Source organism: Flavihumibacter sp. UBA7668 (assembly GCF_002483205.1).
GTDB lineage: Bacteria > Bacteroidota > Bacteroidia > Chitinophagales > Chitinophagaceae > Flavihumibacter.
In genome coordinates, this window is sequence record NZ_DLHM01000007.1 from 1 (window position 1) to 57671 (window position 57671).

The window sequence follows — 57671 nt, forward strand, 5'->3', positions numbered from 1 at the left end:
CATGCCGATGACAAAAACAAGTGAGTTGAGAAGTCTGTTACCTGATCAATGGAAACCACGTTTAGTGAGTAATTAAAAAGCTACTGCATATACGTGGTTGGATGAATGTTTACGCATTAGCGGCGTAATAAAACTGCTTATAGTCTTTAGAAGATAAATACGTGTGCTTCTTTACTTGCAATGGTTCTGAAATATTAGCCCATGTGCGTACATGCCGAATCCTATTTTTACCAATTTTTTCACCATTTGCATCCAGCATATAAAAACCCAATTCAAACGCCTCCTTCAATCCACCTGCCTTATCTATTTGTTGTTTTATTTGTTTTTTAAGTCCTTCATCGACAACAAGTTTTTCAATTTCTTCCCATGTTTTAAAACCGGAACCCTCTGGTTTCGACTTATACAGAAATGGCACTCTTAAAGTAAATTTCAATTTATCCTCCTGCACAATATTACCCTCTGAGTCTCTTACCATTTTTCCTTCACCATCAATTTTAGCCGGTTTTATTGCACCGTAGAAAGTTTCCTGATGCAATTGGCCCCTAATACAATCGCCTGTTGCAATCATTACTGAATCAGATCCTGGTAAATATTGAACTTTTCCACGTTTTCTGACAACCCGTTTTGCATTAGAAAGAAACTGGATATTATTAAGGCTATTGACAAGAAGTGTCTTATCGATATCTCGTATTGCCTGAGGATTGAATGAAGGATATGGCTTAATAGGTTCAAATTTTAATCTATTTTCAAGACTCTCATAATAGCCTTTAAGAATTTCATCCCGCTTTCCCGCTTGAGGAATTAGCGTAAGAACAGTAGCATCCTCTGCATGATGCGAATGTTTGCTCCTATCCTTTAATTCATCTTTCGGTTGTATTTGAAATATTTTTCTAAATTTTGAAGTAGTCTCACCTTTCTGTACATCCACTTTTTCAAAATATGTTTTTAAATAGTGAAAAGCATATTTTGAAATTAATTGAGTATCTACCAATTGACTATTTTTAAACCCTGAAGGAACCATTTCCATTCTAAAGCGAGCGATTTTATTATTCCAATAATCAAATTCCATTTGCCACAGATGCTTTTGTTTTATTGCATCATCTTTCCACTCCTTGTCTGCCGCTTTTTTTGCCTTCATTTTCCAGAAGTCAATCTGCTGAACAATTCGTTCAACCTTCTCCTCCCATGGCTTAATATTATTTAACACCATTTGATAAATATCTGGATGAAGTTTCGACGGGATCAAATTCTTCTTTTCCGTCCTATTAAAATCCATGTAAGCAACAGTTTTATTTGCCAACGAATCATCAAACGATAGGCTTCTTGGAATTGTATGCTCTACATCTACTACGTTGGAATTGAATAAATCCGAAATTCCAATGGCTCGACTTGTATAGATACAGATACATTTCTGTTCTTTCCATAATCTATATTTTTCAATCATTAATTTTTTCCCAATAATTTCTTTATAAGACTTTCTTCGATTTTCTGACCACCTAATTCCTTTAACTTCTTTTTTGGATTCTGACATTTCCGGAACCGATTCCTCTTTGTTTTGTTCATACCATAATCTCATCTTATCGATATCCGTATCGCTTCTATTATCTGCAGATACATTTTCTTGCTTTATTAATTCCTCAATTGCTCCTGCAAATTCAGCATTCTCTGCTTCCCTGTGACGCTGCCAGGTTTCAATAGCCCATCTTTTATTGGAATCGTTCAATTGTCTCGCAACTTCAACAACTACTCTTGTTTCCGAATCAATCTGCCCGGTTTTGATCAAAAAATTAAGTAGTTTCCTCAATTCATGTAGTGTACGCATAGCCATTGGATTCTTAAATGACCCAGTTTTGGGGCTGCCCATTTTAATGACTCCATTCTCATCTGGCATCGCCGGTGGATATACACTTATATCAGACGGATGATAAATTTTTCTTAATTTATCAGCTGGTACATTAAGTTGCTTACTTGCAAAATTAGCAAGCTCATCCTTCAATTTTGGTTGTCGATAATACCCCGCATCAGACTTATAGAATTTTCTCCCATTTGTTTCAACTACAAGATATCTTTCACCGTTGATATCCTGGCGATTCAAACCCTTTGATCTAAAAAAGTATTGATAACAGTCTTTTACCGAATTTAAAGTAATATCTTGTTCTGGCCTTGACAATACATTCCAATTTTTAGATCCGATGCTTTCTAACACTGCTTCGGAAACCTCTTGTAAATCCCTTTCGTCAAGCTGATAGTCTTCATTTTTATAACCAAATTTTTGATCTAAGTTTTTGTACTTTGAAATAAGGTTATTAACAATCATCACAATGTTTTTCTGGAACCGGTTTTCCGATACCAAATCGTCAATATGCTCTAAGATGTATTCCTCATTTTTTTCCCACTTGTCGACCCCAACTATAGACGGAATATTCGCCAACAATACAGCTTCCGAATAGATTAGACCCTTAAAAAGGAATTTATTTATTTTATTAACGGCATTAAGACTTAACATGCCATATCCTACAGGCATGGCATTCCAGGCGTATACAAATTGTTTAGCCTGCTCCTTATTCAACTTCAGTTTATTTAATGCAAAATCAAAAACAAACTCCTGGTCGTCAAATGAAAATAAAACATGCCAAATGTCATAAATATCATAATAGTCCTTCTTCTTATTAGGAGATGCAACTTTTGGTATTCGTGTTTCCAAAAAGTTCTGCCCAAAAATATCTTTCAATCTAGCTGAAACAGGGCACGCGGTTACCGTGTGTTTTGATTTATAATTTAACTTCCATTGATATCCTTTTTTTTGAATAAATTCTTCTATTTCAAAAAAAGAAAAATATGCCTTGGATTTTCTGAAAAATTTCTCAGAAATAATTTCTTTTTTCAGTTCTAAATCCAATGGCCTTTTGATGCCGGATGTTTCATCAAAATACTTAATACTATTCATAAACTGCCAGGCTCGGAATAACTCGAAACTTGGATGACTTATTGGAACTCTGAATTTACCTACCTGTATGGGTTTCTGAGATTTTGGATCGATGCGTGTTTCTTGCTCTAGTGTACAAAAACCAACTAGGCCTTTTTGGGAACGTAAAGGTCGTTTATAAAATATTTTTCCGTCATTTCTATTGGGTGCTGATTCAACCAAAGATTTGAATAGATTGGAATCCTCTGAAATTCCCTGAAACTGGAAGATTTTATAAATTTCCTCTTTGTAATTTTCCCTAATTACAAATTGCATCATATCCTCTCGAATCCGAACTCCGTCATCTTCTAAATATGCAAATAGAGCCCCTATAGTAGTTGCTGAAGGGTACCTTTCCTGCAGCTCCAGTATCGTTTTATTTTTTTTCTTTTCGGAGTACTGAAGATCAACATCAGCACTTTCATTGTTTTCCTTCACGTCGTCGCTGCCCTTTCTGCTGCTTTTAAATCCCCTACGTTGAGCAATATGGTACAGGGCTCGGCCCAACTTGTATCGATTGACAGCCTGGCCGAAATCATGTATATCTGTTACAAGTTCCCTTCGCAGCTGGTACGGGCTTTTATAATCATTTACACCATCACCATCAAAATCAAGCTTTACCCATTGTTCGAAGGCAATATCATTTACCGGGTAAATGCGCCCACTATTACTGTTTCTGGAAGCTTCATTTTTATCATAATGCCGCCATTTATTCAAACTTTCAATAGAGAGCGGGCAAAACCCCTCATTGATTAGAACTTCGAGTGTTGCCCATATTCGATATTTGCGTGCCTGATACAACCGCCTGGCTGATTTTTTTTTAGTTCGCTCTGCTGCATAGGAGTATTCACCGGTTTTACTATTGCCCACACCTTTATTGAATGTTATCACACCCACTTTTTCTATTTGATTACCAGAAAGTTGTGTATTTCTAATTGACCAACCGATGCTGTTCGTACCCAGATCAAGTCCCAAAATTTTACTCATATGGCTTTTTTTACGATTTTATTCTTAGCTTTATTTCGAAAGACAATTCACAATAAGGCTATAAGCCGAAGAATTTTCTCAGCTCCGCCTCGGTGGAGTTTTTTTTACGATTCAAAATATATAAGCTGCAGATTCCAGAATGGTAGGTCCAAACAGGATCTATTACATCTTCCTACGATGATTTACCGAAACCTTTAGTTCTACACTTTACAATATAATAAAATGCACTGAGATTTGCTTTCAATTGAAATGTAGCACCTTAAAGCCATGTTTCTGTATATAGTCAAAAATGGCCAAGGAGTAATTGATTTCAACCAGTACTTTAGTCTCTTGAAAGCTAACAAATTTTATCTTATCTGCATTACGGGAAACCGTAAGCTGGCTAACTTAAAGTATTTGGGTGGCATTCCAAATTTGTAGAGATTCCGGATGAAAAGTTTACCAATTTTACCTTTCTCATTCATGCTTATGCGAAGATCCGAACTGACCTACAATCAGACAATTAAGGAGTGAAGAAATGAATTATTTGCTTCAAATTTATCAGGTTTATCAATAGTTACGAATAATCGACAGATCTAAAATCATTGCGCTTACCTGTAGTGGTGGAAATACTAATTATCTGAAGTTTAGGCCAACAAAAGAGAATGGTGTTAAGAATTCTCTAGTGAGATCCTCATTTAAGTTGATTAGCTGGTTTCACATCGTAAATCCAAACCTTCTTAATAATGCAAAAGTATCATTATGGGTAACATTAAAATTACTACATACATCCGGTAGTTTAATTGCTTTTTGCGAGGTAGGCGCTGATATTTCCTGACTGATTACAATAGCAGATTTTTGTATTGCAGTGGCAACAATGAAGGGGTCCGCATTCTCAAAATCAGAAAATGTTCGTTTTGCCAAGGGTGCATATTGCGGATGATTATTTCCCCACACCATAATATTACCATAATGAGCCATTATATTGGTATCAGCATGGCAATCAACTGCTATTGAGGCAGGCAGTTGAGCGTGGATCCAATTTGCCAGTTCATCTTTTCCTTTTCCAATTTCATCCTCCACCTTATTTGTTAGAATAAATGTACCTCTGGAAAAATGAAGCTTCATAAAGTCCCAAAAACTTGGTGCAATATCAAAGGGATAATAAATCCTATGGGCTTGTATCAAACAACTGGTATCAATTATGAACAACTGGCCAGCCATTAATTTTCCAAATGGCTTTTGAAATTACTAAAGGTAGTGCCATACAAATTGGTAAGCTTGTAGGCATCCGTATATAATAGTTTTCCAGAAGCAGCGGCGGCATTAACTGTTTCAAAAAATTTAATCCCTACCCTATATGGTTGATTAGCATAAAAACTACCTCCTTTGGTATCCCCATTCTCATTTTTATTATCCCAGAAAGCTTTGTAGTCGTTGTAAAAACTAAAAAAACGTGCTTTGGTATAAAAACCCAAATCATTAAGTCTGCGCGCAATTACAACTTTGCTTACTTTAAAAAAACGTTCCAGATAGTCGAGGTGATTTGATTGCTTTTCAACCTTGCGCCATTCTGCAACAAGTATGTCTTTTGGAACCAATAGTTCTGCTGCAGCTGCATCGCACAAGCGTTCTATTTCAGTGTTAGCCGGCTGAAATTTTTCTATATCCAGAGCGGCAGATTTGTCCAACCAAATATGCACCAACTCATGCATGAACGTAAAAATTTTAGCTGCCGGATAATCTTTACCATTAATAAAAATATAGGGTGCCCATTTATTACTTAATACAAATCCCTTGAACTCTTCCGGATTCAGATTCTTACTGGAATTACCTAATACACCATTTATTGCCACATAAATACCGGCATCTTCAGCCTGCTTTATAAGATGTTTTAATGCAGCGTCTTTGTCCGGAAGAAATTGAGACCAATTATTTGGCAACTTCAGCTCCTTCCTAATATCGCCAGCAATTTCTACATAATGATGTTTTTCATTAAACCTTCCTACAAATGCCAGCTCATCCTGTTGTTCACTTCGTAAATAATCTACCAGCCAGTCCTGCCTTTTTTGTATAGTATTGATAGTTTCACTTAACTCATAGCTATAATCGAAATGAGCTGTTTTACTATTTGTTCTGAACAGCGGAATTGTATTTTTAGTTGGAGGAAGGCTTTCCAAAAAGAAAAAGCCAAATGGAATATGCACAGCCTTTGCAAAATCTGCTAATTGGTTGACGGTCGGCTTTTTTGCACCCTCAATCCAATCCTGCAATTGAGGAAATTTAATCCACAAGTCTGCCCCGGCAGAAGCGGCTGCATCTCCCAACAGGCTGTTATTTATTTGCGGATATACTCTCATAAAGCAAATTTATCTGTTTTTTAGATAGCTGATGTTGTTTAATCCTTGCTTTATCTATGTCTAATCCATGTACCGTTACCGCGTAAATCATGTGCCATCCATGTACCAAACAGGTGCTGTGAAACTACTATTCAATTGAAGCTCAGCTGAATAATGCATGGATTAAGCTGTTTTGGTACATGGATGGTACATGGATCCCGGTAGTAAGCGCAGGAGAATGTCATTTCATTCCCAAAAACGTCGATTCGTTCCTAAAAGCGTCCGTTCGTTCCTTTTTTTTGGAAATGCCCTGTCTCAGGTTGTATTGTTGTGTTGTAAAAAATTGCGCAAGATTTTACAAACTCATCTGAAGAAGCGGTGCATAAGTGGAGCGGGAGATGCACCCCCAATCCACTTCCTTCCAAAGATGAATCAAACAATTTTTTTACATTTTTAAAACCGAATATTTTATGTCCAATATTTCAAAAAACCTGCTCGTAAAAGGAGCAAAAGGAAAAGTAGGTGATCAGTTTGTTTACAAAACCAGAGGTAAAAAAACCTTTATAACATCTCTGCCCACCATTAATCCAAACACAGTAGCTACCGAAGAACAAGTACGTGTGCGCGAACTGTTTGGTGAAGCCTCCCTCTTCGCAAAGGGCGCTATTACCAACCCCGAACTTAAAGCGGCCTACCAACAAAAAAAAGCTGCCGGACAAACCGCCTACAATATCGCCTTCCGCGATTTTATTAAGGCGCCCGAAGTTAAACTGATAGACGTATCAGCTTATACCGGACTCACCGGCTCACCCATTGTTGTTACGGCCAAAGATGATTTCAGAGTTGCTTCTGTACGTGTCAGCATTCTTTCTGCTGCAGGTGAATTGTTGGAAGAAGGCCTCGCGATCCTGAACCCCATCAACCGCAACAAGTGGATTTACAGCACAGTTCGTGAGAATGCCAGCCTTAGCGGCTCCATCATCCGAGCTATCGCCAAAGACATTCCTGAAAATACAGGAACCCAGGAATTTGTTATGCCATAAATTAGGAAAACCACCCGCATTGGCGGGTGGTTTTTACCATTACCTGTAAATAAATTTGTAAATTAGTTCTACCACATTAAACCTATCAGTATGAAAGCAGTTTCTATTACACAATTGAAATCCAATATGAAAAAGTTTCTGGACGAAGTATCAAACTCTTCAGATACTTTACTAGTTACACGAAATGCAAACGAAGAAGCAGTGGTTATCATTTCAATGAAAGAGTATAACGCTCTTGTTGAAACCGATTACCTGTTATCCACTTCCGCCAACAGAAAACGTTTGCGGGAATCGATTAAACAATCACAGGGTTCCGGCACCAATTAATTTCCTGCTATTTCTTCAATTCCCCGCAGCCAGTGCTTCCGTTCTTTCTGAGAGTGTCAGCGTTATCAGCACCCTGCTCTCAGTATGAACCAGTCTTCCCCCATCAAAACCCAGACTATGGTTGCCAGGTTTCAAAACAGGCAACGGCTTACTCAGTTCAATTTTTTTCAGCTGCTGCCCTTTTCGATTGTATAACGTAGCGATGCCATCTTTCCCTATAACCAAACTTTCACCCGCATTGATGGTAACTGGCAGCTCTAACCGAAATAACTGATCCAGTTCGATTACCGGTTTCTCCAGCTTTCCCTCTTCTCCTTTTACCAGCAATTGGATCTGGGGTGCCTGTTCCTGCGAAGGATTCTCAAAATCCCAACTGATACGCGATGGCTCACCCGGCTGCAATTGTCTTACCTGATGCTCAAATATGTTTTGCCGGAATTTTTCCAGGTAATAGGTATTGTTCCGGAAGGAAATCCTGGCTTCATTGGCAGGATTCTTCAGCCATTCCTTTTGCGCACTGCTGAACAAGCCACTGCGTTGTGCCTTGGTCCACTGATTCATTTTTTCAATAATGGCATTCATAGCCGGATTACCCAGTGCATTTTCCCTGATCACCAGCGCATATCCGGCAGAATAACCTGCGGCCCGCGCCAGCATCCAGTCAATATCATCCGGCCCCGTTGTAGCCGTAATCAGAAACCAGCCCAGCATATTGGGCATATAGTTGGAGGAATGAAATTTCTGGTAATTGATGCGCACATCCGATTGGCTTTCTCTAAATCCACCATACCAGGGTTCGCCCCAATTAAGGTAATTGTTCATATGCCAGAAATAATGATTGGCCCGGCTGGAACCCATCACCACCGGATGCTTTGACTGACGAAATACGTCTTCCGCAAACTGATTGAACGACAAATCGCCCATGCCAGTTGAATAAGTACCTTCGTGCCCGTCGAAATCCATTTGATCGGCTCCTGTTTCATTTATAAATGCTGCAATATTGGAAGCAATTTCTTTTTGTAAATCCCAGTCGGGGAACAATACCTGATAAGGATGATCAATTAATCGATTGGCAATGGCACCTGCTGCATGGCTGGCTTTTTTGGTTCCGAAAGCACCCCGCAAACAACCGCTTAGTACATAAGGTGCCGTTTCTGATACAGCAGTGAACCGAATCAGCTCATCACCAATCTGCACACAATTCAAATCACTCTTCATCGTAAAACTGCCCTTGTCGGTTACCGTTAGTTCGGTATCATCGGCACCAATAGCCGCCGCCAGACTGGCACCACCGGCTTTAGCCAGCCGTTTATCCGGCACCGGTGTTATGTAGGCATCATTTGTGGTAAGAAAAGTAGTAAGGGTGTGGAAACCCAGTCGCAAACCTGCAGCATGCGCTTTATCCACACAGGCTTTAAAACCTTTACGGCCATTGGGGAATAACTCTTTTTTCAATTGGAAATGACCCCAGGTTTCAAAGGGATCTTCGTGGTACACACCAGCCAGTCCCATGCGTACGGCATACTGAATAAAGGTATCTATGTTTTTCTCGTTGAAGGTGGTAATCATATAGGGTCGGCCGGTTTCTGCAGCCGTTTTGATCCACTCATTCTGCCAGAGGGTGTACGGCATTTTATTGTCTTTCGCAATCTGCTGAATCACCGGCAACACCTCAGCATTGGCGCATCCGAACAGGGCAATGGCCGAACCGGTAAGACTGCCTTCCTTAATGCCTTTCACCGGCACATTAGGCCAGCGATCCCAGACTTTTATGGTACGGTCTTTTAATCGGTTGATGGTAAATGCCTGCAAGGAAGATCCGAAGGGTTTGGCAACGGCTGTTGTACCCAAATCAAACACGGCCCCTTCTTCATTAATTAATTCACCGCCCGTAGTTTTTGGATTGAGGCATTGAATGCCAATGGCAAAATTCTTATTGCGTACAACCCCTACTGCATTGCCAATGGTATCTGCTATACTGTTGTTAATAGGTCCCCATACCACGGCATCCACCCCTTCACTGATAGCGGTGAGCTCAAGCCGCAGATAATTGGGTTTAGGGGTTAACTGCAGGGTTGCCTGCTTTTTCTGCGCATAGCTGAGCTGGATCTGGTTGCGGCTTACCCGTATTTTTTCGGGCCGCAGCCGCACACCGCCCACCACCAGTTGCAGTAATAAACCGGGTTCAGCAACACTGTAATCCTGACCGGCCGAATTAGTTTTTAGGGCAGTAACAGCTCCGGAATCATTGAGGCTGATCTTCAATTGGCCTGCCGTAAATGTTTGGGCTGGCAGGGTCCCGGAAAAGCAGGTTAAGGCAGTAAGAAGGGCAATTAATCTAAACATATCGTCGGTTTTAAATACAGGCAGTTCAAAACACTAAAGATGAACATAATCAGGCACTGCAACTAGCTGAAAACGAATATATAGTTCAACCATTTTAACGCATTACCGTATATTTATATAGCATTTATTTAAACTATATGATGGAATACAATAAAAAGTTATTCCTTAAATCACTGTTCTTTACCTGCTTCGTGTTGACATCTGCATTTTCTGCAACTGCTCAACTTACCGAAGAAACAGTCAGCAAAGAAAAATGGACCCTATACGGACAGGTAAAAACCATTGGGGTACCCAAAGCCAGCCTCGAATACAAAGCCAATAGTTCAGATACTTCCTTTATCCTTGTTTTGGAAGATTACAGGAAAGAACTCAAAAGTTTTTTCAGTATTCGCTTTAGCAGCCGCGGCAATACACTGGAAAACCTGTACTCCCTGCTTATGTCTTTTTTCGAAAAAGAAAACTGGAACAACAAAGACTATATAAAAATATTCACCCTGGGTGATACAAAGGTTACCGTTTACAAAGCTGCCGGACTGGTTCAATTAAAAACCATTCAACTCTCCTGCGATAAAGGCCGGATCCGCCTCACCAAAAACGAAATCAACAACCTCTTCAATAAATGATACTTCTGTATATCCTACTTATTCTTATTGGCAGTATTCCACTCTGGAAAACGATCAGTTTCATCTTACTTGAAGAGAAAATAAGAAAAGACGGTATTTCAACAACCGGAATAGTAACTGATATCAGGACAAAAAAATTCCATAAGGGTCCTACTACCTGCCGTATCCATATCAGGTACAACAGCAATATTCCCGGTCATTACCATGAAGCCAGTTTTGTAACTAGTCCGCATAAGTACAAAAGAGAACAATCCATCTCCCTAAAATACCTGCCGGAAAAACCGGATAAAATTATTGTAGCTGCAAAGAGGGGGTACTGGTCAATGCTGGTTTTTTCGATACTGATAGTACTATTTGTAGTTTTTGCTGCATACAAAATAGATGGTATGATAAAATAGCTTAGGCTTTATTGCAACAGGCCAATCCGTCCTCCGGTTGCTCACAACATGCCCCCTGATTTTCCTTCGGATTGTTAAGCGGAGTGCAACATGCAGTTGCAGCCGGTACAGCTGGTATCGCACAACAGGAAGAAATGACAACTTCTGTTTGATCCTGGTTAACCCTGCTTTTTAAAAGCAACGGGATGTCTGAAATTTTGATTTCCATCTTTATTCGTTTTAATTCACTTATATAGACGGAAAAACTAAAAACTGATGCACTAGTTCTTACAACTACCTGCTTCATCTTTGGCGCATGCTGATCTCGATTGTACTTCCAGAATATTTCCCCGGTTATCCCACTGAATATGACAACAGTCCAGCAGAATTTGTTTTAGCTTTTCTCTTCCTCTCTGTACGCGTGATCGTACGGAGGGATAGGCCAGCTTATATTTTTCAGCAAGGTCTTTCTGCTTTATCCCATTCAACTCCACATCAATAATGATATCCCGGTATTCTTCCGGCAGCTGTTTCACAAAATTCAGGAGGCAGTAATCCAGCCCTTTGGTAGTATCAATGTATTCTTCATCAGTAAAATGTTCAGCAATAGCTTCCTCAGAGGAAATGCTTTTTTTACCTGAAATAACCCGGTAATAATCGATGATGGAATTGCGTGAGATGGTATAGATCCAGCTCTGCAACTTTTCTTTCCGATTCAGTTCACCCACACCTCCAGCTACTTTTATAAAAACATTTTGCAGGATATCTTCTGCATCCTGATGGTTATTGACTTTTGATTTAATAAAACCCAATAAAACCTGATAGAACCGGGTATAAATTGCAGCGAGTTCCATTTAGTCCTTTTATTTTTCTGAATTGAATAAACAACAACTGCGCTGGCACAAAGATAGTAATTGTGCGGCAATCACTGTTTTTACCCTATAGACGATGGAGTTGAAAAATGATGCAGAAAACTTATGCTGCAGGTATTGCCATTCGCACTTCTACAATGGCGCCGTACTTAATGATGGGACAGGCTTTTGCTATTTCAACTGCTTCTTCATAGTCGTTTGCTTTTATCAGGAATAAACCACCGATGGAGACCATGCCTTCTGCATAGGGACCTTCATGTATTTTTTTCGCAGTACTGATTACTCTGCCATCGAGATCCCAGCGTTTTGGAGGGGCTACCAGCTTGTTAGCAGCTGCTATTCCGGCAATCCATTCCTGGTAAGGTTTTAAGGCTTCTTTCATTTGATCTGGTGAAGGCAGTTGATGCTTGCTTGTGATGTCTCTGTGAATCACGATTAAAAACTCATTCATTTTGTTGATTTTTAGATTGATTAAATTATAGTTTGGTAGCAGAATCAATTATAAAGGCAGCAACCTTTGCGGGCTGAGAAACCATTGGTACATGGCTGCTGGACAATTCCAAAACGGTTGCATTGATCATCTTCGCTTCTGCTCTTGCGAGTTCCGGTGTTACCATTTCATCCTTTGTGCCGATAATACACCAGGAGGGTTTGGTTTTCCAGGCAGGTGAAGCAATTTTGGTAGTTGTTGCCCTTGTTGCCCAGGGAGTTTGCGTGGCATAAATTACATCCCGTTCTGATTTTGGCAGATCCTGTGCAAAATGCGAATGAATGCCTTCAGCACTTCCCGCAGCTGCAGGAAATTTCTGCACCACATCCACAACAGATTCACCCTCATTGGGTATCAATGCACATACGTATAGCAGTCCGGCTACTTTTGGATCTTTTCCGGCTTCCGAAATCACCATACCTCCATAAGAATGCCCCACCAGCAATACTGGTCCATCCATTAATGCAATGGCGCGTTTGGTAGCCGCCACATCTTCTTCCAATGAAGTGAGGGGGTTTTGAACGGCAATTACATTATACCCTTTTTCCTGAAGCGTTGGAATAATCTTTGCCCAACTTGATCCATCAGCGAAAGCACCATGCACAAGTACCATGTTTTTGACGCCTTTCTGAATGGATGCTGCTTTCGGATTTTGCGCCATATCTTTTATTGTACCTTTCACACCTGTTGCTGATGAAATGGCATAAATCAGGGAATTGTCATTCGGATTAGTACCGCCTTCAACATGGATTATTTCATCCACATGGAATTCATCGGGATTGAGTCGGATATCCAGATCACTACAATAGAGACAATCCGTTTCGGTAGTGAAATCTGCATCGTATCCCTTTTTTTTGAGATCGTTCAATGCACAGGAAAGTGATTCATAATTTTTCATAACATGTTAAGTTTTTGAGACAGTTTAATAGAATCCATCGGGATTTCCAGGAGCTACGCTTTCTTCGGTATATACAGTGGGCAGATCAGCCATACGAATGGCATCGTCCAGAAACTCGCCACCTTCACTGATAAAATGTTTTGATTCATCTTTTATTACTACTGTATGATCAGAATTGTCTGGAGAGTGTTCTTTCCCATGTATAAATGGAAGGTGTAAATGATAAAAGGGATTCATGTTAATTAAATTTTCTTAGCCTGGTTGTTCCACCATTTTTCAAAATCGATGGCACCCAACTCTGCTTTACCGGCAGGCACCAATGCAGTATGTGTTATTTCACCACCAAAATATTCCGGTCTGCCGTTGGAAATAACTTTACGTGGATCTCCGGAATGTTGCAGGTATTTTTCAACGATCTCATACATTTCAAAACGCTCTGGTCCGGCAATTTCAACGATTCCATTAATTGGTGCCTGCTGTGCATATTTCGCAACAAAATTGGCTACATCATCGGCAGCAATTGGCTGGAATTTTACATTGGAAAGATGCACTTCAGTACCATCCGTTGCCTGATTGGCAATGCCTGCAAGAAATTCCATGAACTGGGTGCTTCGAATAATTGAATACTGAACACCGGATTTTTGAATCAGGTTCTCCTGAACCAGTTTCGCCCGCATATAACCAATGTTCTGCATGATATCAACCCCTACAATGGAAAGGGCAATATGGTGTTTAACTCCTGCATTAATTTCAGCCGCCAACAGATTACGACCTGCTGTTTGAAAAAACTCCAGCACTGCATTGTCTTCAAAGGAAGGAGAATTGGCAAGATCAATAACGATATCGGTTTCATTCATGGCTTCTGCCAATCCTTCTCCGGTAATGGTGTTAATGCCGGTTGCCGGTGAGCCAACAATTACCTGATGACCTGCCTGGCGAAGAATGGCTACTACTTTTGTTCCAATGAGACCGGAGCCTCCGATTACAACTACTTTCATAATTTGATTTTTATTGGTGTTTGTTCCTATCAGACGAAGGACATGCCAATAAATCAATCAATTGAAAATCAAATCGTTAGAACAAATCCATTATAATTATTTCACTGTATTTAGTGAAAACACGAAACAACTCACTTTATTCAGGGAAATGCGGTTGATCGGGATCAGCCAATATAATCGCTCTTTTTAATCTCCAGCTTTTTCATTTTGGAATGAAGCGTATTGCCAGGAATTTTCAATACCTCAGCAGCACTTCCGGGTCCCGAAATTTTACCACTACAGCGTTTCAGCGTTTCAATAATGTACATACGCTCTACTTCATCTAATGACCGGCTCATCAACATTGCCGGGTCTTGATTTTCCGAAGAACCTGTTTGCGGAATATAAACTTCATTCAGGGTTTGGTCCGAAGACAATAACATACTTCGTTCAATCAGGTGTTCCAGTTCCCGTATATTGCCGGGCCAGGTATAGGCCCTAAGTTGTTGTATAACCTTAGGAGAAATTTTTTTTACTCTCCTTCCCGTTGTGCGACTGTGTTTCTCAACGAAATAATTAGCAAGTGCTTCAATATCCTCCTGGCGATCACGAAGTGGTGGCAGCTCAATGGGAAAAACATTCAACCGAAAATAAAGATCAGAACGAAAGCGGCCTGCTTTTACTTCCTGCTCAAGGTTTCGATTGGTAGCAGCAATCAATCGCACATCAACCTTAATGGTTTGCTGACCACCAAGCCGCTCCAGTTCCCGTTCCTGAATAACACGTAATAATTTTGATTGCGCTTCAAGAGGCAGCTCCCCTATTTCGTCGAGAAAAATTGTGCTGTTATTAGCCAATTCAAATTTACCGATTCTCCGCTCGATGGCACCGGTAAAGGAACCTTTTTCATGCCCAAATAATTCGCTCTCAATTAAAGTTGCCGGCAGGGCTGCGCAATTCACTTTCACCATCAGCTTACCATTGCGGGGTGAGGTATTATGAATGGCCCTGGCAATAAGTTCCTTGCCGGTACCGGTTTCTCCCAGAATAAGTACGGTGGTGGTTGATTCTGCCACCAAAGACATCAGCCGATATACTTTTTGCATATTCTCTCCACTGCCGACAATTTCGGAGAAATTATAAATGGTTTTAATCTGCTCTTTCAGGTAATCATTCTCAACTTCCAGTTGCTTCTTATAGGCCATCAATTTTTCATTTGCCTGTATATTGGCTATGGCAACAGATAACTGATCACAAATGCCCTTCATCAACATCCTGCTCAACCTGTTTGCTATCAACCAGATGGTACCAATATTTTTATCGCCTGCTCTTAATGGAAGTCCATATACATTTTTCAAACCGGTAGTTTTCCATAGTTGTGCATAACCTGATCCCGCTTTGAGTTCTTCTTCAACATTAAAGATCATGCCCTCCTTGCTTGCCAGTACCTGCGCATTATAATGCTCTTTAATTGTAACAGGGTGAGTTGCCATTTTCTCCAAATGAATTTTAGCATTGGGAAACAGGCTTTCATCATTCATATAAGGCAAAAGGGTAACACCGTCTTCAGCGATAAGCCGGATCATGGCAAGTTTAGTATGCAGGATTTGATCAAGCACCTTAAAAATAGCAAGCTGTAAATCCTCTTTGGTTCTAACCTGTGTAATATCATTACTGAATTCAAGCAAAAACCCCTGCTCCAGCTGTTTGCTTTCTATTTTTTCATTTGCCTTAATATTGGCAACTGCAACAGAGATTTGGGCACAAATTCCCTGTAATAAGGGCACATTAATTATTTCGATATCCAAAAACAGGATTCCATGATTGGTTTCACCGTTTCGAAGCCGAATACCAACCACTTCCTTTAAACCCATTTTCTTCCAATATTGCAGATAATCTGAGGTTATACCTCTTTTAATTTCCCGTTCTATATTAAACAATAAAGGAATGGGGCTATTTAATACACGGTCCTGCAAACCATCATTTATAGGATAACTGGCATTCTCCAATGCATTTAAATAAACTGGATCATGTGTTTTACTAAGATCATAAATATAAGCACTCAATGTCCTGTTATCCTCATTGATTCTTCGGATAACAAATCCACCGGTTCGATTCAGTTTGCGTAAGGTTATACGAACCGCATCTGCCAGGTCTTCTTTGGATCTTACAGCGGCGATATCCTTACTGAAATCAAGCAGAAAGGACTTTTCCTTTTCTTTATTCAACAATTCTTCATTCTGAATGATATTGGAAACAGCACTTGACAATAGGGGTGCAATTGCTTCCATTACATTCCGAAATTCCCTGGAGAAACTGTCTGTTTTATCAGAGTAAATATGAATAAAACCTATCGGCTTCCCCTCTTTCATTAGTCTGGTCATCAAAATTTCCCTGACACCCTTATCATAATTGACACGCAGAAATGGCGGACTAAGGGGCTCATCCATAATTTCTTCAAGAAGAAATGAAACCGGAACTTCAGAATTAAGTACGGTCTGTATAAATGGTTCATTCAACGTAAATCGCCCTTGAACCATTTCCTGATATCGCTCATGCGAACGAATTGGCGAGCCAGTATTGTCCAACAGGAAGGGAACGTAGATTTCATCCTTGGGATCAATCAGGGTCACTATTGTATGGGTAAAATAGAATAGTCGGTTAATCCGTTTTTTGAATAGTATGATGAGATCATTCTTATCCCGTACCCGGGTTATATCATTTCCCAGATCGAGCAAAAACTTTCTTTCTGAATCATCCTGCTTCAACTCCTTTTTCATACGCCAATTTAGGAAAAATTCAACGACACAATCCATTCTCTGTCTCTTAAAGTATCCATCTATCGATGTCAGTACAAAACCTGCCTGCTTATTAATAGCATTGCAGGATGCATGAAACAATCGTAAACCCAATTATCAAAGACGAGGTAAGTTTTATCCAAACTGCCGCATCAACAAATGGAAGAATAAGTACGTTGCTGGTAAAACTAATGCCAGGAGGAGGCACTCCTCTGCATTTTCACAAAAACTTCTCAGAAACGTTTATCGTAAGTGAAGGCATACTTACCCTCACCCTGAAGGACAGGGTCATCCACCTCAGAGTAGGTGACAAATTTGTAGTACAAAAAATGCAGTGGCATCGGTTTTCAAATGAACACCTGTTCCCCGTGCTGTTTACCACCCTGATACAACCAGGATCGGAGGGTTTCGAAAATGCGCTGCGGATTTTATACGGACTGGCAGCTGAAAATAAAACGGATGCCAATGGAATTCCCAAAAACCCGCTTGCGCTGGCTGTAGTAGCAAACATAAGCGATATGCAGGTGGAAGGTCCGCGTTTTTTGATCCTGCCTTTATTTGCTCTATTAAATATCCTTGCTATTACAACCGGATTTAAACGCACGCTGCTTCGTAAATTCTGCCCTCCGGTTGTTAAGCACATGATAATAAAGTAATTCTTCCATCGACCTATTCAGGAATCTGTCTTCAAAATCAACCGCAGGTCGATTAGAAAATATCTGAGCTATTCCATCTGCTAGCTTCGCAGCTCTTAAACCATTTCTTACTATGAATCAAATTAAAGAAAAGACATCTATTGTTAAATTGACGGGCATTCTATTGCTCTTTTTTATCAGTACCGGTTGTGAACCGGAAACAATAGAAAAAAACGACCCGGAGAAGCCGGCCAATTTTATTCCTCAGAAAAATAAAAAATACAGGTACAAAATTGAGTCTGAAGGTAGTCCGGCTGCAAACTCCACCCAATGGATCTCCAATGAAAAAGATTCCGCAGGAATAACCGTTTTTAACCTGCACACCGAACTGGAATCTGCCGGAAATATTCTTTTATTGGATCATAAACTCTTTTCACTTGCGGGAAAAACCTATCATGAAATAGTTGTTCCGGAGGTTTGGAATCAGACAATCAAAATGTTCGGCAGTATGCCCAATATTACCATTAAAAAAGCTGAACTCTTTGGATTCCCGGCCTGGATGACAATGGAAAATAGCATAAAAGAAAACAGTATTTTATCTCTATCCGGCCCCTTGTTACAGGGACAACGTCTTGAATACACCAATCATGGAGATCCTTCCTCACTTGAGCAAAACCTGCTACTGGAATCGGGTATCTCAAAAGTTGAAACGGTTGAACTGCCAGCCGGAACTTTTGTCTGCAATAAATTTATGTATGGTACCCGCTCAAAAACAATTCAAAAAAACAAAGACGGCGAATATACCTCCAGTGGTGAAGAAACCATTTCTGTTTGGGTGGCGCATGGAATTGGTATAGTGAAGCAGGAAAATTCAAGCAGGCTTGTAACTATTGTAGTACTTCCAACCGGAGAAATTAAAGAGCTCGTAACCACCACCACTTCCAAAACAACTCTACAGGAAATCAACTAAGCATACAATGAGTATCAATTTTAAATCAGGCATATCAATTCTATTTATCCTACTGGCGGCGGCACTATTCTCCTGTCAGAAATCAAAGCCAGGTACCCCTGCCAGCAATCCTCCGGTACCGGTAAATCATGGAACAGCTATTGGAACTGCAACAAGCAAAACAATTGGAACGGATGGCGGGCGTATTCTAAGCGCCGATGGGGCCATTCAGGTAGATATTCCCCAGGGAGCAGTGAGTTCACTTACCAATTTTACCATTCAACCCGTTACCTTAACGCTTCAGTCAGGAACCGGAAATGCGTACAGACTGGGACCGGAAAATGTAAATTTCGAAAAAGAGGTAACTATAACAATCAGGTATACAAACGATGATTTGATCGGTACCAATGAAAATGATTTATACCTTGCTTATCAGGATAAAGAGGGCTATTGGCACAGGGCAATTCAAACAACCATCGATAAGGAAAACAAAAAACTGCAAACCAAAACAAGGCATTTCAGTGATTGGACAATTCAGCGATTATTTTATATCAATGCCGAAAAATATGCTTTATCTGCCAATGAAGAAACAACACTCACCGTCACCTACTCTGATGCAATACCAGGAGATGAATTGCTTTCGCCGGATATTGAAGTGCCCTCTAAAAACATAGAAGAATGGTTTGTAAATGGTCCGGGTACAATCGGACAGGCTAAAAAATCAACCAGCAACTACAAAGCACCTGAGGTTATATCAGCACCGCAAACCATCGCTGTTGGAGTGCGAATAAAAAACATGGTTAGCCAGCGACACCCCGACCGGCCAGGGAATACGGGGTTGGTACTGGTTCAGGTTCCCATCCAACTAACTCCTGATGAATATTTCACCTGGGAAATTGATGGCAGCAGCCATATCGGACTCTCTCTTGATGCTGCAGTACTGGGAACTACAACTATACTTGGAGGAACAGGACTGACAGGCGGTGTAAATATTACACTGAATGCGGGTAAGGCCGGAAATTATGATATGGGTTCTGCTACTAATCCGGATAATTTTAACATGCAGGTATTCTTGTCGTCGCAATCAAATGTAATATACCAGGGCACCTATTATAACTGTAATGAATCAACACCCCGATACGGGAATGGAAAATTAGTGATTTCCAGCTTCGGGTCTATCGGTGGAATTATAGAAGGTGAATTTACTGCAACCGTTTATACCAGAGAATCTGATTGTTATAATAAAAGCAAACAAATAACAGGAAAATTCAGGATGCGACGAAAAGCTTAATCAATAAACACCGGGGAGCTCTGGTTCCCCGGGTTAAACTTTTCAATGCAGATTTGTTTATAATTTTTTCCAATTGGAATCTTTCTTGAGTCAATCAGAACATAATTGGGATTGTATCCTTTCACTTTATTAAGCGGCACAATAAACGATCTGTGTACACGCAAAAATGCCCAGATAGGCAACAGGTTTTCCATGGCGCTTATTTTCTGCTTTGTCATATAGGTCTGCTTTCCCGTTACCACTTTGATATAGTCCTTATCACTTTCAATCCACAGAATTTCCTCTGTATCCACTTTAATCAATTGCCGGTCGATCCGCATATAAATGTAAAACGGACGATCCGGAACAAATGGCTTTACCGGATTGGATTCGGGTAAGGTCATTGTCCTTAGCTTATACTGGTTGATGACCTTCTCAATTGCCCGGAGAAATCGTTCGAACGGTATTGGCTTAAGCAGATAATCTACCGCATTCAGATCAAATCCATCAATTGCATATTCCATATAGGCAGTTGTAAATATAACCAGGGGTGGGTGCTGTAAACTTCTGATCAAATCCGTTCCCGAAAGTCCGGGCATATTAATATCCAAAAACAACAGATCCACTTTATTGCGCTGCAATTCCTGAAATGCAGGTATTCCACTGTTAAATGTTCCAACCAATTCAATTTCAGGAACCTGTTGAACATACTTTTTTATTACTTCAACAGCCCTTGGTTCATCATCTATTATAAATGTTCGTATTGCCATTTAGCCAAAATTCAGTTTGTTAATTGGAGGGTAAGTACCGTAATGAAACAATCCTGTTCATCAAAAAAAACAAGTTCATGTTTACCGGGATAAAGCAGCTCCAGCCGTTTCCGTACATTCTCTACTCCAATTTTCCCTGATACCCCCTTATCATAAGGAGGTGAATCCGCTTTGCTATTACTGATATTTAATGTCAGGTTCTGCCCGTTAATATGCAACTGTATATTGATCCAGGGGGTATCAATTGTAGTTCCCGTTCCATGCTTGAACGCATTTTCCACCAGCGGAAGCATCAGTAAAGGGGCAATCCGGAGGCCGTCTGAGTTCCTGCATATAAATACATTCAACTCCAGACGATCTTCATACCTGAGTTGTTCCAATTTGATATAATCGTTCAGAATTTCAATATCTCTGTTAAGTGAAACTTCCTGTGCCGTACATTCATAAAGAGAATACCTGAGTATATTGGAAATACCCAACACTACCTCAGGAGTTTTTTCTGATCGGTCCAAAGAAAGTGAATAAATATTATTCAATGAATTAAACAGGAAATGCGGATGAAGCTGTGCTTTTAAAAAATCAAGCTCCGCCTGTAAGGCAAATTGTTTTCTTTCATGCGACAGGTTAAACAAACGCAGTGTAATTCCAATCCAAACAACAGCGTTACTACGTTCAAGGGCAGTGACAAAATAAATCGGGTGAAATAACTGATCCGTCCAATTCATGTCTATTTTATCCCAGGAATAATCAGGATCTGTTTGTTGATAGAAATACACAATATAGGGATCTGTCAGAAATATCTCCACTACCCTGTATAAAAAGCTACTGAACAAAATGATTACCATAGTAACTAAAAACGCACGCAGGTATTGACCTTTGATATAATAGTGTTTTACAACTACAAAATCTAACAGGTAAAAATATAGCAAGTGAACAGGCATAAGCATTGCAATTACTTTCATACCCAATTCAAAACTTTCAAATGCCGTTCCGTATATATAGGTTAACAATAGAAATGGCGGAATCCAAAAGACTACATGTCTTATTATGGGATATCTGGAAAATAGTCTGGTGATCATTAATAGGTTCAAAATTAACCGGTAAACGTGCAACTCAACGGAAACGTAGACGAAAGAAGGATTTCATCGACAAAATAAAGCATACTACTCCTAATAACAGCGCCAATTATCCCTGACAACAACCTTCTGTCTACTTAATGCCTAATAGATCGATCATTCTTTATCAACAGATGAATTCAATGCAATATTGCCGAAACTTAAATTATCCTAATTATGAATGATTTCCGAAATTACCAGGGTGGCTATTTTAAAACAGTTCTTTCTCCGGAACAATCAGGAGGCGAAATGGCCGTTCTGGATTTGGTGTTACCCAAAGGCGCAGAGCCACCACCACACCTTCACGAAAAAGAAGATGAGAGCTTTTATATTTTAGAAGGGATCGTCGACTTTTATATCAACGGAAAACTGACGCGAATTGCTGCCGGTGATTTTCTTTTTGCTCCACGTAATGTTCCTCATTATTTTAAAATAATTTCCGAAACAGCGCGCATATTAACAATTATGACACCGGGCGATCTTTGGAATTATTTTATGGAATTTAGTGAACCGTGTAAAGGCGATCCGATAACCACCCCGATGCAACCCCGCAATCAGCAGGAATTGGAGCAAATGGCTAAACGCATTTCAGCCAGGTATGCAATTCGGTTATTAGTTCCCCAATAGTCTATTCCATTCATTCGGAATTTTCCGGCATTCATTCGGTTGTCTCCATTGCCGGCAATAGCTGTGTTTAGTTTTGAAACATCAAACAAACACAGCTATCATGAAAAAAATCAACCGCGAACTGGTATTCCTCCGAAGTTTTGCCGCCATTACTGCAGGAGCTGCCATTCTACTGGCCTCCAGCGCCTTCACCGGAACAGGCATTGAAAAATTCACTGAAATTAATGTACAACGCATCAATATTGTGGAAGCAGATGGTACTACCCGGATGGTAATCACCAATGCCGCGCTCTTCCCCAATGGGAAGGACTCCATTAATAGCCGTCCCACGAACGTGCAGCGTAAAAAGCGATCCGGTATGCTGTTTTTCAATGAAGACGGTATTGAATGCGGTGGATTTATCTACGACGGACAGAAAAAAGGGAATGGTCATAATTCCGGACTCTCGCTCACCTACGACCAATATGATGGCGATCAGGTGATGCAATTGATTACCCAGGATTATCAGCAGGGTGAAAAACGAATGGTCAGCAGCCGGCTGGTTTTTAATGATCGTCCGGTTAAGGAAACACAGGCCGGAATCCATGCCATCAATATGGAATTGGATTCACTCAGAAAAAAAGACCCTGGAGCCGCAGAAAAGAAATACCAGGACTATCTTGCACAGGGTTTAATCGGAGGCGCCCCAAGAATTATGCTGGGAAAATCAGGAAGCGAAAACAATGGATTGTTTCTTTTTGACAACAATGGAATGCCAAGAGCCATGTTTTATGTTGATAAAGCAAACAATGCCAGACTCGATTTCTTTGATGAAAAAGGTACTGTAGTTCAATCCTTCCCAACGCCTGCAAAAAAATAAACGGAATGAAGAACAGGTTACTGAATATAGTTTATCAGCATCGCTTTTTCCTGTTGTTTACACTGCTGTTCGGATATATAGCGTCTATTCAGACAAGGCTGGTGGCAGGCCGGGAGCTGAATGCCTATCTTTTCACCCCGGAAGCAGCTCTGGCAAGCTTTATCAATGCACTGGTGATTTATTTTATTATGTCGCAGATTCTGCAGCAGCTCAATAAAAAGCAGGCGGATTTCAGTATCCGGATAGCACTGCAACTACTGGGCACCAGCCTGCTGATCTACCTACTGTTCAGTAACCTGTTCTCTTACCTGATTGCGCTGGCCTTTGATACGGTAGAAAGAAATTTTAATCAGCAAACATTGCTGATTGTTCAACTGAACCGCTTGCTGGATGTGTTCATTTATGGCGGATTCTTTCTGGCCTATAGCTATTACCAGAAAAACAAGGAAAAAGCAGCTGCAATTGCCTCTTATGACCAATCCATTTCTTCCAGCAGAATTGCTCAATTAAAGGCTCAGTTAAATCCGCATTTTTTATTCAATAACCTGAATGTGCTGGACCAGTTGATTGATGAAGACAAAACTACCGCATCCGCCTTCCTGAATGATTTTGCAGAATTGTATCGGTATGTATTGGAAAGCTCAGACAGAAAACTGGTGCCGTTGGAGGAAGAATGGAAATTTGCCCAACAATATTTCCGGCTGATGCAACATAAATACCAGGATGCGTATCAGTTGGAGCTTAGCGGAACAATCCCGAACGACCTGCTGATTCCTCCACTCACCCTGCAGTTATTGCTGGAAAATGCAATAGAACATAATTTGGGCACCCGGCAACAACCAATAAAAATTCAGGTAAATTTTACGGAATCCATTACAGTAACCAATACGCTTGTACCGAAACCATCCAAAAAAACAACCGGAGGACGATCACTGAAAAACCTGCAACAGCAATATGCATTGCTTTCGCCCACGTCGATTTCCATCCGGGCAAAGGCGGATCAATTTATAGTATCTCTTCCCTTTATAGTACCTTCCAAACCATGATCCGAATTTTACTAATTGAAGATGAAGCACCTGCTCTTAGAAAACTAAACCGTTTTCTGGAACAGGTGGAGGAAGAAGTCACAATTCTGGCTGAATTGAGCACGGTTGCAGAAGTAGCGGAGTTTTTAAAGCATAAACCGGACATCGATCTGATTCTATCAGACATTGAATTAAAGGATGGAAATGTGATGGAGTTTTATATAGAGCATCCCCTATCCATCCCCGTTATCTTCACTACTTCTTATAATCAATTTCTGATGGAAGCTTTTGAAACCAGCGGTATTGAATACCTGTTGAAGCCATTTAGCCTGGAGCGGTTTCAGAAGGCCTGGAAAAAATACCTGTCGTTGAGGGCGCAACCCGTTAATCAGACGGCGCTGCTGCAACAACTAGCTCAATTATTGCAGCAGCCGAAACAGGAAAGAAAATATCGCCAGCAATTTGCAGTAAACCTTGGCCGCAGCACCTATTTTTTATACAGCAGCGATATTGTCTTTTTTCGTGCATCGGATGGATTGGTGTTTGCTGTAGATCAGCAGGGAAAAAAACATGCATTGTCTTTCGAAACCCTGAAAGAAATTGAAGACGAAGTGGATCCTGCTGCCTTTTACCGCATCAACCGAAGTGAACTGGTACACCGGGTTTTTATTGAAAAGCTGGACAGGCCTGATAAAAATGCCATCACCATCAGCTTAAAGGGTATTCAGGAACAACTCGTAACGAGTCAGGCGGTTACGGCTGCCTTTCGGGATTGGCTATCGTTATAGAAAAATAACTTTAACCATGCAGTTGTGCAATGGTGGCCATTGGAAGGAACATTTTTCCACTATCAGGAAGCTGAATAAAGCCATATTTCTCATAGAATTTAATTGCAGCCTGGTCTATTGGGTCAACAACTACAGCCATCGATCCAATTTGTAGGGATACCTGGTAACTGCGACTAAGCGCATCCATTAAGATGGTTTCACCCAGACCCTGGCCCTGATATTCCTGGCTTACAGCAAGCCGCCCCAATAAAATCACCGGCAAATCAGTATAGGAAGGAGGAAGTTTTTTTATAAGATCCTCAGGTAGTTGAGCTCTTATTACTGAAGCACTCGATAAAGTATAGTATCCTTTAACTTTATTCCCATCCGGAAGTACGAAGCACACAGAAAGTTTTCTCTTTATGTCCTGCTTAGCCTGTTTCTGAAAATAAATATCAAGCTGTGCATTGCCACAACAAAAGCTTTCTCTTTCGTGCAAGCCAGTCAGCGTAACAGTTAGAAAATTCATTTTTTATCCGTCTGCTTTTTGTACTTCTTCATAGCAGCCTGCAGCTGTTTATTTGGTGCAGGAGGATTTATGATGGCATAAAAAAAGACATCCTCGTCATTTTTTGTAGCAAGAAAGGTCCGGTGCTTTTCTACAATTTCATCCGCCTTGCTTTGTACTGTAACTATAACAAATTCCGTGAGTGTTCTATAACCACCTAGATTGGCAGCATACTCAAAAAATTCCTTTTGCGATTCAGGCAGTCGGGTATCAAACCGGGACATGGCAGATTTCATAACGTTTGCATTTACAATTCAAATGTACGGATAATATCCGTACAAAAAAAGCATTAATCACCCTGAATAATCTTCTGCCGATGTGCCATACCCCATTTATGCATGGCTTCAACTACTTCAGAAAGGCTGTCACTATACTCCGTCAGCTCATACTCTACCGTTACGGGTTTGGTATTGCAGACCCGCCTGGTAACCAGTCCGTGTACTTCCATTTCCCTCCCACCACCTCAAGGGTATCCTGAATGGCTAATCTGGCTTTTTTGCAGGCCGCAACAATGGCAGCGGGACTGGGAGGAAAGAGCCATGTGCAGTTGCTGGGTATATTGGAATTGGTGATAGCTGCCCTTTGGCTGGTTCCCAGAACCGGGGTGCTGGCAGCATTGTTGGGGGTCGCTTATCTGGGTGGCGCAATGGCGGTACATTTTATCGGCAGCCAACCGATAATGGTACCGCTTGTATTACAGATCCTGGTTTGGCTGGTGGCCATTTACCGCTTTCCTGAACTCAGAAAACGCCTTTTCAATAACTGAGCGGAAAAGATTCCGGCTTAACAGACAATTTAAACAGTTCAACTGCAGCTATCCCTGTCTGAAATGAATTCGTTTAGCCGATTGTTCTTTGTCATTAACAAAGAAATAATCGATCTATGAAATATTTTAAAACAGTCAGTTTTATTTTGGCAGTAAGCGTTTGTGGATGTATTATCAGTTGTTCTGAAAAAGATGATGGCACGGAAGGAAGCTCAGTTGGCAAACTAACAGGAACTGCAAAAAAGAAGGATGGCACAGCGTTGAACAATGTCAAAATTATTGTGGACAATTCTATTTTTTTCAACTCCAATATTACCGCCCGAACAAATAGTGAAGGCAAGTATTCCATCACGGTTCCAACCGGTTCCTGGTTTGCTTTTGCCCAACATCAGGTTAGCTACAACGGTAAACAATACACTATTTACCTTAAACCAGATAAGGTAGAAGGATTTGGCAGAGAGGGTGGGGTGCGAAACTTCACCTGGGAATTGACGGGAGAAATGCCATCGCCACTGGCAGGAACTTTTGGAGGCCTGGTAAGTTTTGATAATTTCCCGGGTGATTTTGTGGAGAATGAACGCGAGATCAACTGGAGATTTGAACCATTGGGAAACCTGATAGACGGGTCGGCAGGTCAGGTTATTACGCGGTTATCTGCTGATGGCGATACGGTTCAGGATCTTCCGATAGGCAAATACCGGATCAGTGCTACCTACCAGGGACAGGCCCTTAAGCTCCGGAAATGGAATACGGAGGATACTTTTCAATCACATCTTGATATGGATTTCGAGCCTGTTATTGATGCACAATGTTTTAATTGCCTGAAACTGGAATACCGGAAATAAGCAGCAGAATTCAGTATATTCATACAGGAATTGCAAGGGCTCTTTACTTGTAGCAGGAACACGTTATTCATTAACCTGTAAATCAATTGTATGCGAGCACTTGCTAGCTGTATGAGTCTTTTGCTCTGCCTGCTGCTAAGCTGTGGACCTTCACAAAAAATTACCAGCTCCTGGGTAAACCCGAAATGGCCTTCCGGCACAGCGTATAAAACTATTTTTATTGCCGTCTTAAGCAGCCGGCAGTCGGTAAAAGCAAAAATCGAGAATGAACTGGCAGCTTTCATAAGTACCAAAGGTTATACTGCAATTAAAAGCTCCGACGCCCTTCGTTCCGCCTTTACGGATGACAAAATGCCGGATCGGGAAGCCATGCTGGGGAAGATCAGAGAATTGAACAGCGATGCCATTTTTACCGTGGCACTGGTGGATAAGGAAAGTGAATCACGTTATGTACCCGGCTCCATGCCCTACCAGCCTTTTATGGGTTATTATGGCCGGGGATTCTGGGGTTATTATAATTACTGGTATCCTTTTGGTTATAATCCGGGATATTATACAACAGATAAAACCTATTTTCTGGAAGGCAATTTATTTGATGTTAAAACCGAGGAGCAGCTCTGGTCAGTTCAAACAGAAGCCTACAACCCGAGTAGTATTGAAAAATTCAGCCAGCAATATGCCAGTCTGCTTTGGAAAAGAGCCGAAAAGGAATTGCCCATGAAACAAAAGCTGCAGGAGCCCTAGTGCCAGGTAGTGACGAATCAATCGATTCGTCACCACTGGGCTTATTATTTTTGACGGATCAAAACTATGATGTTGACTAATTTGCTTTCATCAGCATCTGATAATTAATTATTAATTCCTTCTTTTCAATTCTATCACCACCAGTTTACTGGTAGGTGTATTACTTTTAGCTGCAACAGAGTTAATGGGCACCAGCACATTGGTTTCCGGAAAATAAGTAGCACAGCATTGCTCAGGAATTGAATAGGCGATTACCAGAAATTTTCTGGCAACCCGCTCCCGACCTTCATGATAATTGAAGAGATCCACCTGATCCAATTGTTTCAATCCCAATGCCTGCATATCTTTTTCATTCATCAGAATAACCCTTCGTTCATTTTTGATTCCTCTGTACCGATCGTCCCATCCATAAATGGTGGTATTATACTGGTCATGGCTTCGGATCGTCATCATCATTAATTCTCCCGGCTTTAGTATTGTGACAAGAGGCTCAGCAATATTGAAATTTGCTTTAGCAGTACCGGTAGGGAAATTACCCTCCCTTGAACTATTGGGGAGATAAAAGCCGCCTCTTTGACGAACCCGTTTATTGTAGTCCTCAAAGCCTGGAATGGTTCGTTCAATTTCATCCCGGATCAGGTCATAATTATTTTGCAGTTGATCCCATTGAATTGAACTACACATACTCAGGGTTGCTTTAGCCAGGCGACATACAATAGCAACCTCACTCAGCAAGTCTTTGCTAACTGGTTTCAGATTTCCTTTACTGAGTTGTACCACGCCCATTGAATTTTCGCAACTTACAAACTGTTCTACACCGAGTTGCAAATCAAGATCCGTTCTGCCCAAAGTTGGAAGAATAATGGCTTCTTTACCTGTAATCAGATGACTTCGGTTCAGTTTGGTTGATACCTGCACCGTCAGATCCGTATTTCTCAATCCGGCAGCCGTATAAAGCGTATCAGGTGTTGCGCTTAAAAAATTTCCACCCATTGCAAAAAACACCCGAACCCTTCCTTCGTTCATGGCATGAATGGACTCCACTACATCATAACCATCCTTAGCCGGAGGTTTGAATTTGTAATTCTTTTCAATATTCTCCAATAACCATTTCCAGGGTTTTTCATAAATACCCATGGTACGATCGCCCTGTACATTGCTATGTCCTCTAACCGGACAGGTACCTGCACCTGGTTTTCCTATACTGCCTTTTATCAGCAAAAGATTCACCAGCTCCTTTATAGTGTCCACGGCATTTTTATGCTGGGTCAATCCCATTGCCCAACAGATGATAATTTTCTTTTTGAATTTCAGCAGTTCCGCCAATTGATGAACCTGATCCGGCAAGATTCCGCTTATCCGGCATAACTCATTAAAATCTTTTGACTGAATATGTGCTGCATATTCCTGAAATCCGCTTGTTTGAGTTTGGATGAAACTGTGATCCAGTACTTTTCCAGGATGTTCATCTTCAAAATTCAGCAACAGTTGAATAAGCGCCTGAATCAATGCCATATCACCATTGATTTTAACAGGCAGGTGCATGGAAGCCAGAGGGGTGGACTGTCCCATTAATCCGCTTATTTGCTGCGGATCTGCAAATGCTTTCAAACCGGCTTCTTCCAATGGATTGATGGAGACGATTAATGCTCCATTATCAACCGCCTTTTTTAATGCCGACAACATACGGGGATGATTGGTGCCCGGATTCTGTCCTAAAATTAAGATCATTTCTGCTTCATAAAAATCTTCCAGTGTTACCGAACCTTTTCCAATACCTAAACTTTCCCCGAGTGCAACCCCACTGCTTTCATGACACATATTGCTGCAATCGGGCAGGTTATTGGTACCAAAAGCCCGGATAAAAAGCTGGTACAAAAAAGCCGCTTCATTACTTGTTCTTCCACTGGTATAAAACACTGCTTCATTGGGAGATGAAAGGCTGTTGAGTTTGGTTGCTATTTTTTTGAAGGCAGCTTCCCAGCTGATGGGTTGGTAATGGGTTCCATTATCAGGCAGAAACACGGGTTGGGCAATGCGGCCCATTTTCCCGATGGTGTAATCGTCCAGAGCAGCGAGCTCCGCAACGGAGTGACTTGCAAAAAAATCAGCCGTCAATGCTTTGGCGGTAGCTTCTTCTGCGATGGCTTTAGCGCCATTTTCGCAGTATTCTCCTAATCGGCTGCGTTCATCATCCGGATCGGGCCAGGCGCAACCCGGACAATCAATTCCATTGTGCTGATTCAGTTTATTCATGGCTGTAAAGGCACGCAGAGGGCCCATCTCCCTGAGCAAATGCTGCATGGAATTCAGTACTGCCTGAAAACCGACTGCCTGATCCGAAGGCCTTGTTAACCGCAACCCTTTTAACGCTTCAGGCCCCTCCGGATTTGGTGTTCCGGATGCTTGCTTTTCAATCATACACACTCAATTTTATCGGGTAGAAATCTACTAGCAGGACTTCTTTGGATTATCATACATATCCGACTGGTCTTCATGGGTGTTTTCCAGACATTGCAAATCCTTTTCTATTACTATATTCAATCCGTTTATTTCACCATTCTCCTGAATTGAATACAGGCCCATTTCCGAACTATCTGTTAGAATAGCTGCTTTTGCCAAAGGCAACCAAACCACCAGTTTTCCCTCTTTAAAGGAAGCACCAACAGCAACAGCTGATTCTGCCACCATCAATTCATACACGAAAACTTCCTCTCCGGCAAGTATCGTTTGTTCAGTAACAGTACCTGTATCCTTCAAACTTTGTATATCAGTTTTACTTAAGCGAAGCCGTATGCTGTTTCCTTTGATTCTTATTTTCACGATGCTGATTATTGGGGAAAGTTACGTCAATATCCGCTCAGCACCACAGTAGATATTGAAACTGTTCTGCTTCAAAAATCCGATAAACGTGATATCAAATTCAAGTGCAGTTTCCACAGCCAGACTGCTGGGGGCACCGATAGAGCAGACGATTTTTATTCCCGCCATAGCGGCTTTCTGAATCAATTCAAAACTCGCTCTTCCACTTAAAAGAAGAATGGTATTGTGCAGAGAAAACGGCAGGGCATCTTTTTTGAACTTTAAGAATGCAGCGCCAATCAGTTTATCGAGCGCATTATGCCTGCCAATATCTTCTTTCAAATCAAGTAGTCTTCCATCTACATGAAACAAGGCTGCCGCATGGATCCCTCCGGTTGCATCAAATGTTGTTTGTGATACCCTTAGTAGCTCCGGTAAACCGGGAAATAGTTCAGCAGGGATTTTATTATCAGGATGCTTTATTTGAACCGGACGAACTGAACGTATAGCTTCAATGCTTTCTTTACCACAGACACCGCAGCTACTGGTTGTATAAAAATTTCGCTTTAGTTTCTCAATGGCCGGTTGTGCATTTCCGTTCAGCAAAATGGAAATCTTATTTTCCTCTTTTTGAATAAACGCAGGTTCCTGAAGATCATCAACTGATTTAAGTATTCCTTCAGTAAATAAAAATCCGGTGGCGAGCTCCGGATCCTGTCCGGGTGTTCGCATGGTTATAGAAACAGGTACAGGCATCTCTTCTCCTGATGAGCCAAGACTAATTTCCAATGGCTCTTCTATTGCCAGCTTCTCCTCCTGTTGATGCTGCAGCTCCTGACCCGGAATGAATTTTTTAATCTGGATTGTTTTTATCATACAATAAAATCGAGGTAATTATCGGGACTAATAACAGAAAAATCAGCATCGGGGTAAGCTTTCGCAAAACCTGCGGGTATTTTTGTCCGGTTAGGTTTCCATTTACATTCATAGGCCGTCATTTCCTGTTTATCATTTATTTCCAGCAAATCAAGTTCCTGCTGATCGTAGGTTCGCCAAAAATGATATTGAGGAAAGTATTGCCGGTACTGATTATACTTTAAACGTTCAGCTAAGAAATATTGTTCCCATAATTTTCCCACATCATTTCTGGCAGCAAGCGGACTGAAATTATTTATGAGTGCATTACGGATTCCATTATCATAGAAATACCATTTTTTGCTTTTGCTCACTTCTTTCCGCAAGTTTCCGGCAAATCCGGACAAAGGATAGATGATAAAAACTTTTGCCAGCAGATCCAGATAACGCTCCACCGTTTTTTTATTGATCTGTAAGGTGTTTCCCAGCTCAACCGTGCTTACTTCACTTCCTACCTGAAATGCCAATAATTGCAGGAGTTTATAAACAAGGTTGGCGCCTTTTACATTTTCATAGGCCAATAAATCTTTCAGCAAATAGCTGCTAACCATTGATTTCAGGTAAGCTGCTTTTTCTTCATCATCAGGTAACTGCCATAATTCAGGATACGAACCAAAGATCAGTCGCTGTTCCAGATTACTCTTTGTTGCAATCAGGTCTTCCTCATCACTGAGTTCAGCCTGTGCAACCGGAAATAACTGAAAAATCAGTTGTCTGCCAACCAATGGTTCGCCTGAAGCTGAAACTAATTCCAGCGAACTGCTTCCTGTTGCTATAATCGTGATTCCTTTGATGGAGTCGATCATTAATTTCAGAATTTTACCAATTTCAGGCACGGCCTGTGCTTCGTCAATAACAACCAGTTTCTTCTTTCCAATAAGCCTTTTATAATTAGTGACGGTACGTTTCTGCAATAGCGATGCCACGTCCATATCTTCTCCCTGAAGAAACAGCACATGCCCTTTATGATTGGCTACTATTTTCTCAATAAGGGTTGTTTTTCCAACACGACGGCTGCCATAAAGCAGCAATACTTTTTGCTTTCCAATTTGCTTTTCCAGCAAATTTTCTGCTATTCGTTGAATTTCCATACCGTAAAATACTCCAATTTACGTTAATTAGGGCAGTTAAATACCTCAATTTACGTTAATTGGGGCAATCGACTGCCCTAATTTACGTTAATTGGGGCAGCAGACTGTCCCAATTAACGTTTTTGAATAGATAATCCGGCTGGAATGCTTTTATTTACAATCTTAATTTTATTCCACCATTTAGCGCAAAACCATCAACCGGTGCATAAATATCCCTGAAATTCGGCTGATTGATATTTCCGGTAAAAATGGTATCAAATTTAGTTTGTCTGGTATCGGTGAAGTTTTCAAAATTGATATAAACAGAAAGCTTCTCCCATACTTTCTCCACCATAAATCCCAACATCCAGTAAGGTTTACCATAGTTTCCATCATTCAGGTACTGTTTGGAAAAATGATAGGCTTCCAACCCTATTTTCCATTTTTCCTCCACTTCATACATCAGCACATTATTGATTCGATGGCGGGCAGTAAGCGGCATCCAGTTCTTATCCTGACCATAATGCGTATTCGCATCTGTATAGGTATATCCTACAAAAAGTTTGAAATCGCCATAAACCAGGCGCAGATTCGTTTCTGTACCACGGGTGTCCAGATGACCGTTTGCCTGATCAAATTCAAACCCGGCATTTGCAGTTGGAACCAATACCAGCGGATCTCTTAGCCGGGTATAGAAAAAAAGATGATTAAGTGTAACTCCAAGTGCTCCGATAGATGTGGTGTAATTGAGATCCCAATTGACTCCAATGGATCGTTCATTCCTGAATAGTGCTGTATTCAGGGGCAAAATTCTCTGAAATTGGATTCGTTCAGCCTCTTCCGTAAAGATGGAAGGTGTTTTATATCCGAAGCCGCCACCCAGCCGCGTGGTAAGTTTTGGATTAATCCGATACATGGCAGATACCCTGGGCAATAGTTCCAGCCCAAATTCATTTACATAGTCCGCCCGCAGTCCGCTTTCCAGGATCAATTGATCGCTTATATTCCATGCATTCTGTATAAATAACCCAACGGTGTTATAATGATAATTTCTTTTTCCCTCTGCCGGGTTGGATTTTTCATTGAGGTCCTCCGTTAATAGGTTCAATCCGGCAACCCAATCGGCCTTAGCTCCCTTTTTAGTTAACGTGAGTTCAGAGAAAGAGGATTGCTGTACAGCATCAAACGCATAACCCGGAACTGCAATCGCTCTGTCAAAATAGCTGAAACTGTTTTTAAACTGAAGGGTTAAGCCGTCTTTAATTTTATGAGCAATACCGAGTTGTGTGATAAAGCGATCGGTATTATTTCGTTCATAAAATCCGGGGCTATTGTCTTTTATATAGGACATACTTCCACCGAGTCGGTTTTCGGTGATATAGGTCAGTCCGATGTCTGCGGTTGTCTTTTTCCCATAGAGAAACAACCGGGGATTCAAGGTGTATCGTTCGAATTCCGGAATGGCGGTAAGCCCTATATCCGCCGGGTCGTATGCGCGGCCTGAATTTCTGGAAGCAAATACCGTGAGGCCGGTTTTTCCATAACGTTCACTATAAAAACCACTCAGATCCAGTCCGCCTGCCGATGTTCCATTTGCAAGGAAACTCAATTCTCTTTTATCTGTAGGAGTTTTCGAAACAAGGTTTACCAATCCGGCTATTGCACCTCCTCCATACAGGGTAGAAGCAGATCCTTTGATAACTTCCACCTGCTTGAGATCCAATGGTGCAATTTGCAAAATCGATAAACCGCCTGCAAAGCCTGCATACATCGGGTAACCATCCCGCAGCAATTGCGTGTATCGTCCATCCAGTCCCTGTATACGGATACTGGCATTATAGGAAGTGGCGGAGGTTTGTTGGGTTTGAATACCGGTACTTTCGGTCAGGAGCATCCGAATATCACCGGGTTTCATATTGGCTTTTTCTCCTAATTCTTCGCCGGAAATTACTTCCACACGGGTTGGGATAGCCGAAATAGTGCGACTAATACGCGTAGCGGTAACCACCACTTCTTCTTCCATTTCCTCTTCTTCCGGTTCCAATTCAATGTCAATAAAACCTGTGTCGGACAGAGGAAAAGTTAAATTCAGCAGTTTCTCCTGGTATCCGGTGAAGCTGATGGTAAATTGTTGGATCCCGGCAGATACCTGTCCAAATTGAACCTGACCGTTTTGATCTGCCAGTTTGGATTGTTTCTTCTGCATCCATTCAATGGTTGCACCAGCCAGGGCTTCCTTTGTTTCACTATCTATAATGCGTGCTTTAAATATATGCTGCGCTGAGGCAGTTAGAACCAGGCAGCAGACAGCCATGCCTGTTAGTAGGTATTTCATGTTAATTTATCTCTCCGTTAAAAAATTAATGCTTTAATCTATGCGATGAAAAGCATTCGCGGAGGCTGAAAGAAGCCATGAATAAAATTGGCAGAGACATGTACTGTTAAACGGGACTGATGTTCCTGAGCAGGCAACTGGCAGGTTTGGATAGATAAGACGCGGATTTGATGAACAAAGCCAACACAGGTACCACAGGTAAAAAATGGAGAACAGGTACCTGAACCGGTATCTTCATCCGGGTGTGCAGTAATGGAAGTTGTAAGTTCATCTCCGCAATTATCCGCCGGACAGCAGGGTATCAAAGAACCTGCCATCACCAGCACAGAGAGAAAGAGAACAATCCATTTACGCATCCCTGCAAATTTTACAAATCATTGTTATTCAAAAAAATAAATGATTGCACTCCTGTTGCAGTTGAATAATAGGCTTTTCGCATTGCAACTAATAATTGGTTGGCTGCAATCAGATCAGGCGACTCGGGTAAATTTGCAGACAAATAATATGCAGGCAATTGGGCATGGAGCGCATGGGCCATGCTCAGCAGTTCATCATATCCATATTTTCCGGCTTTTATATCCAGCAGAAATTCTCTATCGCCTCTCCTGACATTCAATTTGCCTTCTGTTGCAATTTCTTTCGCAACCAGAAGCAGCCGGAAAACATGCATCATGTTTTTTGCGTCATACTTTTTGCCATGTTGCATCGTACCGGCATAGCGTTCTTCATTTCTTTTTTCTACCCAGTCCCAATATTCCTTATACTTTCTGCAATAAACCGAATAGGCATCCCTGTTAAAATACAGGATAGCAATAGGATTTCTGCCTTCAGGAATCGAACTGAGACAAACATCATTGGCTGTTTCTTTACGGATAACACCCGAATACTCGCAGGATTCAGACCGAAACAAACGATACATATCCCTAAAATGGTGGATGGAAGTCAGGCCCATTTCTTCCTGCATAAAGTTGTTTGAATTAAGATAATCTTTAAGCAGGACAGCCAGTTTGTCTTCATACACAAAACAAAAATCAAGAACAGTTTTTTTTTCCTTATCAACAGGATTAATAATTTTCTTTTCCAGCCCATATGCTTTCTTTATCTGTGTGAAAGCATAATTAGCAAAGCTGCTTTCACACAATTTGGAAAGAAACTGCTCTGGTTTAATCATATCCATGATATCATGTCGATATATTATGCAATCATCTGGAACCGCCAACAATTCCATCATATTTGGATTGTTTTTGCCTAACAATTCCAGAAATCGCTTTAGTTCAAAATAGACTATATCATTGGTTTCATTGGAAACTTGTGGTATATATTCCATACCCAGCAGATAATCCAATGGAAGTATGAATACCCCACGAATATCTGTATCCGAGTTTTCGGATGCAAGTCCATATGCCCTGCTTCCGGCAATAGTTTCAAATATCAACCATCCTTTCGCTTTTACCTCTTCCGGTGTCATATTAACTTTCCAGCATTTGAATAAAAAAATCATTTAGGGGATGTATTCCTGAATGGGCAACACCCAGTTCCATTTCTTTTGCGAGTTTAAGAATTTCCAGCTTGGCATTCACCCAATCATGCAGCGCATCTTTTTGATGAAGGTATTTTTCCCCTACAGTAAATTTAAGACTGATCAATCGTCTGATAGCATCAGCAGCGTCAGTATCAATATGCACAAATAGTTTTTCTATTTCCATAGGAACCACCGATTTATCGTTTGTTACCCAGATACAGGAAAGCAGGGAGCGAAGTAGATAGAAGAAACTTTTGAGCTTATACGTTTCAGCATCCTTTATATCTTCCCAGAACTTTGTTGCCAAGGAATAATGATGAAAAAATACTGAAGTAGGGGAGTAAAAGGATTGAATCAGTTCATTAAACTGCGAAGAAAAGTTATTATCCAGATAAATGATGGGAGAATTAAACCGTTCAATTAGCGGAACATTTGATTTTTTTAAGAGTTGCAAACTTTTCCTGAGATCCCACCCGGTTATATCGAGATCACCATCCATAAATTCAATGGTGTCTTTTTGTTCATGTAGCGCTAAGTACCAGTTTTTAGGGTGATGATATATAAAACGGACATCATAATCACTGTCGGGAGAAGGAAATCCCCATGCCCTGCTGCCAGTTTCGCAGGCATAGAGAATTTTAACCTGATATTCTGCTTCAATTCTATTCAAGAGTAAATTTATATTGTCTATCATTTGAATTCATTTTTTGCATCAATTGCTCAGCCTGTTAAAACTGATCAAAGATTGGATAGTATAAAGTATAAAAATAAAGGTTATAAGGAATTACCACCTTATAGTCTTGATCTCATTGATTTCTTTACTTACTTTTAATACGAAGGAATCAACTGCTTTATTTATTTCTGCTTACTTAACACGATGCGACTGCCCGGAAAATTTCAGCCTCTTATCTGCTGTCTTTTATTTATTACTTTATACACAAGAGCAGCAGACCAACCTATTAAATATATTGGGATTGAACAGGGATTGTCTAACAATGCCGTAACTGCCATCTACCAGGACAAAAACGGATTTCTTTGGTTCGGCACCTATGATGGGCTGAATAAATACAATGGATATTCCATTGAGGTATTTCGTAACCGGATAGGTGACAGCACCACACTTACCAATAACAATATCTATACAATAAAGGGAGATCAATCCAACCGAATTTGGGTTGGAAGTGAAAAAGGCGCCTGTGTTTATCAGCCCCAAACCGGAAAATTCATCCCACTGTACTATTTACCACAGGGAGAAAAACAGGTTGCTCCGGTAAATATCGGCGTACATTGTTTTGCTCCCATACATCAGCAACGGATGCTGGCCGGAACCAGTTTGTATGGTCTGCTGGATTATTCCGTTGATATAAAACCTGCTCTTTCCATCCCACTTGAAACCCGCTCAGGAACAACTCAATACATGGTTTCGGCCATTGAATTTGACAGTATCGCCAACAAAATATGGGTATTTGTACAGCAACGCGGACTTTATCTCTACGATCCTGAAAAAAAACTATTAAATCTGGCCAGCGATCAAATTCTTCAGGCAAAAACACTGAAAATCGGCCGTGATGGAACATTATGGCTGGGAAACCATGAAGGGCTCTTTAAGTATAACGCCCATATCCGTTCGTTTGAAACAAATGCTATTCCAAACAGCACCAATGTTGCCCATCTGGATCTTGATAATGCAGGCACCCTCTGGATTGGCACGGATGGAAATGGTCTTTGGAGCATACCGCCGGATTCGCTCTCGGCTCAACCATTCCTAGGACCGGATGGAAGATCTCCCTTAAACAGTAATTCTATTTTTGCTGTTTATGCCGATCAGCAAAACCGTAAATGGATTGGCACCCTGCGCGGAGGTATCAATATGATTGATTCAAGAATTTTCCCTTTTCAATTAATCCTTCACAAACAATCTGAAAAAGAAAGTCCGGTTCAAAACTTCATCCTCTCCCTCTGTGAAGATCCGGATCAAAATATATGGATAGGAACGGATGGAGCAGGATTACGCTACTGGAACAGAAAAGAGCATCGATTTACCGATTACATTTATCGCAGGAATCAAACCACCGGAATCAGCAGTAACTTTATTACCAATATTGCAGTAGATTCTGAAGGAGACACCTGGATATCCACCTGGTTTGGAGGAATAAATCGAATCAACCGGACTACCAAAGACATTAAGCAGTATTCCTGTTATAATACCAAAACGCGCAGTATTGAACCCCATGCCTGGATTGTTTTTGAAGACCGGTACCGGCAAATCTGGGCCAGCACCACCAATGATGGTGCTTTATATAAACTCAACAGAACTGCCGATCGCTTTGAAATGTTCGATCACTCAATTCTGAATTTGCAAAGTTTATATGAAGATCCGGATGGACAATTATGGGGTGGCAATTATTCAGAATTAATCCGAATAGACCGGCAGTTCAAAAAACACCAGCGCTTTCCAATGGGGAATACCGTGCGCTGCATCTATCAGGATAAAAAAAAGAATTTCTGGCTGGGCACGCAGGGCGGCGGACTGCTACTTTTCGATAAAACAAAAGGCAGCTACAAACGATTTACTACAGGCGATGGATTGCCCAGCAATACAATCCTTCGCATTCTGGAAGATGATGACCATGTTTTATGGCTAACCACCTTCAATGGTCTGTGTAAATATGATCCGGTTACCCGCATCAGTCAGAATTTCACCCAAACGGATGGACTGCAAAGCAATCAGTTCAGCTTCAATGCCGGCATCCGGCTCAGCTCTGGTGAAATGATGATTGGGGGAATCAAGGGGCTGAACCTGTTTCATCCTGATAGCGTTCGGTTTGGGACGGCTTTCCCACCACTGTTTTTATCCGGCTTATCAGTCAGCAATAAATCCATAGACGAGAGTCGGGTTTTTCTAACAAAACAAAGCAATACCCGGATGGAAGAATTGACCATACCATTTGACCTGGCCAATATTCATCTTGACTTCCTGGCTCTCGATTATTCCTTCCCGGATAAAATTCAATATGCCTATATGCTGGAAGGCTGGGACAAGGACTGGAATTATTCAAATCAGCAGCGTACGGCCACCTATATGCGCTTGCTGGAAGGCAATTACAAGTTTAAGGTAAAAGCTACCGGGTCAGATGGACAATGGGGCGAACCGGCAACCCTTCTTACCATGATAATACTTCCCCCCTGGTACCGAACAGGCTGGGCCTATTTGTTTTACCTGTTGGCAGCCATTGGTTTAATTGTAGGTTATTCAGTTTATGCTGCCCGTCAGGCAAGGCTTATTTATGAGGTAAAACTGGCGACCATTGAGAACCAGAAAGAAAAAGAATTGCATGAAAAAAAGCTGAGTGTATTTACCCAGGTTTCTCATGAGTTCAGAACCCCCTTAACACTGATCATCAATCCGGTTAAAGAATTATTACAACAAAAAAATAACCAGGAATCGCAACAGGAACTGAACGTCGTTTACCGGAATGCACGCCGGCTCCTTAGCCTGGTAGATCAACTTTTACATTTTCGAAAAGCCGACAGTGGTGCGGATGAATTGTATATAGCCGAATACCCCATACATGATCTCTGTTCAGATATCTTTCAGTGTTTTGTTCAGGAAGCCAAATTAAAATCGATCAACTATCAGTTTATTGATAAACTGAGTGACCCATCCCAAAAAATAGCCATCGATAAGGAAAAAATTGAAATGGCTTTATTTAATCTTCTTTCAAACGCATTTAAATACACACCAGCCGGAGGCAGCATCTCACTTGAAATAGGACAGGAAGCAACTGAACTGATGCTTATTGTACGTGATAGCGGTTGTGGAATTGCGCCGGAAGAACAGGAAAAAATCTTTAAAAACTTTCAGCAGGCCGGACCAAAAAACAAACAACGAACCGGTGGTTTTGGCATTGGATTATTCCTGGTTCATCATTTTATTACACTGCATGAAGGACAGGTTTTCTGCGAATCTGAACCTGGAAAAGGAAGCCGCTTCCTGATTCGGCTGCCTTTGGCAGTTTCAAAAATCAGCTCCGCACTACCTGATAAAGCCGATTCGGGATTATTTAAGGAATGGATGCAGGAATTGCCCGAAATAAGTCAGGATGCTGAAATACAGGATGCAGATCCCGCCATAGCGGACCCGGTCGAAAAAATTATAACGGATCGGAAACAGGTACTATTAATCGATGACAATCCAGAAATCCTTTCCTATCTGAAAAGCTCGCTGGGGAAAAAATACCTTGTACTAAGTACGCAAAATGGTGAAGAAGGCTGGCGTCTGGCTACGGAACGTTTACCCGACCTGATAATCAGCGATATAAATATGGGGGGTATATCAGGACTTGATCTTTGTAAACAGTTGAAAAGTTCGTCGCTCACCAGTCATATTCCGCTGATTCTGTTAACCGGGGAAGTTGGTTCAGAAATGCAGGTACAGGGTATGGAAGGTGGTGCCGATGATTATATAACCAAACCTTTTGAACTGGATGTATTACAGGCAAGAATGGAGGCACTGCTCCGGAGCCGGTCTCTTTTGCACCAATATTTTCAGGACGAGGTTACCCTGCAGTCGAATCATATAAAAGTACCTGCTGAATACCAGTTTTTTCTTCGGAAATGCATGGAAGTTATTGAAGAAAATATTGATAACGAATCCTTTACGATTAAAATTTTTGCCCAGCAAATGGGCATGAGCCAGTCGGGATTGTATCAGAAGATCAAAACCATATCCGGACAATCGCTTAATTCTTTTATCCGGACTATCCGGCTTCGTAAAGCGGCCGTTTTGATGTTATCGGAAAATATGAATGTGAGTCAGGCGGGATTTCAGGTTGGATTTGCCGACTCCCGCTATTTCCGCGAACAGTTCTCCAAATTATTTGGCATGAATCCATCGGATTATATAAAAAAATACCGGGGCAGCTTTAACCGCGAATTCACCAAAATTGTCAATTTACCCCCCGTAAAATAGGGTTTTACCCCCCATTTCAGCCTGTTTTTGAGTATAAACTTGTAGTACTAAAGCCAATTGGCGATAGTATTCATTCACTTCAAAACAGCTTGCTTTATGGAAAGATTGCTTTCTTTCGGTCGGGTTCTCCGACTATTAGGATGTCTCATCCTGTTTCTATTTTCAATTCCTGTTCTGGCTCAACAACTGGTAACGGGCCGGGTAGTTTCAAATGGTACCGCTGTACAGGGTGCCACTGTACAACTGAAAGGTTCGGAACTAAGTGTACTGACTGATCAGGAGGGGCGGTTTTCCATTCAGGCCCCCGCCAATGGAGTTTTGATCATCTCACATATTGGCAACAAAACACAGGAGCTGACAATTAATGGTCAATCCGATTTATCCATCACCCTTGAAACTGATAATCAGAACCTGGGTGAGGTAGTGGTTATTGGTTACAACTCCCAGAAAAAGGGTAATCTGACCGGTTCGGTATCAGTGGTGAAAGGGGCCGATATAGTTAAAAGTCCCCAGCCCAATATTTCCAACTCCCTGGCCGGTCGCTTTTCCGGCCTGGTGATCAACAACCGCAGTGGTGAACCCGGTTATGATGGATCCAGTTTTACGATCCGCGGACTGGCAACTACCGGAAACAATGATGTGCTGATTGTAGTGGACGGGGTGCCCGGACAAATCGGCGGACTGGAACGATTGAACCCAAATGATATTGAGAGTATTACAGTATTAAAAGATGCTTCTGCCGCTATTTATGGAAGTCGCGCTGCAAATGGGGCCATTCTGATTACAACCAAGAGAGGCAAAACAGGGAAACCCTCCATTACCGCCTCCTATAATCAGGGTTTTTCTTCTCCCACCCGATTGCCTAAAATGGCGGATGCTGCTACCTATGCACAGATCAATAATGAAATTGATTTTTATAACAATCCGGCTGGAGGCATGAACCAGCGCTACTCGGATGAAGAGATTCAGCTCTTCAGAAATAGCAGCGATCCGCTGAATTATCCCAATACCGACTGGGCAAAAGAGACCTTGCAAAAATCTGCCCTGCAGTCCCAAACCAATATAGGATTATCAGGTGGTACAGAAAATCTCCAATACTATGTATCGGCTGGTTACCTTAACCAGGATGGCATTTACAAAAACGGGGCAACCAATTACAAACAATACAGTTTCCGATCCAATATTGATGCCTCCATCACCAAGCAATTTAAAATTGGCCTGTATTTGTCGGGCCGTCAGGAAGACCGGCAATTTCCGATAGCCGGTGCGGGAGATATTTTCCGTACCATTTACCGGGCTTATTCAACCATCCCGGCTGTTTATCCAAACGGATTGCCATCTTATGGAATTGAAGGCAACAATCCGGTATTCATGGCCACGGATCTGGGGGGCTTAACCAAAAACCCAACGCAGGTATTCAATGGGATCCTGAAAGGCAGTTATACTTTTGAATCTGTTAAAGGTCTTTCCCTTGATGGGTTTGTAGCTACGGATAAATCCTGGTCCTTTAATAAATCGTTTAGTAAACCATACACCCTGTATTCCTATAATAAAGGAACGGATCAGTATACACAGCGGGTGGTTGGAGGAGCTTCCGGCGCAGCCACGCTTTATCAAAGTCAAACCAACCAGACACAGTTAACCACCCATATAAAACTGAATTACCAGCGTATTTTTGGAGATCACTCCATCAGTACTTTTGTAGCAGTTGAGCAAAGCAAGCTGACACGTGAAGTATTCGGAGCATCCAGAATTAATTTTCCAACTACACAGACTCCCGAACTTTCACAGGGCGGAACAGCCGCTACCGATCGTGATAACTCAGGCAGCAGTTTTGCGTTTACCCGTCGTAGTTATATTGGCAAACTCGCTTATAATTTTCGCGAAAAATACCTGCTTGACTTACAGGCTCGCGTAGATGGATCTTCTACTTTTCCAAAAGGCAGCCAGTATGGCTTCTTCCCTTCTGTTTCTGCAGCGTGGAGAGTATCCAAAGAATCCTGGTTTCCACAGGGCAATGTGCTGAATGATCTGAAAATCAGAGCATCTTATGGCGTATTAGGGAATGATAATGTTGCGCAATTCCAGTATTTCAACAATTACTCCTTTGCAAACAATTATGTTTCCGGAGGAAGTATTGTACCCGGACTTGATCTGACCAAGCTGGCCAATCCAAATATTACCTGGGAAGAGGCAGAGAAAATGGATATTGGTATTGATGGTATGTTGTTCAACAGCCTGAATTTTGAAGTTATTTATTTCCAACAAAAGCGTTCCAACATACTTGCTACACGAAATGCGTCCATTCCATTTGTTACTGGTATTGTGAATCCTCATGGAGCAGCTTCACTTGTTCCATCTGAAAATATCGGCAGGGTAAACAACGCAGGTATTGAGGCAACCCTTGGTTATTCAAAAAGACGCGGGGATTTCCGCTATGGCATTTCGACAAATTTCACCTATACTAAAAATGAAATCATCTTTATAGATGAAGCGCCAGGAGTGCTGGAATATCAGAAACAAACCGGCCGTCCGTTAAACACCTACCTGCTGTATAAATCCATCGGAATTTTCCGGACAGAGGATGATATCAATAAATTCCCCCACTTAACGGGTGCACAACCGGGTGATTTGATTTATGCCGATATCAACAACGATGGAGTTATCAATGCGGATGATCAAATAAGAACAGACTATGGCAATATTCCGGAAATCATGTATGGTGCCGTTTTGAATGTTGGGTATAAAGATTTCGATTTGAATATGGTTTTCGCCGGACAGGCACGAGTAAACCAATATGTTTTACCTGAATCCGGAACTATCGGAAACTTTTACAGTAGTTGGGCAGATAATCGCTGGAGCCCAACCAATACCAACGGATCTTTTCCAAGAGTGGATACCCGTGCTTCTTCTTCAGTAAATGGTGGATTGTATAATAATACTTTCTGGCTGAACAATGCAGCTTTCCTGCGAATGAAAAATATTGAACTGGGTTATAACGTGAGTGGCAAGTGGATGAATGCCACCAAAATCCAGTCGGCCAGGCTTTATGTAAATGCCTTCAATCTGTTCACCATCACCAAAGTGAAAGATTATGATCCGGAAGGTTCTCAGCAAAGCGGTCAGTTTTATCCGCAACAGCGCATCATCAACCTGGGTGCACAGATTAGTTTCTAACAATACCTGATTCAGAAAAGATTAAACTACAACAAATGAAATTTCGTTCATTTAAAACAATAGCATTACTCGGGCTGCTGGCAACTGCCGGTTCCTGTAAGAAAGATTTTCTCGATATCAACCCAACAGACCGATTATCAGAATCTGCTTTATTGGGTGACTCCACTTTATTCGAATCCTTTGTACAAAACCGCTACCTCGGTGCAAGGTTGCAGGACAAGGAAGATATACCAGGGTTTGGACGGGGTTTCACCTGGGCTATGTGGACATCCTTAACAGATGAAGCAATCTACAACAATGATGATAATACCTGGAGTATCGTACGTGGTTTACTGGCTCCTGAGAACCTGGGAATTGCAGGAACTGTTTGGGGAAGAAGTTACCGCAGTATCAGGGAATGTAATTTCGCATTGGGAAATATTGACAAGGTTACTATAAGTGATGCGCATAAAAGCATGCTGAAAGCAGAATTACGGTTTATTCGTGCGTATCGCTATTTTGATTTGGTCACAAATTATGGTGGTGCTGTATTACTGGGTGATAAAGTATATAACCTTGGTGATAATTTTGATGACCCGACTGTTTATACCAGATCTTCCATTCAGGAAACTGTCAGCTATATATTGACTGAATTAACAGCTGCAGCAAATGATCTGCCGTTAAATAACAATTCATCCAACTGGAAATTAGGCCGTACAACAAAAGGAGCTGCTCTTGCATTGAAAGCCCGTATGGCATTGTATGCTGCAAGTCCTTTGTATGCTGCAGGCACCTGGGCAGACGCAGCTGCTGCTGCAAAAGCTGTGATGGACCTGAACAAATACAGCATTTATAATGGCGGGTATCGCCAGCTTTTCCTGACCCCGGAAAACAATGAAATTATTTTCCAGCGCTTGTATACAAGAAACGCTTCTCACTTCCCACTGGAGATTGCCTCTGCACCCAATGGTTATGGTGGCTGGGGTGGAAATACGCCTTTGCAAAACCTGGTAGATGATTATGAAACCATGGACGGACATAAAATAGATGACCCATCCTCAGGATATGATCCACAAAATCCGTATGCGAACAGAGATCAGCGTTTTTATGAATCAATTCTTTTCAATGGTGCAGACTACCGGGGAAGAAAAGTAGAGACTTTTATTCCGGGTGGCCGCGACAGTAAAGATGGAAATGAAAATTGGAATACCTCTAAAACCGGATACCTCCTGCTTAAGTTCCTGAATGATGCCTATCCGATTGATAATCCATGGGAGGTAGCCGGATTTCAACCCTGGATTTATATGCGTTATGCAGAAGTATTGCTGAACTACGCGGAGGCACAAAATGAAGCCGTTGGTCCGGATGCTACTGTTTACAGCGCCATCAATCAGATTCGTCAGCGGACGGGAATTAATATGCCTGTTTTGCCAGCGGGTGTAACTCAGGCAGAAATGCGCGAGCGCATCAGAAATGAACGTCGGATAGAACTTGCATTTGAGGAGCATCGTTTTTATGACGTGCGTCGCTGGAAAATTGCTATGGACACAGAAAATGAACCTGCATATGGCATGGAAGCGGTTAAACAGGGAAATGGTTCTATTGAGTATACCCGAAAAATTGCGTTAACCGGTCGCAAGTTTGAAGAGAAACATTATTGGCTACCTATACCAAGGGCTGAAATCCAGGCATTGAATGGAAAAATTCAACAGAACCCGGGTTATTAATTGAAAAAATATCAGCAATGCGCTTACTTAAAAAACTGACTCAACTGGCTTTATTGCTCATAGGACTGCAAGCCTGTGCACAAACCAACCAAACTGGAACAAATAAACGACCTGTTATAGAGGTTGTTGTTAACCCTGCTATTCAGTACCAGACAATTGAGCATTTTGGTGCTTCGGATGCATGGGCCTGCCAATTTGTAGGCAAATGGCCGGATGAGAAAAAAAATGCCATCGCTGATTTATTGTTTAGTACCGATACCCTGCCAAACGGAAGTCCGCGGGGTATCGGTCTTAGCATCTGGCGATTCAATATTGGCGGAGGCAGTATCGAACAGGGAGATGCCAGCGGTATCAGAGATGAATGGAGAAGAGCAGAATCCTTTATGGATAAAAATGGGCAACTGGATTTCAATAAACAAGCGGGACAAACCTGGTTTTTACAGGCAGCGAAACAAAGAGGTGTGCCTTATTATTTAGGCTTTGTGAATAGTCCGCCTGTTGCATTGACCAAAACCGGGAAAGCCTATGCACAAAACGGACAGGCTAATCTGGCACCAGAATCATATGTCGCTTATGCGAACTTCCTGACAGCAACGATTGAAGGTATTCATGCCAAAACCGGTGTGCGATTTGATTATTTAAGTCCGGTTAACGAGCCCCAAAACGATTGGAGTGATGGCGGACAGGAAGGAAGTCCTTACCTAAATTCAGAAATTTATGGCATTGCGCGTGAATTGAATGAACGATTTACTAAAGAAAATAGTTCAACCAAACTGGTTTTCTCAGAAGCTTTTGAAATTAAATACCTGCTGGGCGAATATGATAAACCTGGAAGAGGCAATCAGCTTACTGCTTTATTTTCGGCTGGTTCCGACGCATATTTGGGAAAATTAAAACAGGCAGAAAAAAGGATTGCCTATCACAGTTACCTGTCTTCATCACCCAATAGTAAAGCGATTCAAACAAGGAAAGAACTTGCACAGCAGGTTAAGGGCCTCGATGGATATAAGGTTTGGCAATCCGAATACTGCGTTTTGGGCGATAATGAAGGGGAGTTAAGAGGTGAAAAAAGAGATCTTGGCATGAACACAGCACTTTACGTTGCCAATCTGATTCATAACGATCTGGTATATGCGAATGCTACTGCATGGCATTGGTGGCTGGCAGTCTCTCCCTATGATTATAAAGATGGATTAATCTATGTTGATAAAAACAAAACTGACGGCAATTACTACGATAGTAAACTGCTATGGGCGATGGGCAATTACAGCCGGTTCGTTCGTCCGGGTATGATACGAATTGCTGCTGCGCTCAGCAATGAAGAAGAGAAGTTCACAGTAAGTGCCTATTTAAATCCGCTTACCAATAAAAAGGTTGTGATTGTAATCAACCGTAGCACGCTTGAAGTTCCGCTGGAGTTAAAAGACATGAATGGCAGCGTACAATCGCTTGACGGGTATGTTTCATATACTACTTCAGGAACACAGCGACTTCAGAAAAAGAAAATTACCGGAACCAGTCTGGTTATTCCACCAGGAACTATAATAAGTCTTGTGCAGGAATAGTCGAATCGATTTCAACTCAAATCATCCAACGTGGATCAAGTTTATTCGGAAGGACGTCTTCCCTGGATCCGGTATGTCCACCAGATTTCCGGCGCCCTGATTTCTGTATTTATACTGCTTCATTTATCCAATCATCTTTTTGCATTGTTTGGAGCCGACATGCATATTCAGGTAATGCAATTATTTCGGAAAATATACCGCTTTCCGCCTTTAGAAGGATTGTTATTACTTGCTGTACTAACCCAATTGCTAACCGGCATCAGCCTGGCATTCCATAAATGGAAAAACCAGCCGATTATGGTGAAGTTGCAGGTAGGAAGCGGGCTTTATCTATCGCTGTTTTTGATCTATCATATATGGTCCATTTTAATGGCAAGATTTGTATGGCTGGTGGAAACTGACATTCATTTTGCCAATGCGGGACTACAAACGCGGCCATCAATATATTTTTTTCTTCCTTATTACTCACTGGCGGTAATGGCCACCTTTCTGCACATAGCTACGATCCATTATAATAAATCAAGACAGACACTGCTATTAAAAAACAGTAACCCGCCCGATCTGCTCCGAATTAAAAAGCAAGCTGCTGGTATAATACTGACTGGATTTGTTGTAACTACGCTTATTATGCTTGGCCTGTGCGGATACCAGATTTTTACCGATATTTAATTGTTATTCTGACATTTAATAATCTTCCATTCGCCTGCTATGTTGTATGTACGAATTATCTTCTTGCTGATTTCAAGTAGTATTTCTGTTTTTGGAGCTGCACAGGATTTGGTTGTTACAAGTCCGGATGCCCATCTAACCGCAAAAGTAAAACTGCAGAATGGAGAACTCTGGTATCAGGTTTTTAAAGGAAATCAAGAAGTATTGCTTCCTTCCAGATTAGGGCTTCGGCTGCAATACCAAAATTTTCATACTGAACTAAGGTTTGTAAAACCTGGTGAAAGTTATCCAATAAGGGATTCATATACTATCAGGACCGGAAAAAAATTAAACCATGAATACCACGCAAACCGAAGAAGCATTTGGGTCAAGAATGCAGCAGGAAAGCAGATGGAACTAATTGTTCAGGTATCTGATGATGGCATTGCAATCAGGTATCATTTGCCTGATGCAGGTAATCAGGCAGAAGATTTGATCGAAGAATTAACGGGCTATCATTTCCCGGAAAGCAGCAGATCCTGGCTTCAACCAATGAGTGTAGCTAAAACCGGTTGGGAACAATCCAATCCTTCGTATGAAGAAGAGTATGCAATTGACAAACCAGTGGGACTTCCCTCCAAAGCTGGATGGGTATATCCGGCACTTTTCCGGTCCAATGGTACCTGGTTATTGATTTCAGAAGCGGCAGTAGACAGTTTGCATTGTGCAACCCGCCTGATCAATGATTCTGCCAGCTCCAACTATCAGACAGGCACACCTGATCCACGGGAGATATTTCCAGGAGGGAAACGCTATTCGCAGGTAAAAGGAAACTGGTATTCGCCCTGGCGGATTATTGCAATTGGCGATCTTTCGACCATAACGAGTTCAACCCTGGGAACTGATCTGGCACCAGGTTCCGTTTTGAACAAGGATTCCTGGGTGAAAGGCGGGCAGGCATCCTGGAGTTGGATCAATTCAAAAGATGACTCTATCGTTTATTCAGAGCAAAAAAACTATGTGGATTATGCCGCCCGGATGGGATGGGAGTATTGCCTCATAGATGTAAACTGGGATACCAAAATAGGATATGATAGCATTACTCAACTGGCCACCTATGCCTCCGGGAAAAATGTTGGATTGATCCTCTGGTATAATTCTGCAGGAAGCTGGAATACCACACCCTATCATCCCCGGGATTTGATATTAAGCAGCGCTTCCCGAAGAGCTGAATTCAGCCGGATTCAGAAAATGGGAATCAAGGGCGTTAAGATTGATTTTTTTGGGGGAGATGGGCAGTCAATGATTGCCTATTATCATGCCATTTTGAAAGATGCCGCTGACTTTCAGTTACTGGTTAATTTTCATGGCGCCACTTTACCGCGGGGCTGGCAGAGAACGTATCCGCATCTTGTAACAACTGAGGCTGTTAAAGGATTTGAAATGGTAAAATTTGGACAGGCATTTGCAGATGTGCAGGCGAAGCATTGCACCGTACTACCATTTACAAGAAATGTATTTGATCCGATGGATTTTACCCCAATGAATCTTTATAAAATACCAACCTCTGTACAACGAAAAACCAGCAGTGCATTTGAACTGGCCTTATCAGTGATTTTCTGGTCAGGCATTCAACACTATGCCGAATCTCCGGCAGGAATGGATAAAACACCTGAATATGTACAGGATTTTCTTCGCAACCTGCCTGATAGCTGGGAGGAGATGAAATGGATTGATGGATATCCGGGAGAATATGTAGTCCTTGCCCGAAAAAGCGGAAAGAATTGGTATATAGCAGGAATCAACGGTACCGATCAAACGAAAACAATTACGCTAAATTTAAAAGATTTAACATTTCAATCAGGACAGCTGATTAGGGATGGATTGAACGGAGATTTGTTTATAATGGAATCTGTTCCTATTAAAAAACAAGCTTTAACAATAACCATGAAGGCTCAGGGCGGATTTGTACTGGCGCTTCAATAGTATCTTTGCAGCCTATGAAGGCAATCCCCTATTCTATTCTTGAATTGGCCGTAGTAGCCAAAGATGCTACACCGGCAAAAGCATTTCAAAACAGTTTAATACTGGCACAGCACGCAGAAAAATGGGGTTATACCAGATTCTGGCTGGCTGAGCACCATAATATGGTTAGTGTGGCAAGTTCCGCAACTGTTGTATTGATCGGACATATCGCCGGAAGTACTCAAAAAATCCGTGTTGGATCAGGCGGGATTATGTTACCGAATCATTCCCCCTTTATTGTAGCGGAACAGTTTGGAACGCTTGGCACACTTTTCCCTAACCGGATTGACCTGGGGTTAGGCCGGGCTCCTGGAACAGATCAGCTTACGGCGCAGGCTATCCGGCCGGATCGGATGCAGTCTGTATACCAGTTTCCTGAAGAAATAAAACAGATTCAACAGTATTTTTCTCCAACAAATGCAGGATCAAAGGTCCGGGTGGGGGTTGCAGAAGGCGTGGAAGTTCCTCTCTATATTCTTGGTTCCAGTACAGATAGTGCACATCTTGCCGCAGCAAAAGGATTGCCGTATGCCTTTGCAAGCCATTTTGCCAGCACCCATTTGCTGGAGGCGCTTTCCATTTATCACCAGCGATTTCAGCCATCAGCACAACTTGAAAAACCCTATACAATAGCCTGTGTAAATGTAATTGCAGCAGATACAGATGAAGAAGCAGAGCGTTTATCAACTTCTTATTTGAAAATGGTGCTGGGAGTGATGACCGGACAAATCGACTATCTCCAGCCACCGACTGAAATGACGGATGAATTGATGGCTTTGCGGGAACATCCTGCCATGCAGTCTTTTTTGAAATACAGTTTTATAGGCAGCAGAGAAACGGTAAAACAAAAAATCAGTGAGTTTATTGAAACAACGAGAGTTTCGGAATTAATGATAACAACCAACCTGTTCCGGCTGGAAGATCGCCTGAGGTCCTATGAAATTACGGCCAACCTTATGAAAGAAGAATAAGTCATCTAGCAAGACTATTCCCTACTTTTGCAGTCCATATGGCAATCCCCAACCAAATTTCTGCATTTATTATGGCCTTGTTGGCTGCTGTCTTTTGGGGTATTTCCGGAACCTGTGCACAATATCTTTTCGAAGAAAAAGGATTGGAGCCTGCCTGGCTGGTCAGCTGGCGCTTATTAATTGCCGGAAGCATACTGATTTTATATGCGCTGCTCCAAAAAGACAGCGATGCCATTCGAATATGGAAAAATCCAAAAGACTTTACTGCACTATTGCTCTTCAGCATTTTAGGAATGGTAGCAGTTCAATTTACTTATTTCTACAGCATTAATTTATCCAATGCAGCAACTGCAACAGTATTACAATACATCGGCCCGTTATTTGTTGTGGCCTTTTATGCCATTAAGAACCGACGCTGGCCGGTATTGGTGGAATATGCATCGCTGGTTCTTGCATTAGGAGGTACTTTTCTATTGGTTACGCATGGAAGTTTTGAAAAATTGGTAATTTCCGAAGCGGCCCTGTTCTGGGGATTGTTATCCGCTTTTACGCTGGCATTTTATACGATCCAACCGGTACAATTATTACGAAAATATTCAGCAGCAACCGTTACTGGCTGGGGAATGTTTATAGGGGGAATAGTTATTTCATTCTTTACCAACCCCTGGCATATTCAGGGTACTTGGGATTTGGGTACCTGGCTGGCATTTGGATACATTATTGTTTTTGGAAGCCTGATTGCTTTTTACATTTTCCTTCGATCTGTAACAATAATTGGTGCACCCACTGCAAGTCTTTTATGCTGTGTGGAACCACTTGCAGCAGCTGGCGTTGCCGTACTTTGGCTGGATGTTCCTTTTGGCGGAATTGACTGGATTGGAACTTTTTGTATTCTTATTACGATTGTGCTGTTAACGCTTGGAACAAAAAAGAAAGCTTTCTGATTAACATTAATCAGAGAGTTGAAGCCTACAGAAGTCAGGGTGCCAAAAACACTTCATACGCATCCAATATCCGGAAATTTTACTTTATGGCCTCTTCTGACAAATTTGTTGCTGATAAAAGAGAATTCCTGCACATAAAGCGATGTGCTCAGGTGATTTTGGGTTATTAAGCTATTTTGAATTTCATAAAGACTAAAAAGTGGTAACCTATGATGATGTAGTAAATGAACGATCTTATTTTTATGGACTTTGATTGTGCTTCCTGATTATTCCGAAAATCGGATAAATGCATTATTAACAGCCTGATGAAGAATAGTTGCGTGGTTTTCAGTGGGTAAATAATCGAAAACGGTTTTGATAGCTGAGTTAGGGATCAGTTTTATTTTTTCATACAGCAAATTGGCATCCACTTCCATTACACGTGGATTTTTACCGGGAGTTAGCCCCTCTTTCCCAACTGCAATATAGATGCTTATTGTGTCTTTTACTGCTTCTTCAAGTAAATTGGAAGGGATTGTCAAATGCTCCGCATTATTCCACCACAAACTCGGACTTACAATTATATACTTATTAAAAAGGGAGGGGCGTTTCAGAAGTATCTCCGTTGCAAACAGGCCGCCAAAAGACTGACCGATGATTGTTTTGGATTTACTGGTTTTAAATTTTTTCTGAATGAACGGCTGTAATTCTTTCTCAATAAAATCCATAAATCGTCCGGATTGTCCTGCAGTTGGAAAAGATGTTCGTTGTTCTTCCAGTATTGAAGGATTTGTAAAATCTCTTCTGCGATCTACGGATGCAATACCAACAACAATTGATTTCGGAACCCGGTTAACCCATTCAAAAGAATTAAATTGCACCAATCCGGCTATATGGATAAAATCTTCATCGGCCGAGCCATCCAACAAATAAATAACGGGATAACTGGTTGTGTCATTTGAGTTATATCCCTCCGGCAAATAAATATTGAGTATCCTTTTTTCTGAGAGTATAGTGGAATTCAGTTCTTCAATAACTCCCAGCACAAAAGGCTTGGGCTGGGAAAAACCTGCAAATGGGAATAGAAAAAACAATAGATACAAAGCGCATTTCATATTTCAAATCTCTTTCTTTTATTTAAAAAGTAAGCGATTTAATTAATTGTTTGCTCTATTAATATTCCATTTAAGATGTGCCAGACCATATAATGACCCAATCGTAAAAACAGCGAAGCAGAAAATCCGGCTTTTCTATAATACCAGACCTGAATAAAATTCATGGCAAATCCGGATAAAACAGCATAGATAATAAACCATAATGGTCCACCTGGCAATTGCTCAATAGGTTCCCGAATGGAACTAAGAATGGCGATAATCCAAAAAGCAGGAAGCCAGTATTTCCCTTCTTTTATTTTAGCAAAAATCAACAGCACGAGGGTTACCGGAATTAACCGATAAAATAGTTCTATTTCAAATGCACCCGAACTATATAAAAAGATTGAATAGGGAAATGGTTGTGTGTAAGGGGGTAAACTGGTATGAGGCTGGTCTCTTAATACATATTCTATCAGTATCAAATCAGCCAGTCCGAATACAATTCCAATCAAAACAGGCTGTAGGATTCTTATTGAGATTGGAATTTTTGCATCCCAAAGCTCCGGCAAACGGGCGGGTTTTTGGAAAAAAAGAAAGGGTATCCCAATAGTGATCAGCGCTATATTCGACCATGGCCATAATCTCAGGTCGGGATATGTTTCAATTAATTGACTCCCATAAATGATTCCAATAACCGCAAGGGCAATAAAGAAAAGATAAAATAAAACAGACGATCGGTATTGCAGCATAATGGTGAAACTACAATCCTGCCAGAATCAGCAAGAACCGCTCATATAATTCTATCGGAATTCGTATCCAAATCCCATTAACTGGGTCAAGAGAGAGTTGGGTGCATCTGTTGCAGTACACCGACCTTCCAGTTTGGGTGCGATTGGGGAATTCACTGACAGGTATTCCTGAATAACACTGTGAAGGGTGGCCCCCAATCGCTTGGGCTCCTTCACTCCTTCTACCCTGCAAATCGTAGTATCCGGATCACCTTCCCGTTCGCAGGCTACAAAGCTGTAAGTTTTGAATTTATCGAGTGGCTTTCCGCCTACTTTAATCCAGTTCACCCGCTGACCCAAATCTTTTGCAATGGTAAAATTGACCTGCATACCCTGAAAGCGAACCACCCATCCCCCAAATCGTTTAGCGGGGTCTTTTGCGAATGCATTCTGCAATTCTTTTTCCATCCAGTTCCACAGTTGTTCTCCTGTGATCGTTCCCCGCTTTGCTTCACTGTCTACGGGTAGCATATTCCATAAATAATCCATGGTGATATCTGCTTTCCCGGTTTTGGGATCCGGAACCAGTGGCGGACAAAAACGGAAGCCATTACTCAGGGCAATATCCGGTTTAAATTTCCACATGATGGCGTCTGTGATAAAATTATCCATGGGAGTTTCAATCACATAATAGCGAACCAGCGGTGTTTTTGTTTGGCCGATTACGCGATGCAGGATTTTTTTGTAGGGTTCCCGGGCGGCTTCAATCAGGTTTTTCATTTCCGGATCTTCCGGATATTTTTCCGGATCCACATCCAATAATTGATAGGATTGATCTTTTATAATTCCATCTTCCATAACGATATCAAGGCGGGCCAGAAAGGAACCAAATGCACCAGGTTCAGTCACCTTTGAATGCACCCCCTGAATTGGTTGTCGAACACGTTCATGCGTATCTGCTCCCAAAATATAATCAGCCCCTTTTACATGCTGCAAATTGGACAATCCGATTTGTTGTGCCAATCCCATATGCGTAAGGAGAAATACCATATCGCATTGTTCATACTGCTTAAGGAGTCGGATGTATTTAGCAACATTTTTTTCAGGTGGTGTAAAAGTGATACCATCACTATAAGCTGGCGATTGCCTTTTGGGAGTAAGCGGATCATTATAACCGATGAATCCGATTTTTAATCCTCCTATATGTTTTACAAAATAGGGAGGAAAGATCAGGTCGCCATTTAATTCATCTGCAGTATTATGAAACATGTTGGCGCATACTTTTACTCCATCATAGGCGAACATGTCTTTCATCATCATTTCTTTTCCATACACCACTTCCCAGTTTCCCGGCAACATGATATCGTAACCAATATTATTCATCAGGGGAACGATGGCTCTTCCCCCAGTAAGGGCTGCAACTCCACTACCCTGAAAACAATCACCTCCGTCAATAACCAGGGTATTCGAGGGATTTTCTTTTCTGAGCTGGTTGATCATGGTTTTGAGGGTTGCCATTCCGCCTCTTTTTTTATAGACCACCTTTCCATTTTCAATGAAAAACTCATCGTGCACCAGCAACTGGGCATGGATATCTGCTGTGTGTAAAATAGTAAAGCGATTAGCCTTACCAGTTCGTATAGCTTTGTTACGCTCGATTTCCTTCAATCGAGACAGTCCTTCATCCGGATTGAGTGCAGATGCTGCCATTGGCGATGCCAGCAAACCACCGCCAATTCCAAGTCCGAGTCCGAGTCGGCCTGCATTGCGTAAAAAATCACGCCGACTGTTTTCGCTGATTTTCAGGTGAAGTTCTTTTTCTGCCTGTTGAAGCTGCTCCTGATAACAGGTGCTGCAACTGCAATTAATATGAGTGGGTGTTGGCATGGCAATCGTTTACCGGAGTTTATTTTTTATTACTTACCGCCGCTTTTCTTGCGGCTATAATTGGTTCAAATGGCCCGTATTTATGCTGCATTTCGGAGAAGCCATCAGCAAACGGACCAAAAGGATGATCAATTGGTTTTTTGGAAATATCCGGCCAGTCATTGCGAATATCTTTAACCGGTCTTGGTTGTGAATTTACGAATGCAGCCAGATCCCAGGCGTCTTCATCGCTCAGAGCGGGAAATTTGTGGGATGTCTGATTAAAGGGCATGTTGTCTTTGATATAGCCTGCAAATCTCGAAAGACGATAAAGTCCGGCTCCGGTATTATAACTATTTGCTCCCCATAGCGGCGGGTAAGCATACTCGTTCCCTTCAAGGGAAAGGAGTCCTTCACCGTTGGAACCATGGCAGGACTGGCAACTGGCTTTGTACAGAATATTACCTCGGACAGGATCCGCTGCGCGATTCAGATAACTAAGTTCGCTAATTCCGGCTCCATCCGGCTTAGTTCCTTTTTTGACATCTTGCCCTACCCACTTAATATACGCAACAATGGCTTTCATTTCTTTTCCTGAGGTATCAATTGCGGTACCATTCAGACTTCTTTCAAAACAATCGTTTACTCTTTTGGGAATAGTTTCCAGACTGCCGCTGCGATCTCTGAATTTGGGATAGGTAGATCCCACTGAGGCGTAATTATTCCCCCAGATGCGGGTTCCGGCATCGAGGTGGCAATTCTGGCAATTCATGCCGTTGCTGAATTTTGCGACAGTTCCTTGTGGTCCGAAGTATTTTGACGTATGTGTAATTAACTCTTCGCCATAGATAACCTGTTCTCTTGCTTCGCCTTCCAGCACATAGTCGAGGTATAAACTGGGAGGCTGCCAGCCTGGTTTTTCGACCAGGCGGACAGGCTGTTCTTTCTCACGCAACCATGACACTCCCAGTTGATATGCAACAACAACTACTACAATTGTGAATAATATGGCAGGGAAGATATGTTTCATGTGTCAGACAGGTGTTAGAACGTTGTTAGAGAGTTATCAGATACGTGTTAGAACACTCTGAGACAGGTGTCTGATACCTATCTCACTGGTGTCTGACGTCTTTATAAAAAAAGCTCTTTTATGATGATGTAAATGCCCATGACCAGAACAAACCAGCCAAATCCTTTTTTCAGGCTATCCGCAGAGATTTTTTTACTGAGTTTGTTTCCGATAAAGATACCAATGATAGCCAGTCCGGTTACTGTCAGCAGAAGCTTCCAGTCCATTGAAGCATTTTTAAGATCCCCGGTAAAGCCGATCAGCGATTTTGCTGCAATAATCAGCAGTGAAGTTCCAATTGCCTGTTTCATAGGAAGTTTAC

General features: G+C 41.6%; 51 protein-coding genes (1 of these 51 running past the window's edge). 22 read left to right on the plus strand and 29 right to left on the minus strand.

All coding sequences use genetic code 11. From position 1 onward, the window contains the following. Positions 1 to 109: 109 nt before the first annotated feature. The 3 genes from cas9 to B2746_RS17790 form a co-directional block, all read right to left on the minus strand. Entirely contained in the window at positions 110 to 3952 is a 3843-nt protein-coding gene (cas9, locus tag B2746_RS17780; protein ID WP_290796757.1) for a type II CRISPR RNA-guided endonuclease Cas9, read from the minus strand. 696 nt (positions 3953 to 4648) lie between these two features. Beyond that, positions 4649 to 5155, minus strand: coding sequence for a DUF4411 family protein (locus tag B2746_RS17785; protein ID WP_290796760.1), 507 nt, complete (start codon positions 5153 to 5155; stop codon positions 4649 to 4651). Further along, positions 5155 to 6291: an ImmA/IrrE family metallo-endopeptidase gene (locus B2746_RS17790; protein WP_290796764.1), complete on the minus strand. Its 1137-nt coding sequence runs from the start codon at positions 6289 to 6291 to the stop codon at positions 5155 to 5157. Before B2746_RS17790 ends, B2746_RS17785 begins: the two co-directional genes overlap by 1 nt. Positions 6292 to 6740: 449 nt before the next feature. Here B2746_RS17790 and B2746_RS17795 point away from each other — a divergent pair, with 449 nt between their 5' ends. Continuing rightward, positions 6741 to 7313 carry a hypothetical protein gene (locus tag B2746_RS17795; protein WP_290796767.1) on the plus strand — a complete coding sequence of 191 codons (573 nt, stop codon included), beginning with the start codon at positions 6741 to 6743 and terminating at the stop codon, positions 7311 to 7313. A gap of 90 nt (positions 7314 to 7403) precedes the next feature. Beyond that, a complete protein-coding gene (locus B2746_RS17800) occupies positions 7404 to 7640 on the plus strand; it encodes a type II toxin-antitoxin system Phd/YefM family antitoxin (RefSeq protein ID WP_290796770.1) in 237 nt (78 codons plus the stop codon). 15 nt (positions 7641 to 7655) lie between these two features. Here the strand turns inward: B2746_RS17800 and B2746_RS17805 are convergent, their stop codons facing one another. Beyond that, complete coding sequence (locus B2746_RS17805) at positions 7656 to 9986, minus strand: hypothetical protein (protein ID WP_290796773.1); 2331 nt, start codon at positions 9984 to 9986, stop codon at positions 7656 to 7658. 137 nt (positions 9987 to 10123) lie between these two features. Between B2746_RS17805 and B2746_RS17810 the strand changes: the two genes are divergently transcribed. Together B2746_RS17810 and B2746_RS17815 are read left to right on the plus strand one after the other, a co-directional pair. Beyond that, positions 10124 to 10609 (plus strand): hypothetical protein, encoded by a 486-nt coding sequence (locus B2746_RS17810; protein ID WP_290796776.1) that lies wholly within the window; start codon positions 10124 to 10126, stop codon positions 10607 to 10609. Next, positions 10606 to 11007, plus strand: coding sequence for a DUF3592 domain-containing protein (locus tag B2746_RS17815; protein ID WP_290796780.1), 402 nt, complete (start codon positions 10606 to 10608; stop codon positions 11005 to 11007). Before B2746_RS17810 ends, B2746_RS17815 begins: the two co-directional genes overlap by 4 nt. Position 11008: 1 nt before the next feature. Here the strand turns inward: B2746_RS17815 and B2746_RS17820 are convergent, their stop codons facing one another. From B2746_RS17820 to B2746_RS17850, 7 genes are all read right to left on the minus strand, one after another. Beyond that, entirely contained in the window at positions 11009 to 11215 is a 207-nt protein-coding gene (locus B2746_RS17820; protein WP_290796783.1) for a hypothetical protein, read from the minus strand. Between the two features lie 52 nt (positions 11216 to 11267). Beyond that, positions 11268 to 11840 (minus strand): RNA polymerase sigma factor SigZ, encoded by a 573-nt coding sequence (gene sigZ, locus B2746_RS17825; protein WP_290796786.1) that lies wholly within the window; start codon positions 11838 to 11840, stop codon positions 11268 to 11270. Between the two features lie 121 nt (positions 11841 to 11961). Further along, a complete protein-coding gene (locus B2746_RS17830) occupies positions 11962 to 12309 on the minus strand; it encodes a YciI family protein (RefSeq protein WP_290796789.1) in 348 nt (115 codons plus the stop codon). Positions 12310 to 12334: 25 nt separating this feature from the next. After that, the gene (locus tag B2746_RS17835) at positions 12335 to 13246 is read right to left on the minus strand and encodes an alpha/beta fold hydrolase (protein WP_290796792.1); all 912 of its coding nucleotides are present in this window, start codon (positions 13244 to 13246) and stop codon (positions 12335 to 12337) included. A 24-nt stretch (positions 13247 to 13270) separates the two neighbouring features. Further along, positions 13271 to 13483, minus strand: coding sequence for a hypothetical protein (locus tag B2746_RS17840; RefSeq protein ID WP_290796795.1), 213 nt, complete (start codon positions 13481 to 13483; stop codon positions 13271 to 13273). Between the two features lie 5 nt (positions 13484 to 13488). Next, positions 13489 to 14244 (minus strand): SDR family oxidoreductase, encoded by a 756-nt coding sequence (locus B2746_RS17845; protein ID WP_290796798.1) that lies wholly within the window; start codon positions 14242 to 14244, stop codon positions 13489 to 13491. A gap of 164 nt (positions 14245 to 14408) precedes the next feature. After that, the gene (locus B2746_RS17850; protein ID WP_290796801.1) at positions 14409 to 17003 is read right to left on the minus strand and encodes a sigma-54-dependent Fis family transcriptional regulator; all 2595 of its coding nucleotides are present in this window, start codon (positions 17001 to 17003) and stop codon (positions 14409 to 14411) included. Between the two features lie 107 nt (positions 17004 to 17110). Between B2746_RS17850 and B2746_RS17855 the strand changes: the two genes are divergently transcribed. The 3 genes from B2746_RS17855 (at position 17111) to B2746_RS17865 (ending at position 19896) form a co-directional block, all read left to right on the plus strand. Beyond that, the gene (locus B2746_RS17855) at positions 17111 to 17677 is read left to right on the plus strand and encodes a cupin domain-containing protein (RefSeq protein ID WP_290796805.1); all 567 of its coding nucleotides are present in this window, start codon (positions 17111 to 17113) and stop codon (positions 17675 to 17677) included. A gap of 112 nt (positions 17678 to 17789) precedes the next feature. Beyond that, on the plus strand, positions 17790 to 18626 hold the full coding sequence (locus tag B2746_RS17860; RefSeq protein ID WP_290796809.1) for a hypothetical protein: 837 nt from the start codon (positions 17790 to 17792) through the stop codon (positions 18624 to 18626). 7 nt (positions 18627 to 18633) lie between these two features. Then, a complete protein-coding gene (locus B2746_RS17865) occupies positions 18634 to 19896 on the plus strand; it encodes a hypothetical protein (protein ID WP_290796812.1) in 1263 nt (420 codons plus the stop codon). Here B2746_RS17865 and B2746_RS17870 read toward each other — a convergent pair. Together B2746_RS17870 and B2746_RS17875 are read right to left on the minus strand one after the other, a co-directional pair. Beyond that, positions 19893 to 20645, minus strand: a complete 753-nt coding sequence (locus B2746_RS17870; RefSeq protein ID WP_290796815.1) for a LytR/AlgR family response regulator transcription factor — start codon at positions 20643 to 20645, stop codon at positions 19893 to 19895. The genes B2746_RS17865 and B2746_RS17870 overlap by 4 nt on opposite strands. Before the next feature lie 11 nt (positions 20646 to 20656). Next, entirely contained in the window at positions 20657 to 21724 is a 1068-nt protein-coding gene (locus B2746_RS17875; RefSeq protein ID WP_290796816.1) for a sensor histidine kinase, read from the minus strand. Positions 21725 to 21937: 213 nt separating this feature from the next. Here B2746_RS17875 and B2746_RS17880 point away from each other — a divergent pair, with 213 nt between their 5' ends. The 4 genes from B2746_RS17880 to B2746_RS17895 all read left to right on the plus strand — a co-directional run bounded on the left by B2746_RS17880 (position 21938) and on the right by B2746_RS17895 (position 25059). Next, a complete protein-coding gene (locus tag B2746_RS17880) occupies positions 21938 to 22387 on the plus strand; it encodes a cupin domain-containing protein (protein ID WP_290796819.1) in 450 nt (149 codons plus the stop codon). Positions 22388 to 22487: 100 nt separating this feature from the next. Beyond that, positions 22488 to 23246, plus strand: coding sequence for a hypothetical protein (locus tag B2746_RS17885; RefSeq protein WP_290796820.1), 759 nt, complete (start codon positions 22488 to 22490; stop codon positions 23244 to 23246). 5 nt (positions 23247 to 23251) lie between these two features. Next, complete coding sequence (locus B2746_RS17890) at positions 23252 to 24292, plus strand: sensor histidine kinase (RefSeq protein ID WP_290796824.1); 1041 nt, start codon at positions 23252 to 23254, stop codon at positions 24290 to 24292. Further along, complete coding sequence (locus tag B2746_RS17895; RefSeq protein ID WP_290796827.1) at positions 24289 to 25059, plus strand: LytR/AlgR family response regulator transcription factor; 771 nt, start codon at positions 24289 to 24291, stop codon at positions 25057 to 25059. The genes B2746_RS17890 and B2746_RS17895 overlap by 4 nt, the downstream gene beginning before the upstream one ends. Positions 25060 to 25069: 10 nt before the next feature. Here the strand turns inward: B2746_RS17895 and B2746_RS17900 are convergent, their stop codons facing one another. Genes B2746_RS17900 through B2746_RS17910 form a run of 3 tightly spaced genes read right to left on the minus strand, consistent with a single transcriptional unit; the run spans position 25070 to position 26054 of the window. Beyond that, positions 25070 to 25567 (minus strand): GNAT family N-acetyltransferase, encoded by a 498-nt coding sequence (locus B2746_RS17900; RefSeq protein WP_290796830.1) that lies wholly within the window; start codon positions 25565 to 25567, stop codon positions 25070 to 25072. Then, the gene (locus B2746_RS17905) at positions 25564 to 25842 is read right to left on the minus strand and encodes a DUF1778 domain-containing protein (RefSeq protein WP_290796833.1); all 279 of its coding nucleotides are present in this window, start codon (positions 25840 to 25842) and stop codon (positions 25564 to 25566) included. Before B2746_RS17905 ends, B2746_RS17900 begins: the two co-directional genes overlap by 4 nt. Before the next feature lie 53 nt (positions 25843 to 25895). Beyond that, complete coding sequence (locus tag B2746_RS17910; protein ID WP_290796835.1) at positions 25896 to 26054, minus strand: winged helix-turn-helix transcriptional regulator; 159 nt, start codon at positions 26052 to 26054, stop codon at positions 25896 to 25898. 48 nt (positions 26055 to 26102) lie between these two features. Between B2746_RS17910 and B2746_RS17915 the strand changes: the two genes are divergently transcribed. The 3 genes from B2746_RS17915 to B2746_RS17925 all read left to right on the plus strand — a co-directional run bounded on the left by B2746_RS17915 (position 26103) and on the right by B2746_RS17925 (position 27961). Further along, a complete protein-coding gene (locus tag B2746_RS17915) occupies positions 26103 to 26372 on the plus strand; it encodes a hypothetical protein (RefSeq protein ID WP_290796838.1) in 270 nt (89 codons plus the stop codon). Positions 26373 to 26488: 116 nt separating this feature from the next. Further along, positions 26489 to 27217, plus strand: a complete 729-nt coding sequence (locus B2746_RS17920; RefSeq protein ID WP_290796840.1) for a hypothetical protein — start codon at positions 26489 to 26491, stop codon at positions 27215 to 27217. Between the two features lie 90 nt (positions 27218 to 27307). Beyond that, positions 27308 to 27961 carry a hypothetical protein gene (locus B2746_RS17925; RefSeq protein ID WP_290796844.1) on the plus strand — a complete coding sequence of 218 codons (654 nt, stop codon included), beginning with the start codon at positions 27308 to 27310 and terminating at the stop codon, positions 27959 to 27961. A gap of 111 nt (positions 27962 to 28072) precedes the next feature. Here the strand turns inward: B2746_RS17925 and B2746_RS17930 are convergent, their stop codons facing one another. From B2746_RS17930 to B2746_RS17965, 8 genes are all read right to left on the minus strand, one after another. After that, the gene (locus tag B2746_RS17930) at positions 28073 to 30382 is read right to left on the minus strand and encodes an FdhF/YdeP family oxidoreductase (RefSeq protein WP_290796848.1); all 2310 of its coding nucleotides are present in this window, start codon (positions 30380 to 30382) and stop codon (positions 28073 to 28075) included. 30 nt (positions 30383 to 30412) lie between these two features. After that, positions 30413 to 30784, minus strand: a complete 372-nt coding sequence (locus B2746_RS17935) for a DUF7009 family protein (RefSeq protein ID WP_290796851.1) — start codon at positions 30782 to 30784, stop codon at positions 30413 to 30415. A 21-nt stretch (positions 30785 to 30805) separates the two neighbouring features. Next, a complete protein-coding gene (gene fdhD, locus B2746_RS17940) occupies positions 30806 to 31639 on the minus strand; it encodes a formate dehydrogenase accessory sulfurtransferase FdhD (RefSeq protein WP_290796854.1) in 834 nt (277 codons plus the stop codon). Then, entirely contained in the window at positions 31636 to 32769 is a 1134-nt protein-coding gene (locus B2746_RS17945; RefSeq protein WP_290796856.1) for an ATP-binding protein, read from the minus strand. The genes fdhD and B2746_RS17945 overlap by 4 nt, the downstream gene beginning before the upstream one ends. 154 nt (positions 32770 to 32923) lie before the next feature. Beyond that, positions 32924 to 35083 (minus strand): TonB-dependent receptor, encoded by a 2160-nt coding sequence (locus B2746_RS17950; protein WP_290796859.1) that lies wholly within the window; start codon positions 35081 to 35083, stop codon positions 32924 to 32926. Positions 35084 to 35121: 38 nt separating this feature from the next. Beyond that, a complete protein-coding gene (locus B2746_RS17955) occupies positions 35122 to 35439 on the minus strand; it encodes a DUF6660 family protein (RefSeq protein WP_290796862.1) in 318 nt (105 codons plus the stop codon). 11 nt (positions 35440 to 35450) lie between these two features. After that, positions 35451 to 36584, minus strand: coding sequence for a DNA polymerase beta superfamily protein (locus B2746_RS17960; RefSeq protein WP_290796864.1), 1134 nt, complete (start codon positions 36582 to 36584; stop codon positions 35451 to 35453). Then, positions 36553 to 37299, minus strand: coding sequence for a nucleotidyltransferase domain-containing protein (locus B2746_RS17965; RefSeq protein WP_290796867.1), 747 nt, complete (start codon positions 37297 to 37299; stop codon positions 36553 to 36555). Before B2746_RS17965 ends, B2746_RS17960 begins: the two co-directional genes overlap by 32 nt. 183 nt (positions 37300 to 37482) lie before the next feature. Here B2746_RS17965 and B2746_RS17970 point away from each other — a divergent pair, with 183 nt between their 5' ends. The 8 genes from B2746_RS17970 (at position 37483) to B2746_RS18005 (ending at position 52613) form a co-directional block, all read left to right on the plus strand. Beyond that, positions 37483 to 41577, plus strand: a complete 4095-nt coding sequence (locus B2746_RS17970) for a hybrid sensor histidine kinase/response regulator transcription factor (RefSeq protein WP_290796869.1) — start codon at positions 37483 to 37485, stop codon at positions 41575 to 41577. Positions 41578 to 41673: 96 nt separating this feature from the next. Further along, complete coding sequence (locus tag B2746_RS17975; RefSeq protein WP_290796872.1) at positions 41674 to 44754, plus strand: SusC/RagA family TonB-linked outer membrane protein; 3081 nt, start codon at positions 41674 to 41676, stop codon at positions 44752 to 44754. 35 nt (positions 44755 to 44789) lie between these two features. Further along, on the plus strand, positions 44790 to 46460 hold the full coding sequence (locus tag B2746_RS17980) for a RagB/SusD family nutrient uptake outer membrane protein (protein WP_290796875.1): 1671 nt from the start codon (positions 44790 to 44792) through the stop codon (positions 46458 to 46460). Between the two features lie 17 nt (positions 46461 to 46477). Next, positions 46478 to 48025 carry a glycoside hydrolase gene (locus B2746_RS17985; protein ID WP_290796878.1) on the plus strand — a complete coding sequence of 516 codons (1548 nt, stop codon included), beginning with the start codon at positions 46478 to 46480 and terminating at the stop codon, positions 48023 to 48025. Between the two features lie 30 nt (positions 48026 to 48055). Next, entirely contained in the window at positions 48056 to 48694 is a 639-nt protein-coding gene (locus B2746_RS17990) for a hypothetical protein (protein WP_290796881.1), read from the plus strand. 39 nt (positions 48695 to 48733) lie between these two features. Then, positions 48734 to 50659, plus strand: a complete 1926-nt coding sequence (locus B2746_RS17995; protein ID WP_290796884.1) for a glycoside hydrolase family 97 protein — start codon at positions 48734 to 48736, stop codon at positions 50657 to 50659. Positions 50660 to 50673: 14 nt separating this feature from the next. Continuing rightward, positions 50674 to 51669, plus strand: coding sequence for an LLM class flavin-dependent oxidoreductase (locus tag B2746_RS18000; protein ID WP_290796892.1), 996 nt, complete (start codon positions 50674 to 50676; stop codon positions 51667 to 51669). Positions 51670 to 51707: 38 nt separating this feature from the next. Further along, a complete protein-coding gene (locus B2746_RS18005) occupies positions 51708 to 52613 on the plus strand; it encodes a DMT family transporter (protein WP_290796899.1) in 906 nt (301 codons plus the stop codon). Positions 52614 to 52879: 266 nt separating this feature from the next. Here B2746_RS18005 and B2746_RS18010 read toward each other — a convergent pair whose 3' ends face one another. The 5 genes from B2746_RS18010 to B2746_RS18030 form a co-directional block, all read right to left on the minus strand. After that, positions 52880 to 53707 (minus strand): alpha/beta hydrolase, encoded by an 828-nt coding sequence (locus B2746_RS18010; protein WP_290796902.1) that lies wholly within the window; start codon positions 53705 to 53707, stop codon positions 52880 to 52882. A gap of 38 nt (positions 53708 to 53745) precedes the next feature. Beyond that, on the minus strand, positions 53746 to 54435 hold the full coding sequence (locus B2746_RS18015; RefSeq protein ID WP_290796905.1) for a hypothetical protein: 690 nt from the start codon (positions 54433 to 54435) through the stop codon (positions 53746 to 53748). A 51-nt stretch (positions 54436 to 54486) separates the two neighbouring features. Further along, positions 54487 to 56301, minus strand: coding sequence for a bifunctional metallophosphatase/5'-nucleotidase (locus tag B2746_RS18020; protein WP_290796908.1), 1815 nt, complete (start codon positions 56299 to 56301; stop codon positions 54487 to 54489). A 19-nt stretch (positions 56302 to 56320) separates the two neighbouring features. Beyond that, positions 56321 to 57310, minus strand: a complete 990-nt coding sequence (locus B2746_RS18025) for a c-type cytochrome (RefSeq protein ID WP_290796911.1) — start codon at positions 57308 to 57310, stop codon at positions 56321 to 56323. A gap of 101 nt (positions 57311 to 57411) precedes the next feature. Next, on the minus strand, positions 57412 to 57671 hold the end of the coding sequence (locus tag B2746_RS18030; RefSeq protein ID WP_290796914.1) for a sulfite exporter TauE/SafE family protein. 538 nt of this gene lie beyond the right edge of the window; 260 of the gene's 798 nt are visible here — the last part of the coding sequence; its start codon lies beyond the right edge, outside the window — the gene reads right to left on this strand; its stop codon occupies positions 57412 to 57414.

Bases quoted from the DNA above. Each gene is read 5' to 3' on its own strand.
- B2746_RS17815 (WP_290796780.1), top strand. From the start codon at position 10,606: ATGATACTTCTGTATATCCTACTTATTCTTATTGGCAGTATTCCACTC.
- B2746_RS18005 (WP_290796899.1), top strand. From the start codon at position 51,708: ATGGCAATCCCCAACCAAATTTCTGCATTTATTATGGCCTTGTTGGCT.
- B2746_RS17980 (WP_290796875.1), top strand. From the start codon at position 44,790: ATGAAATTTCGTTCATTTAAAACAATAGCATTACTCGGGCTGCTGGCA.
- B2746_RS17945 (WP_290796856.1), bottom strand. From the start codon at position 32,769: ATGGAAATTCAACGAATAGCAGAAAATTTGCTGGAAAAGCAAATTGGA.
- B2746_RS17860 (WP_290796809.1), top strand. From the start codon at position 17,790: ATGAATCAAATTAAAGAAAAGACATCTATTGTTAAATTGACGGGCATT.
- B2746_RS17790 (WP_290796764.1), bottom strand. From the start codon at position 6,291: ATGAGAGTATATCCGCAAATAAATAACAGCCTGTTGGGAGATGCAGCC.
- B2746_RS17910 (WP_290796835.1), bottom strand. From the start codon at position 26,054: ATGGAAGTACACGGACTGGTTACCAGGCGGGTCTGCAATACCAAACCC.
- B2746_RS17975 (WP_290796872.1), top strand. From the start codon at position 41,674: ATGGAAAGATTGCTTTCTTTCGGTCGGGTTCTCCGACTATTAGGATGT.
- B2746_RS17955 (WP_290796862.1), bottom strand. From the start codon at position 35,439: ATGCGTAAATGGATTGTTCTCTTTCTCTCTGTGCTGGTGATGGCAGGT.
- cas9 (WP_290796757.1), bottom strand. From the start codon at position 3,952: ATGAGTAAAATTTTGGGACTTGATCTGGGTACGAACAGCATCGGTTGG.
- B2746_RS17875 (WP_290796816.1), bottom strand. From the start codon at position 21,724: ATGATCACCAGACTATTTTCCAGATATCCCATAATAAGACATGTAGTC.
- B2746_RS17960 (WP_290796864.1), bottom strand. From the start codon at position 36,584: ATGATTTTTTTATTCAAATGCTGGAAAGTTAATATGACACCGGAAGAG.
- B2746_RS18000 (WP_290796892.1), top strand. From the start codon at position 50,674: ATGAAGGCAATCCCCTATTCTATTCTTGAATTGGCCGTAGTAGCCAAA.
- B2746_RS17965 (WP_290796867.1), bottom strand. From the start codon at position 37,299: ATGATAGACAATATAAATTTACTCTTGAATAGAATTGAAGCAGAATAT.
- B2746_RS17925 (WP_290796844.1), top strand. From the start codon at position 27,308: ATGCGAGCACTTGCTAGCTGTATGAGTCTTTTGCTCTGCCTGCTGCTA.
- B2746_RS18015 (WP_290796905.1), bottom strand. From the start codon at position 54,435: ATGCTGCAATACCGATCGTCTGTTTTATTTTATCTTTTCTTTATTGCC.
- B2746_RS17930 (WP_290796848.1), bottom strand. From the start codon at position 30,382: ATGATTGAAAAGCAAGCATCCGGAACACCAAATCCGGAGGGGCCTGAA.
- B2746_RS17845 (WP_290796798.1), bottom strand. From the start codon at position 14,244: ATGAAAGTAGTTGTAATCGGAGGCTCCGGTCTCATTGGAACAAAAGTA.
- B2746_RS17840 (WP_290796795.1), bottom strand. From the start codon at position 13,483: ATGAATCCCTTTTATCATTTACACCTTCCATTTATACATGGGAAAGAA.
- B2746_RS17795 (WP_290796767.1), top strand. From the start codon at position 6,741: ATGTCCAATATTTCAAAAAACCTGCTCGTAAAAGGAGCAAAAGGAAAA.
- B2746_RS17800 (WP_290796770.1), top strand. From the start codon at position 7,404: ATGAAAGCAGTTTCTATTACACAATTGAAATCCAATATGAAAAAGTTT.
- B2746_RS17885 (WP_290796820.1), top strand. From the start codon at position 22,488: ATGAAAAAAATCAACCGCGAACTGGTATTCCTCCGAAGTTTTGCCGCC.
- B2746_RS17835 (WP_290796792.1), bottom strand. From the start codon at position 13,246: ATGAAAAATTATGAATCACTTTCCTGTGCATTGAACGATCTCAAAAAA.
- B2746_RS17820 (WP_290796783.1), bottom strand. From the start codon at position 11,215: ATGGAAATCAAAATTTCAGACATCCCGTTGCTTTTAAAAAGCAGGGTT.
- B2746_RS17785 (WP_290796760.1), bottom strand. From the start codon at position 5,155: ATGGCTGGCCAGTTGTTCATAATTGATACCAGTTGTTTGATACAAGCC.
- B2746_RS17855 (WP_290796805.1), top strand. From the start codon at position 17,111: ATGCATGAAACAATCGTAAACCCAATTATCAAAGACGAGGTAAGTTTT.
- B2746_RS17865 (WP_290796812.1), top strand. From the start codon at position 18,634: ATGAGTATCAATTTTAAATCAGGCATATCAATTCTATTTATCCTACTG.
- B2746_RS17805 (WP_290796773.1), bottom strand. From the start codon at position 9,986: ATGTTTAGATTAATTGCCCTTCTTACTGCCTTAACCTGCTTTTCCGGG.
- B2746_RS17880 (WP_290796819.1), top strand. From the start codon at position 21,938: ATGAATGATTTCCGAAATTACCAGGGTGGCTATTTTAAAACAGTTCTT.
- sigZ (WP_290796786.1), bottom strand. From the start codon at position 11,840: ATGGAACTCGCTGCAATTTATACCCGGTTCTATCAGGTTTTATTGGGT.
- B2746_RS17870 (WP_290796815.1), bottom strand. From the start codon at position 20,645: ATGGCAATACGAACATTTATAATAGATGATGAACCAAGGGCTGTTGAA.
- B2746_RS18025 (WP_290796911.1), bottom strand. From the start codon at position 57,310: ATGAAACATATCTTCCCTGCCATATTATTCACAATTGTAGTAGTTGTT.
- B2746_RS17850 (WP_290796801.1), bottom strand. From the start codon at position 17,003: ATGAAAAAGGAGTTGAAGCAGGATGATTCAGAAAGAAAGTTTTTGCTC.
- B2746_RS17810 (WP_290796776.1), top strand. From the start codon at position 10,124: ATGATGGAATACAATAAAAAGTTATTCCTTAAATCACTGTTCTTTACC.
- B2746_RS17950 (WP_290796859.1), bottom strand. From the start codon at position 35,083: ATGAAATACCTACTAACAGGCATGGCTGTCTGCTGCCTGGTTCTAACT.
- B2746_RS17995 (WP_290796884.1), top strand. From the start codon at position 48,734: ATGTTGTATGTACGAATTATCTTCTTGCTGATTTCAAGTAGTATTTCT.
- B2746_RS17985 (WP_290796878.1), top strand. From the start codon at position 46,478: ATGCGCTTACTTAAAAAACTGACTCAACTGGCTTTATTGCTCATAGGA.
- B2746_RS17830 (WP_290796789.1), bottom strand. From the start codon at position 12,309: ATGAATGAGTTTTTAATCGTGATTCACAGAGACATCACAAGCAAGCAT.
- B2746_RS17905 (WP_290796833.1), bottom strand. From the start codon at position 25,842: ATGAAATCTGCCATGTCCCGGTTTGATACCCGACTGCCTGAATCGCAA.
- B2746_RS17895 (WP_290796827.1), top strand. From the start codon at position 24,289: ATGATCCGAATTTTACTAATTGAAGATGAAGCACCTGCTCTTAGAAAA.
- B2746_RS18020 (WP_290796908.1), bottom strand. From the start codon at position 56,301: ATGCCAACACCCACTCATATTAATTGCAGTTGCAGCACCTGTTATCAG.
- B2746_RS18010 (WP_290796902.1), bottom strand. From the start codon at position 53,707: ATGAAATGCGCTTTGTATCTATTGTTTTTTCTATTCCCATTTGCAGGT.
- B2746_RS17970 (WP_290796869.1), top strand. From the start codon at position 37,483: ATGCGACTGCCCGGAAAATTTCAGCCTCTTATCTGCTGTCTTTTATTT.
- B2746_RS17920 (WP_290796840.1), top strand. From the start codon at position 26,489: ATGAAATATTTTAAAACAGTCAGTTTTATTTTGGCAGTAAGCGTTTGT.
- fdhD (WP_290796854.1), bottom strand. From the start codon at position 31,639: ATGATAAAAACAATCCAGATTAAAAAATTCATTCCGGGTCAGGAGCTG.
- B2746_RS17890 (WP_290796824.1), top strand. From the start codon at position 23,252: ATGAAGAACAGGTTACTGAATATAGTTTATCAGCATCGCTTTTTCCTG.
- B2746_RS17900 (WP_290796830.1), bottom strand. From the start codon at position 25,567: ATGAATTTTCTAACTGTTACGCTGACTGGCTTGCACGAAAGAGAAAGC.